We start from the raw sequence: 57,671 nt of genomic DNA on the forward strand, positions 1-57,671 counted from the left end.
GCGCAGGCGTGTCATACAATGGTCATTCGTGATGACGTTGTCTTTTCCTCCAATAGATTGAAGGATCTTTTTAGCCATATATTCATGGTTAGAGTGGGACAATTCTAGGTCCTGCTCCTTACTGGAAGCTACTTCATCAAATTCAAGGTCGTGTTCTCTTCCGATTAACGGAATATCCTTTTTCACGATAATTGTATAGAAAGTAAAGTAATAAAGTACTGAGAATACCAGTCCTATGGGTATAATCCACAATCCCCCATCTGATAAATTGAGGTTCAAGAAGTAGTCAATGGCTCCGGCTCCCCATGAAAACCCATGCCTGATATGAAGCAGATAAAGAACAGCTCCTGCCAAACCAGTGTAAATGGAATGCAAGAAGTATAGCAATGGTGAAGTGAATAAGAAGGTAAACTCAATAGGTTCTGTAATCCCAGTCACCACGGAAGTTGCAGCACCTGAGGACATAAGTGATTTCGTTTCCTGCTTTCTTTTCCTGGCTGCTTTCGTAATCGCTAGCGCTATGGCCGGGATCCCGAACATCATGGTAATGAAAAACCCGCCAATAAAGTACCCTGCAGTCGGGTCACCACTGAGAAAACGAGTGATCTCACCCGTTACAACCTCTCCGGAAGCGGTTTCATATTCGCCTAAACCAAAGTACACGTAGGTATTGATGACATGGTGCAAGCCAAATGGCAGTAAAAATCGATTTAAGAATCCAAATATAAATACTCCCAGTGCCCCAAGACCCATTAATGTTTGACTGAAGGCATCAATTCCAGCTTGAGCATAAGGCCAAATGAAGGACATAACTCCAGCGACAGGAATCATCGTAAAAATAATCATCGTAATCGGGAACTTTTCGCCGCTGAAAAAGGCAAACATGCTCGGCAGTTTGGTATCTTTAAATTTATTATAAATATAAGCTGCAAGTAAACCTGCCAATACTCCCCCGAAAACACTCATATTCAGCTCTGGGTCCATAATTTTAAGTCCTTCTTCTAAAACGATAATAGCCAGGAAGCCTGTAAGGGCTGGTATCCCCTTATCCTTTGCTTTCGCCAGCCCCATCGCAATACCTATAGCAATTAAAGCATCCATTTGCGCCAGAATAACCCCTGAAGCCTGGAACAGAGGAATATCGAGCATATCCTCAGCTGTGATTCGCAACAGCAATCCAGCAACAGGCAAGGCGACAATAGGGATTAATAACGACTTTCCAAACTTTTGCAGAAAGCTTTTCATGGTTCGCTCCTCCTCATATGAATAGGCTTTAAAGTTCCTTAAACGTAGTCAACTGAATATCTGATCGTCCCTGAATCAAGCCAACAATCTCTGGATTTGTTAAAAACTCAAGTTCATCTACCCGCGGATATGTGAAGGATGATGTCGAGAGCAAAGTCTTATCCAAATAAGCCGGATGTGACATCACTTCAACTGTGTCATGCTCACTAAATAACTCATTGAGGGATTGCTCATCTTTTAAAGCGGTTTCAATTAAATAGGCAAAAAAGTTGGTCGTCTTCACTTCTCCCTGCTCCATATTATTGCGAACAGGCAAGCCATACTCCCTGGCAAGCTGCAAGAACACTTGCGGCATGTCACCAAATGAATTGATATGGTGATGACTATCTAAATGTGTAGGCTGTAAACCATAGGATAAAAACTTTTCAATTTGTGCCTTCCATTCGGCATACACCTCATCATAATCAATCGTGAAAGCTCCCTCGTAAAAGGTTAGTTTTCTAAAATCCCCCTTTGCATCAACAATCGTTCTATGATTATTCAATAGAGGCCTTCCACATGTTAAAACAAGATGCACTCCTACCCCAAGACCAGGATTTTGCTTGGCCAGGGCGGCCGCTTGGTCTGCACCTGGCATGTTTGCCATAAAGGTTGTGGACGTTAACACACCATACTGATAGGAATCAATGATCCCGTGATTTACACCTCTTGAATAGCCAAAATCATCCGCATTAATAATAAGCTTTTTCATGATATCCCCCCATTCTAATTGTTTCTGCCAGCTGTCACTTGAAAGATGAGTCCGTGTTTTTCTTAAGTTCCGGCCAGTATTTTTCATTGGCAATGATTAAATCATCCACAATCTCTTTAACCTTTGATGCATTAACTACTGTACGATTTACGGTAAGTGCCTGAATGAGCTTCTGATAACTTTCTTCAAAATATGCATCAACCACCAGCTGTTCATAAGCTAACTGGCCTTCAATTAATCCTTTATAAAAAGTTGGAATTTTACCAATAGAAAATGGCTTAGGTCCCTGGCTTGTAAGAAGAGCTGGTACTTCAACCATAGCCTCTGCTGGTAAATTAGGGATAACCCCATTGTTTTCAACCATAACTATGAACCGCTCATTTAAATTGTAGGCAAGAGATTCAGCCGCCTTAATCATAAAAACACCATGGATATCAACGTGCAAGTCTTCTCCTTCCGCTGTCTCCTTCTCGATGATACGGTCACACAGGTCATGAACGTGCTTCTGGCGTCCCTCTATTACTTGTCGAGCTCGTGTACGGTTAGGGTCCTCTTTTTCTACCATTGCTTCAGGATACAAGTAATATTGCAAGTACGTATTCGGTAGAAACTCCGGGAAATCAATCAACATCTGCCTGGCCTGTTCAAACGTTTTCTGCCAAGAGAGATCATTAGCAATGGCTTCGTCCTCTGGAGTGAAACCAGTCTCCATAATAAGTCTCTTTAAGCGTTCTGTGTGGTCATTGCCTTCTTTATCGAAGATTTTTGTAAACCAGCCGAAGTGGTTTAACCCAAAGTATTCCGGTACAATATCCCATACATCGAGCCCAAGAATCTTGGCATAACTGATCATGATGGCAATGGGCATATCGCAAATGTTGAGGATGCGGTTATCGTTAGGAAATTCCCTGTTAAGAGCCTCTGCTACAATCGCAGCTGGGTTTGTATAATTTAAAATCCATGCTTCAGGAGAGCAGCGGCGGACATCATTGACAAGTTCAACCATATCCCCAATTGACCGCAGCCCGTAAGCCATGCCCCCAGGGCCGCATGTCTCCTGCCCAACAACCCGATGTTTTAAGGAAATCTGTTCGTCTTGCTCCCGCATGGCTAGACCGCCCGTACGGATTTGCACAAATACAAAGTCTGCCTGTTTAAAAGCTGCTTCTTTTTCCGTTGTATAGGAGAAAGATTCTAACTCAGGATAGCGTTCCTTAAATAAAATTTCTGTTGCTCTCGCATTTCGCTCCTGGCGTTGTTCATCAATATCATAAAATATGACATCTTTTAGAGGAAAGCGCTCCTTTTCTGCTATTAAACTCATCATCATCCCCATTGTGTAAGTGCTTCCACTTCCGACTACAACTAAGCGCTGTTTTCTCATAAAATGCCCCTTCCCATTCATCTCTTACACCATTTATACCACTATTATAATACATATTCAATACCAATCATGCATTAAATAGGTATTAATTTTTCGTATAAAATAGTCATAAATATTATTTTCAAGCATAGAAGGATGAAAAAAGCACAAGATTCATTTATAGTTGTATTAGTGTTTAATACAACTTAAATACATAACTACTGGTGGTGACTAAATTGAATTCAAGTACGCCTTTATATAAACAAGTTGCAAGCAAAATAAAAAAGGATATCATTACGGCAAAGATTAATAAGGATGAAGCCATTCCCTCAGAGAAGAAGCTGGCTGAAAAATATCAAGTCAGCAGAGTAACCATTCGTCAATCTATCCAACTGTTAGTAGATGAGGACATCCTTTATAAGGTTCGCGGCAGTGGGACGTATGTGAAGAATCAGAAGATCGAACATGACATATACAGGCTGCAGAGTTTTACGGAAGAAATGACACACTTAAATCAAAAGCCGACTAACCAAGTCCTGGATTTTCACATGCAAGAGCCTGGGGAACAGTTAAGAGAAACTTTGCAACTTGAAAATGGTGAAAAAGTATTTTTTATTCGGAGACTGCGATGTGTGGATGACGAACCGATGATTTTAGAGGAAACATACATGCCTGTTTCGTTATTTCCGGATTTGTCAGTCGATGTTATGACTCGTTCAAAGTACGAATACGTGGAAAGCAAAGGCTATGTCATTAAAGAGCGCCAAGGGGAAATTCTGCCACTCTCTCCTGACGAAGAATTGCGAAAAATCCTTTTGTTGGAAGGGAATTCATCGATCCTAACCATGAATTTATGGGCCTATTTTGATGATGATACAATTTTTGAATATACTCGGCTATATTTCAGAAGTGAGAAATACACCTTCAAATTTACATCTAAACGATTTTAATGATATAGAGGATGAGTCAGTTTTGTGCTAACAGAATGGTAACTAAGAGTTTCTTGGTTAAGGCGTAATGTTTGTGCGTTAAGTCGTTATGACTTCGAGTTAGGGAGGTATATTTTTTGAGACAAGACGTTATTCATCACGTTAGGCAGATAAGTTTAATCATATTTACATAAGGAGGGAGTTGAGCACGGACAATTACATGCCAACAAAGAGGGTATCCCTCAAGTCACTGCACTTTCGGGATAACACCTTCTTTATCGGTTCAAACTATCGTAGCTAAAAAAAAGAAGAAGCCCATAATTTGGACTTCTTCTTTTTTCCTATTCAGTTACAACTTCTACTTCCCAGTTGTTATTAACATAAAGCCCAAGAACCTTGACTTCCAGCTCCCAACCTTTAATCTTCTCTACAGACTTTTCAATTTGGCTCAACAGTTCATCTTTTGGAACTGGGTTCCCTGCACAACCATAATGCCCTACTATGGCTACTACTTCTGAGCCATGAGCTTCATAGGAGACTTGAACTCTGGATTTTATCGACTCAATCTCCCGCTCTGTTCCTTCTAACAACACTTTGTTTGGCCCAGCCTCGGTAATCATATCTATGTAATCTACCGAAAATTTTCCCTTCATCCAGTGAAATACCGGCTGCTGTACCCTTCCATCCATACAATTAATCGCTGTAGCAAACTTTGAATCTGTCATAACTTTTCGCCTCCTGTAATAGTCGGGGGAATTGACTTCCCTCACTAGTAACATTTTATAATTTTATATATTTCTATCATACCAATTCTTTGATTTTATGTCGCCTCTCTACACTTGTCATTTACAACTCGGTTAAAGTATTAATCTGAAATTCGGGCCACTATTATATCCCGTACATTCTTTAGCCATTTTAAATGAAAGTTTAACATTCCGTAGTAATGAGCATGGATAGCAGCGGCCAAGTCAGAACCTGAAGCTGGGTTGTCGTCTAATTCAAGCTCAAGATTCGTGATCCATGAAGTAATAAGTTCCGCTACTTTGTCTAATTTTACATAATCAACAAACAACAATGCCGGGTAGAGTGACCGACCATCCATTTTCTGATTCTCAAAAACATCGTAAATTAAGTTAATCAAGTGTTCATACCCTTCAGAAGTTATGGAATAAATCGTACGATTAGGCCGCTTCTCAACCTTTTCTGTTTTAATGGACTGAATATAATTCTTTTTTCTAAGACTTTCTATTGAATAATATAGGTTTCCATCTGTCATGTCGAAAAATTGGTCCCACTTGTTCTCTTTTATAATTTTTTTTATTTCATAAGGGTGCTGATCGTTCGATTTTAACAACCCTAGAATTACGATTTGTATAGACATAGCCAGTCTTCCTTTCTAGATAAACTAAATCCAATTACTTTGCACAGAGTATATATAGGTATATACTTTAATTAAACTGACGGGAGGGATTTTATGCAATTAGAAAATAAAGTTGCAATTATAACAGGCGGAGCAGGAGGTATAGGAAAAGGGATTGCCAAAGCTATGCTGAAAGAAGGCGCTAAAGTAGTCATTGTAGATATTAATAAGGATGCTGGTCAATCTACAATGAAAGACCTGACGAAGTTTGGCAAAACCCACTTCATTTTAAAAGATATTTCTATCGCTGAACATTCAACAGAAATTATTCAGGAAACCATCGATACGTTCGGCAAGCTGGATATTCTCATCAATAACGCCCATGCTTCCAGACAAAAGCCCTTCCAGAATACTTTGCGTGATGATTTTGATTTATCCTTTAACACTGGATTTTACCCTACTGTGAATTTAATGCAAGCAGAAGAATGGAAACAGAAGCACCCTGAACAATACCAATCCATGATATCTGGAATTCCACTTGGAAGAATGGGGGATCCAGAACAGGACATCGGAAAAGCCGCCGTCTTTCTAAGCAGTGCAAACAGTTCATATATTACAGGTCAAACGATCATGGTAGATGGAGGGACTGTTAAATTAACGTAAGTAAAAAGATGCACCCTTGCAAAAGAAGGGTGCATCTTCTATAAAGAATCAAATATATGTTTACTGAGCTGAAAAGCCACCATCAATGACAAGTTCAGCACCTGTAACATAGGCCGCATTGTCTGATGACAAATATAAAACAGCCTGTGCTACGTCATCGGCAGTACCAAGTCTTTGTAACGGAGTAGCACGAACAAGACGTTGAACTGTTTCACTCGATTCTTTTAAGCCTTCTGTCATTGGCGTTTGAATAACTCCAGGGAATACGGCATTCACACGTACCCCGTACGGACCGTATTGGGTAGCTGCTGCTTTTGATATAGCACGTACTGCCCCTTTTGATGCTGAATAATTATTCAAACCCATTCCAATTTGAGCTGTATAACTTGAAATATTAACGATTGCACCCGATTTTTGTTCCATCATATAAGGAATAACATGTTTCATTCCGGCAAATGGACCGAAACTGTTAATTCGCATCATAGTATCCCAATCTTCAATGGTAATATCCTGAACCGTTTTTTCGCTTGAAATTCCTGCATTGTTAATGAGGATATCAATTTTCCCATAGGTATCGAACACTTGATTAGTAAGGTTGATCCAACTATCCTCAGAGGCAACATCAAGATACAGACCTTCCACACCATCTATATTGCCAACTTCTTGTAGATTCTCTCTGTTGATATCTGCAGCGAACCACTGAAGCTCCTTCACCACTGAATAGTTCAACCATACGACGCCCCATGCCGGAAGCACCGCCAGTTACAATGGCCACTTTATTATCAAATTTCCCCATCACGAATTCCTCCTTTGAAGGATATACATCTATTCTATCACCTCATATACTTTGCACAAAGTAATCCGCGTAAGATATTAAATAATGGGGTTTAGAGTTACTGCCAATGGCTAAATATAAAAACGCGGGCATGAGGTGTATATACCTCTCATGCCCGCGTTCAAATTTAATAATAATAAAAATACTACTTTTTCTTCTTAATCCCGATCACTCGACCAGCTTCTATTGGCTTTGTTTCAACAGAATACATGTCTGCCAATGATTGCAGCTTTGAAGAAATTTCTTCTGGAAACGGTCCAGGTCGGCCGGATTGCTGGTCCATTCCCATTAGCATTTGTTCACTCGTTGCCGCCCGTTTGCCTTCATCCCCATATAATTCGAGAAAAAGATGGACACGTTTTGCATCGTAATCCAGTATGGAGGCATGGATTTCCAGTGGCTCTTCAAAATTCATTTCCGCTAAGTAACACACGTGGTTTTCAAGCGTGAACATGGTGTATTGTTCCCTTTCACGAAAGATGTCATTTATGCCCATTTCACCCATAAAACCATCAACTGCCCAGCTAAATGCCCGAACGTAGTCGGCGTCATTCATATGGCCGTTGTAATCAATCCACTCTTTCCGTACATGTTCTTTTAAAGCTACTAACGTATTCATTCTTTTGCTCCTTTATAATCTGCCGTTCAAATTAGCGGCTGGCCAATATTTTTCCAACAGCTCTTGTAGCTCGATTAAAAATTGATCACGACGTTTTTCGAGCTCTGCCATATCGCTTCCCTCTGTTTGGGCTTCACAACCAGTGATCACCTTTTCAGCCAACTCGTCCGTAAGCTCTGGTGCTTCCAGTTTCGTCCATGGCAGCTTCAAAGCTGGGCCGAATTGGTGAAGCAAATGTCTCATTCCTTGTTTGCCTCCGCCCATATGCAAAGTTAGGAATGGTCCCATTAAGGCCCACCGTAAACCTGGACCGTACACGATAGATGCATCAACTTCTTCTGTAGTAGCAACACCATCATTTACGATGTGCAGCGCTTCTCTCCAGATCGCTTCCATCAATCTATCGGCAACATGCCCTTCGACTTCTTTTTGCACGACCAGCGGCTTCATATTAAGAGTTTCATAAAATTCCCGCGCTTTTTCTATGAATGCCTGATCTGTTTTCTCGCCACCTACAACTTCCACGAGCGGAACCAGATATACAGGATTAAATGGATGAGCCACCATGACGCGCTCCGGATGTGCTGTGCAATCCTTCTGCAGGACACTTGGAACAATGCCAGATGTGCTTGAGGCAATCACCGCTTCTGCGTTAGCATACCCATCAATTTCAGCAATGACCTGACGTTTTAGTTCTTCTCGTTCTGGCACGTTCTCCTGGATAAAATCTGCTTCGGCAACTGCCTTTTTCAGATCCTTTTCAAACGAGAGATTGTCCAGTGATGCACCCTGGCTAAGGCCGTATTTTTCCATGGCTGGCCATGCATTCTTAACTGCCTCATGCATGTTGGATTCTGCTTCTGGTGCAGGATCTGTTGCCGTTACTGTGTACCCATTCGCCAGAAAGCGGGTAATCCATCCATTGCCAATCACACCGGTTCCGACTACAGTTATGTGCTTAATCGTTGATGTTTGCTGTCCCATATTAATTATCCCTTCCATGCGGGTTCCGCAGATTCAATGTCTTTCTTGCTTCAGCTGGGGTCATAATGTCAGAGCCCAGGCTTTGTGTTATGCCGACAGCTTTGTCGACCAATTGCTCATTCGATGCCAGCACACCTTTTTTCAAGTAAATGTTATCTTCCAGACCTACACGGATATTACCGCCTTGTAAAACGGACTGCGCCACAACGGGCATTTGCATTCTACCGATACCAAAAGCGGCCCACCGTCCATTTTCTGGAATGCGGCTCTTCATATATGCAATGGTTTCAGCATCAGCAGCAGCTCCCCATGGAATTCCCAGGCAAAATTGGAATAGCGGGTCACCATCAATCAGCCCTTCATCCACTAACTGGTTGGCAAAACGAATATGACCCGTATCAAAACATTCAAGTTCCGCCCGTACTCCACTTTGTTGGATAAGGCTGGCTTGTTTTCTCAGCCAGTCTGTTGGACTAATATATACTTGGTTCCCAAAATTGACACTTCCGCAATCCAAAGTACAAATTTCAGGAAGCAATTCGCCAACTGGTTCATGGCGTTCCTCAGGCGTTTGCATATCTGTACCTGCTCCGCCTCTTGTTGGATCTTCATCACTTGGCACCCAGTCACCGCCTCCACCGGCAGTTATATTTAAAATGACATCCGTTTCCGCTTCACGCACTCGCTCAACGACCTCACGGAATAAATTCACATCGTGGCTCAGCTGCCCTGTCTCGGGATCACGGACATGTATATGTGCAATGGTGGCCCCCGCCTTCGCAGCTTTAATGGAAGCGTCTGCGATTTCCTTTGGCGTTACAGGGACATGTGGGTTTTTAGAAACTGTATCGCCCGCGCCAGTCACGGCGCAAGATAAAATGACTTTCTTCTGCATAGTATTCCCTCCTGGTATTATCCTCATTGGTATAGTTTGTTCTGAGAAGCCTTCAATTATTTATTTTCATCCTGTCGAACAGGTACGTGCTTAAAGATTTCCCCACTTTCGAAAAACTCCGTTACTCGACTAATCCAGTCATAGTAGTCCAGCCAAATTCTCGTTTCCTTAAGTAGTTCATTGATCTTCTGTTCAGTCTCTTCATCCAACGCTTCTTCTTTCTCAATTTCAGCAAGTTCCCGTTGCAGCTTTTGCTCGAACATTTTGCTTTTGCTTATCGCTTTACGCCAATTGGATGTAAACAGTGATACGAAAGTTTGGTAATAGTCACGCTCAACATTGTACAAATCTTTGCGGACACCTTTTTTAAAAACCTTCTCCGCAATATTGAGGTCCACCATTTCCCGAACAACCTGGCTCATTCGGGTTTTGCTCATCCCGATACTATCCGATAACTCATCGAGGGTCATCGGCTCTCTATTCATATAAATAGTCCCAAGAACTCGTCCGACCGTTGTCGATATTCCGAATGTATTCATATTGTCAGCAATTTTTTCTATAAACTGTTCTTCAATTTCTTTGGTTTTGTCGAACGGTTTTTCTTCCACTAGCTTCATCCTTTCGACTTTCAATTTTATATAAGCCAATTTAACACACCGAACAAGAAATGGAAAACGAGCAATTCAAAGCATTTCAAACTGAGAAAGGGGAATTTTAAGCAATACCCTTAATAAACTTTATACAATAAAAAGTTTACAAACTGTATGTATTATATGTGCAATAAATAAATTTTGTAGTTTATAAAAATTGTTCTATACTTAATTAGCGAATCGTAAATAGTTTTGTCGAAAAGGAATTATATAAAAAATTTTTTGGAGGTGGCTTTCACTTGCTTAAATTCGATCACGTAACAAAAGTGTACGAAGGTACTAATAAAGCGGTTGATGACATGAACCTTGAGGTAGAAAAAGGTGAATTCGTTGTATTTATCGGACCTAGCGGCTGCGGTAAAACGACAACAATGAAAATGATTAACCGACTAATCGAACCTTCGAATGGAAGCATTTATATTGAAGAGGAAAATATTTTAGAAAAAGATCTGGTGCAACTCAGGCGCGAGATCGGTTATGTTATTCAGCAAATCGGACTATTTCCGCATATGACGATCCAGGAAAACATTTCAATTGTACCGAAGCTGTTGAAGTGGCCAGAGGAGAAACGGAAAAGTCGGGCAGCAGAGTTGCTGCAGCTTGTTGATATGGAACCAGAATACTTAAACCGCTATCCACATGAATTAAGCGGGGGGCAGCAGCAGCGTATCGGTGTCTTACGGGCACTTGCCGCAGACCCTCCCCTTATTTTAATGGATGAGCCTTTCGGTGCTCTTGATCCGATTACGAGGGATTCCCTGCAGGAGGAATTTAAAAAGCTTCAGCAGTCACTCGGAAAAACGATCGTTTTTGTCACACACGATATGGATGAAGCTCTTAAACTGGCTGACAGAATTGTGATTATGCGTGATGGGCAGCTGGTACAAGTTGGAACCCCTGATGAAATTCTTAGAAGCCCCGCAGATCAATTTGTTGAAGAGTTTATCGGCAAAGAGCGTTTAGTACAGGCTCGACCAAATATTCAGACGGTTGAACAAATTATGGGTTCTGACCCTGCAACAATAACAGAAGACAAAACATTGACGGATGCCATTCAGATCATGAAAGATCGCAGGGTCGATTCATTGCTCGTTGTAGATGATCAATATGTGTTAAAAGGATTTATTGATATTGAAATGATTGATCAAAATCGTAAAAAGGCAACACAGGTCGGTGAGGTGTTAGAGACAGAGCTTTATACCGTGAATGAGGGAACATTACTACGCGACACCATTCACAAAATATTGAGAAGAGGCATGAAATATGTCCCTGTTGTTGATCAGAACAAGCGTCTCCGTGGACTTGTGACGAGAGCCAGCCTTGCTGATGTAGTATACGACTCTATTTGGGGCGAAGAAGATCAACTCGCCACGACAGAAGTATAGGAGGGGATAAGATGGATCAATTGATAGAGTTTTTGGCGAATAACGGGAATCAATTGCTCATAAAAACATGGGAACACTTTTACATTTCATTACTTGCTGTTCTCCTTGGCGTTATCGTTGCGATCCCGCTTGGAGTGGCGCTCACACGTGTGCCTAAGCTAGCAGGTTTCGTCATCGGGACAGTTGGGGTTGTTCAAACGTTCCCAAGCCTTGCGATCCTAGCTTTCTTTATCCCTCTTCTTGGGGTTGGCAAAGTTCCCGCGATTGCAGCATTGTTCTTTTATTCCATGCTGCCAATGCTAAGAAACACCTATATAGGGGTTAAAGAAGTAAATAATAGCTTATTGGAAGCAGGACGGGGAATGGGCATGAGCGGCTGGCAGCGGATCCGGGATGTGGAATTGCCGCTTGCCGTACCAGTGATTATGGCAGGAGTCAGAGTATCCACCGTTTACTTGATTGGCTGGGCAACCCTTGCATCATTTATTGGTGCAGGCGGATTAGGTGATTATATCTTTAACGGTCTGAACCTCTACCGTCCAGATCTCATTATCGCCGGGGCAATTCCTGTAACACTATTGGCCTTAGTTACGGACTTGATACTAGGACGTCTTGAAAAACGTGCGACCCCTAAAGGGATAAGAACGGCTTAGAAAGGAGGATCATAAAAGGTGTTCAAAATAATTAAGAAACCCTTCATTGCATTATTATTAGTTACGACACTGCTTAGCGGCTGTTCATTGCCGGGGCTAAGCGGACCTGCTGAGAAGACTATTACGATAGGAACGTTAGGTACAGCGGAATCAGCTATTATGGGCAACATGGTTCGACTCATGATTCAACACTACACTGAACTCCAAACAGAGATGGTAACCAATCTTGGGTCGTCTACGGTGCAGCACGAAGCCATGATGTCCGGAGAAGTAGATATTACGGCTACAAGATATACAGGTACAGATTTGGTCGGTGCCCTGGGAATGGATCCTATTACAGATCCGGACAAGGCTATGAAAATTGTAAAAAGAGAATTCCAGAAACAATTTAACCAAACATGGTTTGACTCCTATGGTTTCGCCAATTCATATGCATTTACAGTAAAGAGTGAGCTGGCGGAAAAGAAAAACCTGGAGACTGTTTCAGACCTGGAATCCCTTGCTGCTAATTTGCGATTAGGAGTAGACAGTGCTTGGATAAGACGGCCGGCCGTAGGATACGACTCGTTTATAAAAAAATACGGGTTTGAGTTTGGTCGTGTCTTCCCAATGTCGATTGGTTTAGTTTATAAAGCCGTAGAAAGCGGCGAAATGGATGTTGTACTGGCCTATACCACAGATGGACGTCTCGAAGCATTCGACCTTGTAACGTTGAAGGATAATAAACATCTCTTCCCCCCGTATGATGCTTCACCGGTTGTCCGTAACGAAGTTCTGGAGAAGCATCCGGAGCTGCGTGACGTTTTACAAAAGTTAGCCGGTAAGATTGATACGGAACAGATGAGAAAGATGAATCATAAAGCCAACGTAAAAATGAAAGAACCAAAACTTGTAGCCAAAGAGTTTTTAGAAAAACATAATTACTTCGAATAAAGAATTACCAGGAGGTGAAGGTATCTTGGAAACACTTATGGATTTAGGACTGTACTATTCGCAAAATATGGGATATGTGTGGGAACAATTTTTCCGGCACTTTCTAATGTCTGCCTACGGTGTTTTATTTGCAGCCATGGTTGCTATTCCTGTAGGGATTATCATTGCCCGTCATGCTAGATTAAGTGCCTGGGTGATTTCATTTACGAACATTATCCAAACTGTTCCAGCCCTGGCTATGCTGGCTGTTCTCATGCTGGCTATGGGACTGGGAGCCAATACAGTTGTCTTTGCGTTATTCCTCTATTCCCTTTTACCGATTCTTAGAAACACATACACAGGTATTCGCAGTGTAGATCGGGCGCTGATCGAATCCGGGCACGGTATGGGAATGACGAAGTTTCAACTGTTAAGAATGGTAGAATTACCACTCGCGCTGTCCGTTATCATGGCAGGACTGAGAACTGCCTTGGTTATTGCCATCGGTATTGCCACGATCGGCACGTTTATCGGGGCAGGTGGATTAGGAGATATTATCATCCGTGGTACAAATGCGACAAACGGCGCAGCTATTATTCTAGCTGGGGCTATTCCAACAGCCGTAATGGCGGTTGTTGCCGACGTCGTCATGGGCTGGTTTGAGAAGCTGCTCTCACCAGTCAATGGAAAAAAGACGAATAATATGGAAAAAACAGCTTAACAGCAGGGGAGTGCTCCCTGCTGTTTTCATATATTAAATGGGTCTTACCCGATTAAGGAGGAGTTTTACATGCAAATTCTAGTAGAAAAAAATGTCCCCTGCACAATGCGGGATGGCACAGTGTTATATTCTGATATATACCGCCCTCATGAGGAAGGGGAATTTCCTGTATTACTGACTCGCCTCCCCTACAGTAAAGATTTACCTTTCTACTCCCACCGTTACCTTGATACAAACCGGCTTGTGGAGAATGGTTACATTGTCATTATTCAAGATGTGAGAGGGCGCTTTCAATCTGAAGGGGAATTTGAACCGTTTATTTACGAAGCACAGGATGGGTACGACACGGTTGAGTGGGCAGCATCATTACCTTACTCAATAGGAAAAGTGGGCATGTTCGGTCTTTCCTACTATGGTTTCACACAACTATTAGCTGCAACTGAACGCCCTCCTAGCTTACACGCCATTTTTCCGGCTCAAACGTTAAGTGACCAAAGGAAAGGAAACTTTTACTATGATGGTGCTTACGGATTGGGACTATCAGAAACCTGGGTACTCGAGTCCATCGCACCTGATCTTATAAAAAGAAAATATAATGATCCAGAAGCGTATAACGCGGCAATGAGCAAGTGGGCTAAGTGTGTAGATCATATCGAAAAGTGGTACCTTCATGCACCAATTAAAAATTGGCCGCCCCTAAAAGAGCTTGGGGTTGCGAAATATTTCTTCGAACAAGTAGAGCGCGATTTGAATGATGATGACTGGGACAAATCAAGCATCGCCAACCAATATAATCAAATAAATGTCCCTGCCTATCACCTTGGCGGATGGTATGATAGTCTGCTAGGATCCACAATAGATAATTATATTGAAATGAAAGCAAAAGCGGATGGTCTGAAAGTGGGGGAACAGCAAAGATTAATGATTGGGCCCTGGGCTCATGGGGATTTCGGCTCTTTGATTGGGGATAAGAAATTTGGAATCCACGCCTCAGAGGATTGGATCGACTATAAGGAAAACCTAACCGATCTTCATGTCCGCTGGTTTGATCATTGGCTAAAGGGTAAAGATACACAGATCACTGCAGAAGCACCGGTTAAAATTTTTGTCATGGGGATCAATCAGTGGCGTGATGAGCAGGAATGGCCGCTCTCACGCACAAACTACGTTCCCTACTATTTCCACAGCAAAGGAGCAGCTAACTCACGTTCTGGGGACGGATACCTCTCCACCATAAAACCAGATGAGGAACCGTCGGACCACTTTGTCTATGATCCAGAAAATCCTGTCCCATCAAATGGTGGAGGTACATTGCATGATGGAGTGAACACGACGGGGCCGCGGGACCAGAGAAACATTGAAGATCGAAGTGATGTCTTAGTCTATACATCAGCGGCCCTTAAAGAATCAGTTGAAGTTACAGGCCCTGTCAAAGTCAAACTTTGGGCATCAACAGACGCAAAAGATACCGATTTTACCGCCAAGTTAGTAGATGTGTTGCCTGATGGTACAGCTTACAATTTAACCGATGGTATTATTCGTGCAAGATATCGAAATGGCTATGAACCAGAGGCAGAGTTAAACGGTGAGATCGTACAATATGAAATAGATTTATGGGCAACGAGTAACGTATTTCTTACTGACCATCGAATAAGGATTGAGATTTCCTCCAGTAATTTTCCGCGCTTTGATGTCAATCTAAATACTGGGCAGACCATGTTGAACAGCAGTGAATGTAACCCTGCGGATCAAGTGGTTTATCACAGGAAACAATACCCTTCTCACGTCCTCCTGCCAATCATTCCAGCGGGAAAATAGTATGTTGTCACTGTGGGAATGTATCAAGTAGCTTTTTCTATGAGCAGCAAAAAGGCCCATTAATTCAAAAAAATGGGCCTTTAAGTTTTTTACCCAGAACTTGTACGTTTAAAATATAGGCCCTTTGTGGATTAATATGCTCTGTCGCTCGAAAAAATAGTACAGCATTTACGTGCTCTACTATGACAGCTGAGTCAATATCAGAGCCTTTTTATGTTTCAGCATGGCTGACTAACCTTTTTAATATTGAGACCTCCACAAGTGAAATGCTGCATATGCTCGCCAGTCTCCCCACCGCTCTGACAACTCCTCAACATAGTTAGTTGTGGGTTTACGATCCAATCCAAGCTGCTTTCTCAGGGCATGATGAATTCCAATGTCTGCTGCAGGAAAAGCTTGAGGTTGAAGCAGGCATCGCAGCATTACATATTCGGCGGTCCATACTCCTACACCTCTTAGCTTCATTAATCTGCTTTTCATCTTGTGATAATCCAGTTGTAAGAGTTCCTCTTTCGTTATTTCCCGGGAAACTATCGCCTTGGCTATCCCTATGACATACTCCGCCTTTCGTGTTGTGAATTGCAGTTTTCTCAAGTCACTTACTTGTAGCGAGGCAATTTTCTCACTATGAGGGTATAACCAATAGTCCTCACCTTGATACTCCAATCTTTCACCAAAATTCTCTACAAATCTCCTCTTTAATGTATAGGCAAAAGTGAGGTTGATTTGCTGCCCGATGACTGCCCAGGTTAACGCTTCAAACAGATCCTGAATTCCCACAATTCTTAACCCAGGGTGATTTGATACAAGGTTCTTTAAAATGGAATCACCTTGTGCCATTTTATAAAAGTCAGCCATATCTCTCTTAAGATCAAACCATTCACTAATATACACGGGGATCAGGTCACATTCTCTCTCTCCCGGCTTCCCAAAAGGAAACTCAACAATTAAAGACTTTTCTGTACTTCTCATCTTAAGTAGGACTAGAGACTTGTTCACCATGAGAAGCTTTATAATCGATTCTCCTTCAGCTTTATGTAAAACTTCCTGAGGAGAGCGGTTGAGGTAAACTAAACATTCTTTAAAGCTAAAGTCAGATGCGGTGGGTATTATAAGGTAATGGCCATTGTGCATTATAAGCCTCCTAACCAGTTATAATTTGCTTTAGGTTAGGAATATCTTAACATAAGAACGCATCTCGAAGGTGCAGGCTACATCGGGAACAAAAATGGACCTCCCTTTTTACCTTAAGCACTGGTCAGGAAGGTCAGGATCTATCTTTTACACCTCAACTCCTTAATCAACAACGATGTAGGCTATCATTGGTCCATTAGACTGAATATCTGAGTGAGTGGTGCAAATAAGCTTGTATACGCCTTCTTCATCAAACTTTAAATCAACGATCGTTTCTTTCCCTTTCTGGACTACCCCTTTAACATCTGTACCCTCAATTCGAAAAGGATGTTCCTTCCCACTCACACCATAAATATTCAATCTGAATGGTTCCCCTTCTGACACATAGATCGTTCCCGGGTCCCAACGGTATGCTTCGATTTCTTCCCCATCAGCAGTTTTTGACTTGAACTCCCCTGTCACGAGATGAATAATTCGTGTGTCTGCACTTGCCGGTTTGGAAAGGGTAGGGACAGCCTCACTCCCCCATAACGAAGTTCCAATGAAAAATGCAAGCGCCATCGCCACCAGTATACCGACAAACACTCCAATTTTCCTTTTAGTAATAAATAAAATTTTCACAAGTAATCCCTCCCATGGCTTGTTTACTTATGCATATGCAATCAATCCATAGGAACTTGTCTAATTTTTTCAATGTGAAAAGAAAAATCAGCCCCCATCATAAAGGAAGCTGATTTCATATGTGTTGAAGATTGGCAAATGCTCATGCCGGTGAAACTTTAACTAAATCATACCTTTTGAATGGTATGAAGCTGTTCACCCAAATACTTAGCAAGTGCGAGCATTCCGTAAACATCCGCTTTGGCCTCAGCATCAGAGTTATAGTTTGTATTCGTGTTGACATCATAGGTGTAAAGCTGTCCACTTTGGTCCTGAATGGCTTCGATTCCGGCAACTTGGATATCATTTATTTGAAGAAATTCCTCATATTGCTCCAAGATCGGATGATGATAACTTTCAAGAATCTCGAACTTAGCTCCACCTGTTTCTTGTTTTCCAGTAGGGCAGTACATATCGTCAATCGTGCAAGCATCAGCAGGACACAATTCAAATCCCTCAGATGTATCGACTTTAACAGCATATAGAAACTTTCCGCCAACGAATTCATGTCGTACGATATAAGGCTCTGGTGCTTCTACATACTGCTGAATGAGGGTAACGCCGTCAACTGGATCCTCAAAGGAGTCTCCATAAACATACTCTTTTAATGCTTCGATAGAGTGAAAAAGTTGAACTCCCTGACCTTTCCCAGCACGATTGTGTTTGGTGATAAAGGGAACTAAGTCCAGCTTTTGGGCTGCTTCAATAATCTGATCCTTGCCAACAGCTGCGATCGTTTTCGGTGATGTGATACCAGTACCATTCAAAGCCATATACTGGTTCACTTTGCTTACCTCAAGGCGTAGAGCTCTACTACCATTGATAACGGTCCGATCATGTCGCTCAAGCCATGCCAGAACTGCTTCCGTGAATTCAGGAGCAAAGCGATGGTCCCTCGTATGAGAAGATGCACTTATACGGTTGTAAAAAATACCTTCTGGAGGCTCGTTAGATAAGTCAATATTTCCTTGGTCCAGATACCATAGCTCAAAAGGTAACTGCAATTCTTTTAATCGCTTCGTTAAATGTTCCGTCCATTCATCGTTTTCGTGCAATACATAAATTTTATTTTCCACGGATCAAACTCCTTTCCTAGATGCTAAAGGTATTAATGATACTTTGAATATAACATATTAAACCGACCTTTTTACCTTGTTATGCTCATAGCTTTTCACGAAAGGAATTAGCAGATAGTAATAGTTACAATTTTGTAAGAACTTAAGAGACAAAATACGACATAGAATTAGATGCGGTAATGTTTCCTAATTTAGGAGAAAGGGGACATTGGTGAATAAGCATAAACCTCATGTCCAGTAACTGGTGAATTTCTAGAGTTCACAGAATTATTGAACCAATCTTTCGAATTTAGACGATGAGTAAATCATCAATCATATTGTGACAGTATGGAATGTGATCAAAGGCTCAACAAAATAAGAATTAAAATCCAGAATGAGGTGAATCAGATGAAGAAAGCAGGATCAGAAATTGATATTACCCTGGAGGTAGTATGCGGAAAGTGGAAAGGGCTCATTTTATGGAAGCTTCTCCACGAGAAAGAAGTGCGTTTCAATGAACTGCGCCGCTCCATTGAAGGCAATATATCACCGAGAATTTTATCACGAGAACTCCGAAAACTGATGGATGATGGATTAATCGAACGCATTGATTATGGGATTTCCCCTCCAAGAGTAGAATACCGAATTACTACATATGGAAAAACCACATCACCCTTCCTTAAAATTATGAATGATTGGGGTATGGAGCATAAGCGTTTGAATGCCACCAAAAAGGAAATGGCACAAATCATTAATAAAGATGAACCAGAAGTCAATCACACTTAAGGGGGAAGCCCTGATTTTATCCAGGGCTTTCTCTTCTTAATTTTCATCGGCGGGGTATTTAATCCCCATTTGTCTTCTTGCTTCTTGAAGAATCTGTGTAGCAATCAGCGTGTTTTTATGAGAGTTGACCGTGGATTGTATTTCACCCTTTTGAACCAGGTTAACAAACTCCGCAAGCTCATAATACATCGGCGGATGAGTATTCTGCTCCTCAAGACGATCAACTGACCCATCATTATAGCAAATTTTAATGTTTCCTGGTTCTGAAATATTTGGGATCATTATCACCCCTTCTTCTCCTTGAATTTCAGAAGGTGCATAAGAATGATTGATTTTCGAATGAGTGATGACAGCCTCCAACCCTTCATATTCAGCCAGAATACTACCTTTTCCATCTACACCTGAAGCAAGCCTTACTCCATTTGCTTTGATCGACTTCGGTTCTCCGAACAGCACTACTAGAGGGTACACCCCATACACACCTAAATCCATCAAAGATCCATTGGAGAAATCAGGGTTAAATGCATTGAGGACCGTTCCATCTCGATAAGCATCGTAGCGTGAGGAATACTTACAAAAGTTCCCTGTGAAACGACGTACTGTTCCAATTTTATGTAACTGCTCTCGGATGCTGACAAAGCCTGGCATCAACGTTGATTTTACGGCTTCCATTAAAAGCACGTGATTGGTTCTCGCCACATCAATCATACGAGCTGCTTCGCGTTGGTTGGAGGCTATAGGTTTTTCACATAAAACATGTTTCCCGTGCTCCATTGCTGTAATCGCCTGCCCGGCGTGGAATGAGTTTGGACTGGCTACATATATAGCATCGACCTCTTCAGAACCACACATTTCCTCGACTGAGGTAAACGTAAGTTCAGCTCCATATTTCCCGGCAAACTCTTTTGCTCGTTCTTCTGTTCTCGAATAGACAGCTTTTAATTCAAAATGTTCCACATGCTGCCCTGCTTCGATCATTGACTCTGTTATAAAGTTCGTTCCGATAACGCCAAAACGTATCATACAGCTCACTACCCCTTTCTCTTATAGTGTAACAGACGATCCTGTTTGCTTAGGTCACTTCCTTATCCCAACCATGATTATAGAGGAAGGTTGCAACAGCACGTTTGAATTTTGTTTCTTCCTCTACAAAAGGATAATGATTACTATGTTCAAACACCACTAGCTCGGAGTTTGGAATAAACTCCTTCATTTCAAGAGAATACTCTAATGGACACTGGACGTCATGTTCGCCGCAAGTAATCAGCACAGGTGTCTTAATAAAAGATAGTTTCCTGCTGACATCAAAGATGGGAAGCTCCCTAACAAAATAATTCATTCGGACGGCTGACATCTTCTTGTGAATATTTCTGCAAAACAACTCTTCATAGCTATCAGGTTTATGCAGGGACAGCCTGGTCCGCTCAACAGTTAACTTTTGCCGCTTGCCCTTCGATAATTCACTACTCTTTAATGCTTCAATGAGGTTTTGCATGCGCTGAAATTGCGGATGGTTATCATTATAAATACATCCCTCGGAGAACGTCATATATTCCCTTGCTGCTGCCCCTGCAATAACTAGAAAATTCAAGTGCTCGGAAAATCGAATGCCATATACAACCCCAAGCATCCCGCCGGTAGAATGACCTGCAAACCCCCATTGTTTCAAACTTAACGCTTCCCGAATAGCCTCCAGGTCAAAAACGGATTCAAGCATACTTAACTGGTAAGGCTCCTCGGCTTTTGCAGAGCCTCCTGACTCACGTAAATTTACTATGTAAACTGTGTTCGTATCCGTGAACGTTTCTGCAAAATAATCACCTGACTCGTTATATTGCGAGTACAGATGGGTTACACATAAAGGTGGTCCGCTCCCTTGTGTAAACACCTCAAATACTCCCCGATTCGTCTTAATCAAATCCCTCTTCCAACCGCTCACAAGCCATCCCTCTTTCCTCTGGTTTATCCTATATTTCGATACCCCCCTTATAAAAACCTCCCCTAACCAAAAAGCCCGCACATCGTGTGCAGGCTTTAATCTTCAATAAGCTTCAGTCCTATTTCTGCTAACACAACCTGACCTTTTCGAGTAGGATGAACATCACCCTTTATAATATATTCAGGATGCCCTTTAAAAGCTTTATATGCATTCGCCATTTCAACATTAGTAAAACGACTTAACAGTTCAATGAGAGAGCTATATTGTGCATTAATATAGCTTAGCGGGGCTTCCAGCTTGTCACCCGCTTCAGGGTAAGGATTATAAATGTTATAAACAATGATATCACCCTGTGTTAATCGTTCCAGCTCGATAACAGTTGAATAAACATTAAAGATTAGATCGCGGACCACAAGAGCTACTTCCTCCATTTTTATTCCCTTAAGACCTTTATTTTCTTTCAAAAGGTTCAAAAGGTCATTTCCCCCTATACTTACCACAACATAATCAGCATGTTTGATCGTATTGCGAAACCTATCGTTTGTCCGAACGGCTTTAAGCAGCTCAGATGACGTCATTCCTGGGATACCAAGGTTAGTTACCTCTAGACCGGCTTCCTCACCCATGATGTAAGGAAATGCCTCACCTGAAGGCAAGGTGTTATCATTCGTTAAATTATACCCATAGGGAATGGAGTCCCCGATTGCGACAAGCTGTTCTGACTCCCTTGCATAGATGTGGTGAGGAGCAAGCACAGCTCCAAAAAACAGAAAGACTATGCAAAAAAGGGTCGATAATTTTTTCAAAATCAGTCACCCCTTCACCACGGATTATTATATAATCCTGCTTACTGCTCAGTATTCCAGAAATGAAGAAAATCACTCATGTAAAAACCATCCTTTATTTTCCGTAAAAAAGACGCCAAAATAATTCGGCGCCTCCATGTTTATTTACTTATAAAGAGTTGGGTCCAGTGCTGGCCATCTTTCGTATAACCGACACCAATTTGGGTTACTTGCTCATTCATAATATTTTTACGATGGCCTGGACTATCTAACCAATCCTGAACCACCTCATTGGGAGTCTGCTGGCCAACTGCAATGTTTTCTGCAGCATAACTAAACTCTATGCCGAATTGTTTCAACATTTGAACAGGATTGCCATAAGTCGGGGAGGTGTGGGCAAAGTAATCGTTTTTTGCCATGTCAGTTGATTTTTTCCGGGCAACCTTGGATAATTCACTGTTTATCTTGAGAGGCTTCAAGCCGTTCTTTTTGCGGGCCTGGTTGGTTAATTGAACCACTTGTTCCTGAAAAGAACCTGTTACCTCGTCAACACGTTGGTCATTTGTTCCGGTATCATCACCATCTGCCTCGAAACGATCAGAATTTGGTGCATCGTTATTATGGTTTTCCATAGGCAGACCAGGATCTGTGCCTTCGAAAGGAATATTAGCACTAAAGCGATTTTGCTCTCGTTCCAACTCCACTTTTTCGCGCTGTTCTGGGCCATATTCTACCTGATTATAATCATAAGACTCGCGTTCCAAAGCTCCCTCGTCCCCTGCACCACATGCTGCAAGGACCGCCATGATCACAGCGGTGTAAACAAGCAAAAATAAAGACTTTCTCATCTTTCATCCTCCTTAAGGAATTGATCATCATTACTATTTGCAACGATTAAAAAAATATCCTTAAAAGTCAGAAGAGGAAAGTCATGAAAAGAGAACACAGAAATATCCTGGCGCTAGCATAGCACCAGGATCCATTATTACAACATATTTTCTTGTAGACGGAAACAGACCACTTTGGATTCAGTCATTGATTCCATGGCGTAACGAACACCTTCACGACCAACCCCGGATCCTTTGGTTCCACCAAAAGGCATTGCATCAATACGATAATCACTGCTGTCATTAATCATGATGCCACCTACGTTCATGTGCTTAATTGTGTAAAAAGCATGATGAATGTTGCTTGTAAAAATACCTGCCTGCAACCCATAATCTACATCATTGGCCAGTTCCACCGCCTGGTTCAAATCAGTGACGGGCTGAATAAGCACGACGGGACCAAAAATCTCCTCTTTAGCTATTTTGGCCGATTCAGGAACATTCGTTAACACGGTTGGATAATAATACGCCCCTTCACGCTTTCCACCAACTGCAACGGTTGCTCCGGCAGATACCGCTTCATTCACCCATAACTCTACACGCTCTGCTTCTTTCTCCTCAATCATTGGCCCTATATCTGTCAGTTCATCCATCTTGTCGCCAACCATTAATTCTGCAGTGCGAGTAACAAACGTGTCCAGAAATTGGGAGTAAACTCCTTTTTCCACGTATATACGCTGTACCCCAATGCAATTTTGCCCAACTGCTGAGAACGCTCCCGATACAGAAGATTGAACGGCATCGTGGAGATCAGCATCATTTAGAACAATAACGGGGGAGTTGGATCCAAGCTCCATACTGACTTTTTTAGTCCCGGCTTTTTGCGTTATCCGTTCTCCTACGTTTGGGCCGCCCGTGAACGATATCATTTGAACAGCTGGATGTGTAACAAGTATATCCCCAAGTTCCCGGCCTGAGCCAGTAACAACTGACAAGAAACCTTCTGGAAGACCGGCTTCAACAAAAGCTTCTGCCAACTTCAGCGCACTTAGCGGGGTTACAGAAGCAGGTTTCACAACGATTGCATTGCCAGATGCAATCGCAGGACCAATTTTGTGAGCCACCAAATTCAAGGGGTCATTGAATGGAGTGATCGCTCCAACTACTCCCACAGGGAATCGATAGTGATAACCTACGCGATTTTCACTTCCCTCATTTTGATCAAAATTAATCGTTTCTCCATTCATCCTTCTTGCTTCTTCCGCACTAATTTTAATCGTTTGTGTGGCTCGCTTTACCTCCCCCCGAGCTTCATTAATCGTTTTACTTCCTTCAGAAGCAATAATGCGAGCAAATTCTTCGGCATGATCTATCATATAGGAGACGACCCGCTCAAGAATGGTAATTCGTTCATGCGTCGGCCAGACTTGCGTATTTTGATAAGTCCGCTCAGCTTTATCAATAGCGAGAGACATATCCTGTTTAGAAGCCAAAGGAACACGGGCGATCACTTGGCTGCTCTGAGGGTTGCGCACTTCAAATGTCTCTTCTCCACTTACCCACTTCCCGCCGAGTAACATTTTCATCTCCTTTACCTTTGTGTGCATTTACTATCCCCTCCTTTATAATTTCGCAGGCTGTCTCTCCCTTTGATAATGAATTAAATCAATCAACAGCGAAAAGCCAGTTTCTTTTAACCCTGCGCCCGCTCCTGTCAACAAAATAGGTCCGGCTAAATCGCATTCATAGACAATCGCGTTTGTAGCACCGGTTACTCCTGACAGCGGATCGTCTGCATCGATACGTTCAGGCTTCACACTGGCCCTAACCGTTCCCTCTTCATTTTTCACCCGAGCGAGTAAGCGTAATTTCTTCCCTTCCCGTAGTGCATCCTGTACTTGGTCAACGGTGACCCCACTAATTCCTTCACACTCAACTTCAGTATGAGATAGTGATTCCCCCATTAAATAGTTGGCTAAAATAGCTGCCTTATAGCGAGCGTCATAACCTTCCACATCACTAGTAGGATCCGCTTCAGCATAGCCAAGCTGTTGTGCTTTTTCTAAAGAATCTTCGTAAGAAAAACCCTTTTCCATTTCCGTTAGAATAAAGTTGGTCGTGCCGTTGAGAATTCCTTTAATTTCTGTTATCTCATTGCCAGCAAGTGTTTCAACAGGCATTCTCAGCGCCGGAGTACCACTCATTACCGTACCTTCGAACCCAAAGAATACACCCTGATCTTCAGCAAGCTCAGCTAATTCTTTATAGGCTAAGGCTACGGGACCTTTATTGGTCGTCACCACACTTTTCCCGTGTTCAAAAGCAGTGCGGCAGTGAGTAATCGCCGGTTCCCCCGTATTAACATCTGTAAAGGTAACTTCCACTATGACGTCAGCATTTGAATGGATAATGGTATCTGTACTGCTCCAGCCTTTTTTTGCCTGAGGCCCCCCGGGAATACCCTCTACCGTCCCATCAGTTCGAACAGCTTGCAGAAGATTCTTCACATCGAGGCCATCCGGATCATATATCGAACCTTTCATCATATCGGCAACCGCTACGACCCTTGTATTAAGACCATATGAACGACTCAAACTCTTTTCACGCTCCATTAAAATCTCTGCAAGAGCCTGCCCGACGCCGCCAAAACCAATGAATGCTATGTTTACCATTACGCTCACTCCCCCTCACGTTGGTGTAGAAGCTGATACACGCATTTCAGAAAAACCCCTATACCATCTGATAGTGCTTCTTCGTTAATATCAAAACCTGGATGATGCAAGCCGCGCTCTACTTCTATCCCGCACCCAAGGAAAAACATCGCACCAGGCTTACGTGCTGTCATGTGACTGAAGTCTTCACTCCCCATTCCAAATGGTTCGTTTACGATTTTCATACCAGCGGCTGCATCACATATGACTTTGTTGATAGCTGGATCATTAACAAGAGCAGGTTCACCACGATGAATCGTCAAATCAAAATCTCCGCCTAATGCAGTAACTACGCGCGCAGCTCCCTCAATCTCTTTTATAAGCAGCTCGCGTACTTCTTTCTTATAGGATCGGATCGTTCCTTGTATTTCAACTAACCCAGGAATTACATTGTTGGCTTCTCCAGCATGAATCTGCCCAACACTAATGGTCCCGACTTCGAGAGGATTTACTTTCCGACCGTTTATACTGTACAGAGCCTGCAGCAAGTATGTCGACATCCACACAGGATCCTTTGTATGATGAGGGTATCCCCCGTGCCCACCATTCCCTTTAACGATCAAATAAAAGTCATCATTATTAGCCATACTAGGACCATCGTGGATCTGAATTTCACCCTTTTTCCGCCACGGACACATATGAAGGGCAAGGACTGCCTCCACGTCATCCAGTACGCCGCATTGCAGCATTTTCAAGGCTCCTGTCTCACCTAAAACATCGCAATCCTCTTCAGCCGGCTGAAAAATTAACTTAACAGTTCCTTTAAAAAGCTCTGTATTCGCATCTTCTGCTAATAACTTCGCTGTACCCAATAGGATGGAAATATGGGCGTCATGACCACAAGCGTGCATGACACCCGGATGCTTAGAACTATAGGAGAGCCCTGTTTGCTCATAAATCGGCAGGGCATCCATATCTGCCCGAAGTGCTATGACAGGCCCCTCCCCTGTGGTGAGGGTCGCTACTACACCATATCCCCCAACGTTTTTCTCAATAGTATAAGCTTCAAACGAACCCAAAATCTGCGCGATTGTTTCGCTGGTGGCTTTCTCTTGGAAACTAAGTTCCGGAAACTGGTGAAAATGGCGCCTCCACTTAATGACTTCAGGGAGAATGTCTGCTGACCTTTCAACTAAGTCCGACAATTTAGTTGTCACAGGGGTACCCCCTTAATTTTTGATCATGATATTTGATGGCAAAGCTTTAAATGCCTGTTCCAGATCCTGTTTCAAATCATCTATATCCTCAATCCCTGCGGAATAACGAATCAATCCTTCAGGAATGCCCATGGCTGCCCGCTCTTCAGGTGTGCATTCAACATGGCTGGTGGTTCTGGAGGGTCCAACAACCGTTTCCACAGATCCGAGATTTGCTGCTCGATTTGCGAACTTTAATTTTGGCAGCAAATGACGAACTGTTTCCACACCGCCTTTAACGGAAAAACTGAGCATACCTCCAAAACCGTTCATTTGTTCTTTGGCAATATCATGGTTAGGGTGATTTTCCAGTCCAGGATAAAATACATCCTCTACCAGCTCTATACCTTTGAGAAATTCAGCAATTTCATGAGCGTTTTTATTTTGCTGATCAATGCGGAGCTTTAACGTTTTCATTCCGCGCAAAAGCAGGTAGGCGGCCATCGGATCGAGTGTTGCACCGTTGATTTCACGATAGTGATATACAGTTTCAACGAGCTCCTTACTTCCACAGACAACTCCACCAAGAGCATCAGCATGACCGCCCAGGAATTTTGTCGCACTGTGAATGACCAAATCTGCCCCTAATTCCAGTGGGTTTTGGTTGACTGGCGTAGCGAAGGTGTTATCAACTATTACAATTGCTCCTGCCGCTTTCCCCGCCTTCGCCATTCGTTTAATATCCGTGATTTTGACGGTTGGATTTGTCGGGGTTTCTAAATATAGCACTTTACAGCCTCTTTCAATCTCTTGCTCTATAGCCTCATGATCGCCTGTTTCACAAAGCATTACCTCTACTTGCTGCTTAGGGAGAAATTCCGTGAAGATTTTGTTTGTACCACCATACGTGTCTTTAATTGAAACGATTCTGTCCCCTGGAAACAGCAATGTTCCCAGCGTATTACTAATCGCAGCCATGCCTGTAGAGAAACTTGTAGCCGCTTCTGCCCCTTCGAGAATTTTGATTTTGTCTTCAAAAGCCTGAACGGTTGGGTTTGTGTTACGACCATAAATGTGGCCTTCTTTGTTGCCCACTGCTACTTCATACCATTCATCCATGTCGTCATATCCAAATGAGACACTATGAACTACAGGTACTTGCGTGGCTCCAAAAGCAAGTTGCTCTCTCTCACCGGCCCAAATTGATTTCGTACTTAATTTAGCTTTATTCATTAGAATCATCCTCCTTAGAATTTAATAACTCCCAGGCATATCGGGCTATTTGTGTATCTTGCACACCTGTGCCTGTTAAATCACAAATAGTAAGTTGTTGATCATTTGATCGACCTGGCTTCTGCCCGCTGGTTATTTCTCCTAATTCATGGACTTGGTCCAGTATTTCCTTATTTGAAACGGTTCTAAGTTCCCCCAGCATCATCGACTGCTCCTTAACATCACACACAACTAAGTCCGCCTTTTTGATGACGTCATTCTCTAGTTCCTGCTTATGCTGAGCATCTGACCCCATGGCCGTGACGTGCTGACCTGCGTGGAGCCACTCCGCTTTAAGAACGGGTTCTGTGGCCGGGGTGGTTGTAATGATCACATCGCTATTGCTGACAGCTTCGGATGGTGTCTCCTTAACGTCTACACGCAAATCAAACGTTTTTTCAATGAGAGCTTTGTATTGTAGAGCTCTTTCAGGATTACGCCCATAGACAAAGACTTGATCGATGGGCCTGACATTTGTTAGAGCTTCTAACTGGTATTTAGCTTGTGATCCGGTGCCTATGATGCCAACGGTGCGGCTGTCTTCACGGCTTAAATGCTTCGCTGCCACAGCGCCTGCAGCAGCTGTACGAATATCTGTAAGCAAACCGTTATCCGCTAAGACTGCCTTGGGTTCACCTGTCGTCGTGTCAATAAGGATCATCATCCCATTTGCGCTGGGTAAGCCAAGTTTCGGATTGTTAAAGAAGCCAGATGAAAGTTTGACGGCAAAGCTATCATACCCTTCTACATAAGCAGATTTAATATCGACTTCTCCGTTACTAGCTGGAATATCAATACGCATAATCGGCGGCATAGTTACTTTCTTCGTCTGTAATGCTGTGAATGCGCTTTCAACCTCTGTGATAACCTTAGAGTTAAGCTGAATCACTTGTTGTATCTTTTCTTTTGAATAAAGGCGCATAATGTACACCTCCTAACTGATTTGACCATTTGAACTAATGTTGTAAGGATCATGTCTAACAACTAATTCTTGCGGATAGGTCGTAAACCTTTCTGTTCCTGTCTCTGTAACGCGGAACGTCTCACTGATCTCAATTCCATCGTGATCGAACCAAAGACCTGGGATCAGGTGGAATGTCATGTTTGGCTGTAAGACGGTAGTATCCCCCCTGCGAATACTTGCTGTATGCTCTCCCCAATCTGGTGGGTAATTCAACCCTACGGAATAACCAAGTCTGGATTCCTTCTCAAACCCATGCTTTTGAATACTCTTACGCCAGACCTCTTCTAAGTCACCGCAAGTCATACCTGGTTTAGCTGTCTGAAGCACATTTTGTATTCCTTCGGTCACGACAGCAGCCAAATGCTTTAACTTTTCACTAGGCTCTCCAATCGAAACCGTTCGAGCTAGCGGCACATGATACCGTTTATAACATCCTGCCAGTTCGACGATTACCGCGTTATTTTCAAGAAAAGGTCTGTCTGTCCAAGTCAGATGAGGAATCGACGTATGGTCACCAGTAGGAAGCAATGGAACAATGGCTGGATATTCACCACCAAATTCAGGTGTACCCCGTACCAGATGATAATAGATCTCTGCGGCCGTATCACACTCTCGCCCGCCTGCCCGGATGCTTTCTACTCCTTTGGTCATGGCCAGATCTGCAATCGTGGCAGCCCGCTTCATGTATTCAATTTCTTGATCCGATTTAACCATCCGAACTCTATTGACGAGTACCGATGCATCTTGGAATTTCGCGTTAGGCATTCCCTGCTTTAATCGCTCAAGAGACATTGCCGTAAAATAATATTGGTCCATCTCAACACCTATGTGACGATTTCCCTGCCCAATTTGAGTTAATATTTCTGAGATAAAATCCATTGGATGATAAACACTTGAATGAACATAGTAATCAGGGTATGAGATGATATTTTCATCATAGATCCATGTCTTGACCCGGGCCCCGTTTGCATCCTGGAAGCGTCCAATCCATATAGGTTGAGGTTCATCAATTATAATGACAAGCATTTGATGAACGTAAAACGACCAGGCATCGTAACCAGATAAATAATTCATATTAGCTGGATCAGTAATCAGCAGGACCTCAATCCCTTTCTCATCCATGCGATTCTTTGTTTCCTTAAGACGATTTTGATATTCCAAAATATCAAATGGAAGCAACATGTATTTCCCTCCCGCCATTATCTGAATATTTGAATGACTATTACATTCATTGTATTCAATAGGCCTTTATTATGTAATGTAAAAAATGTATGAAAATTCAATATTCCACATTGTACAATTTAGGAAGGTCGGAAAAAGCCGGTTTGTCCAGCTCGTTCAAAAGCTGTATGATTCAAGATAAGAGATAATATAAAAGGTCAGGAAAGGAAGGTCTTGGATGGAGAATGTTATTGTTTCCTGGAGTGGGGGAAAAGACAGTACATTGGCACTCTATTATTTAATGAATAATAGTAATTATCGCATTAGAGGACTGTTGTCGACCACTTCTCAAGCGAGCGGAAGACTGCCCGTACACGAGGTGCGAAGAGAGTTCATTCAGGCCCAAGCTAAGTCACTTGAACTTCCTTTATATGACGTGCCGCTGCCACCAATGGCAGATAACAGTACTTATGAACGGACACTTCAACAAAAGTTTAAGCAGTTTAAGTCAGAGGGGATTTATACCATTGTTTATGCGGATTTATTTTTGGAAGATATAAAAGATTATCGGGATCGTCTACTTTCCACAGCGGGAATGTCAGGGCTATATCCATTATGGGGAAAAGCTTCCACTACCATTGCAGAGGAGTTTATCTCAGCAGGGTTTAAAGCTATCGTTACAGCTGTTGACACAGAACAACTCACGGCTGACCAGGCAGGGTGTATGGTTGATAAAAACTTTATTAATTCATTGCCACCAGGTGTAGACCCTTGTGGTGAAAATGGAGAATTCCATACATTTGTGGTGGACGGACCGATCTTTCATTCTACTATCTCTGTACAGCCAGGCAATCAATTTGAAACAGGCGGCGGAAAGTTTGCACACATTGAATTAATGAAAGAATAGAAGAAGCTTGACAAACTAAACAAACCTGAATTATTCTCGTTCCTATGACTCTTGGGGGAACTCAATTCCGGTACCTTATTAAATGGGCGCTATCGCGTCCATTTTCCATTTCAGGTAATAGATTAAAGCTATTATGGCTACACCATTATGGAGGCAGACTGTGCAATTCCCTTAACTTTGAATAATTTGTGTCAAAATTGAATAGAAATCGTGATTTTTATATGACAATTTATTTAACAATGTCTCGGTGTAAGCTTTATTTGCTATACTATCCCCAGTAATTGATAAACTAGAACATCCATCCCTTTTAATATATTTGTGAGAAGGAGTGTATTGCCAAGTGGAACGCAACAAACGGCATATTAAAAAATGGCTGGCTATGCTGCCACTAAGCCTCGTGCTACTATTAAGCGGCTGTAGTCAATTGACGGTCCTAAATCCAAAAGGTCCTGTCGCAGAAAGTCAAAAAGACCTGATTATGTATTCAATCTGGTTTATGCTCGTGATCGTAGTGGTTGTTTTTGTCCTATTCGCTTACATTGTCATTAAATATCGTGACCGTCCAGGGCGAGGAAACAAAGACTATAATCCGCACCTTCACGGAAACACAATGATTGAGATTATCTGGACAGTTATTCCGATTATCATTGTGGCAGCCTTATCCGTACCAACCGTACAGACATTATTCGATCTTGAAAAACCACCTGAGTCGTCAACTGACAAAGAACCGCTCGTCATCCATGCGACATCTGCAGATTGGAAATGGTTTTTCAGCTATCCGGAACAAAACATAGAAACAGTCAATTATCTCCATATTCCTACTGATCGTCCAATCGAATTCAAACTGGCCTCTGCCGATTCGATGGCAGCACTTTGGATTCCGGCTTTAGGCGGACAAAAATACAATATGGCCGGGATGCAAAACACGCTTTTCCTGCAAGCCGATGAGCAAGGAGTCTATGATGGCCGAAACGCAAACTTTACAGGCGAAGGTTTTGCAGCTCAGACATTTGAGGTTTATGCAGAAAGCGGCGAGGAATTTTCCAACTGGGTAAAACAGGCACAAAATGCACCTGAGCTTACTCAGGACCAATATAATAAGCTTCTTAAACCTGGGTTAACAGACAAGAGGACCTTTTCCTCCACCCACTTACAATGGGTAAATCACGGTACACTTGCCGGAATGGACTATGCGATCAAACGTCATGAGGAAGCTTATGAAAAAGAATTACATCTGAAAAGCGAGGATATTGAAATTGATGCTACAGATGAAGAGTGATAGAAAGAAAGCAGGTGAGGAATTATGCAATTAGATGAATTTTTCGTCACGGGTGAACCGCTCATTTATGCAGGGATGGTTTCCATCGTACTGGTTACAGCTGCTATTATCTTTGTTCTAACTTACTTTAAAAGATGGGGCTGGTTGTGGCGTGAGTGGTTAACTACTGTTGACCATAAAAAGATAGGTATTATGTATATACTCAGTGCTCTTGCGATGTTGTTCAGAGGTGGGATGGACGCCCTAATGATGCGTGTCCAACTAGCATTTCCCGGTATGGACTTCTTAGGCTCGCAACACTATAATGAAATTTTTACAACTCACGGAACAGTCATGATCATTTTTATGGCCATGCCATTCTTGATCGGTCTAATGAACGTGATCGTACCCTTGCAAATTGGTGCCAGAGACGTAGCATTTCCGGCCTTGAACGCCTTAAGTTTCTGGTCGTTCCTATTTGGGGCCATGTTATTTAATATATCTTTCGTAATCGGCGGTTCTCCAGATGCCGGTTGGACCAGTTACACACCGCTCGCTGGTGCAGCAATGAGTCCTGGTCCAGGACAGAACTTTTATTTGATGGGTCTCCAGTTATCAGGGATTGGAACACTGGCCACGGGGATAAACTTTATGGTTACGATTATTAAAATGCGTGCTCCAGGAATGAAAATGTTTCAAATGCCAATTTTCACCTGGTCAACACTCGTAACAGCGTTTATTATTGTTTTTGCCTTTCCTATTCTAACTGTTGCATTAGCTTTAATGACAATTGATAGAGTATTTGGTTCCCAGTTCTTCACCTTAACCGGCGAAGGCTTACCGATGATGTGGGCTAACTTGTTCTGGATGTGGGGACACCCAGAAGTTTATATTGTTATTTTGCCTGCCTTTGGTATCTTCTCAGAGGTTATTGCGACATTTGCGCGCAAGCAGTTGTTCGGTTATAAGGCCATGGTTTGGTCGATGATCCTTATCGCAGGATTAAGTTTCCTTGTATGGGTTCACCACTTCTTTACGATGGGGGCCGGAGCATTTGTTAACTCTGTATTCTCTGTTTCAACAATGCTGATCGCGGTTCCAACTGGTGTTAAAATATTTAACTGGCTCGCTACACTATACAAGTCGAAAATTCAGTTTACAGTAGCCAACCTATGGGCACTTGCCTTTATCCCAAGTTTCGTAATCGGGGGGGTTACGGGTGTTATGCTGGGTATGGCTGCAGCCGATTACCAGTTCCACAATTCGTATTTCCTAGTGGCACACTTCCACTATGTGCTTATAGCTGGAACCGTATTTGCCTGCTTCGCAGGTCTTGTGTATTGGTATCCGAAAATGTTTGGCCACAAACTTAATGAAAAACTTGGTAAAATTAGCTTTTGGTTCTTCCTTATTGGCTTCCATGTTTGTTTCTTCCCACAATATTTCGTGGGGCTGGATGGTATGCCGCGTCGAGTCTTTACCATTATCCCAGAATGGATGCCCCTTAACGTCATTTCGACTGTAGGTGCTTTCGGTATGGGACTTGGTTTTGCCATCTTCGTTTACAACATTTACTATAGTTATCGTTACAGCGAGCGTGAAAAGAGCGGTGATTCATGGGATGGACGCACACTGGAATGGGCTACTCCAACTCCAGTACCGTTTTACAATTTCGCGACTGTTCCTCATGTAAACTCGCACGATGCCTTTATAGAAATGAAGGAAACAGGTGAAACGACTTTCGATGAAGAAAAAGTTGAGCCGATTCATATGCCAAGCAATACTGGTCAACCAATTATTATGATGGGAATTGCGTTTATAGCAAGCTTCGGAATTGTTTTTGAATGGATGTGGATGGCTATTGCCGGCTTAATTGGCGTCATAGTCATGATGGGCGTCCGTTCCTTTGACTATGACGACGGATTCCATGTTGAAGTAGACGAAATCAAGCGTACCGAACGCAAAGCAAGGAGGTTGTAACATGAGCTCACATGAATTAAAATCCGGCCCGTTGGAATACCGTATACAGCAAGGTCAAATGAATATTCTTGGTTTTTGGATATTCCTCGGAGCTGAAATAGTTCTGTTTTCAACACTCTTTGCTACCTATGCTGTATTGTTCGGTCGAACAGACGAAGCCCCGTTGCCATCGGAACTGTTCGAACCTGGCTCCGTGTTGATTATGACCTTTTTATTGCTTACAAGCAGTTTCACCTGTGGTATAGCGATTCATGAAATGCGACGGGGTTCTAAGAAAGGGCTCATAACGTGGATGATTGTAACATTAGCTTTGGGCCTTGGGTTCATCGGTTTGGAAATAGAAGAGTTCATTCACTATGCGCACGAAGGGGCCACATTACAGTCCAGTGCTTATTGGTCCAGCTTCTTTGTGTTAGCTGGTACCCATGGGTTGCACGTAACCTTGGGAATCGGCTGGGCAATCCTTTTATTGATCCAGATAGCAAAACGCGGGTTAACACCTGTTACCAGCCGTAAATTCTTTATTATCAGCTTGTATTGGCACTTCCTTGATGTTGTTTGGATCTTCCTCTTTACAAGCATTTATTTGATCGGGATGGTGGTTTAACATGGCAGAACATAACAAACGTATTCCTGTTCAGCACATTGTTGGCTTCGTCTTGTCTTTAGTCTTAACATTACTGGCTGCCTGGGCTGCTCTTAGATCAGACTTATCAACGTTTTGGATTATCACATCAATTATGATTTTGGCTGTCATTCAAGCTGGTATTCAGTTATTTATGTTCATGCACATGACGGAATCAGAAAGCCACAATGGCCACGTGCCATGGAATATGATGTTTCATGGATTTGTCCTGGCAGCTATTGTCGTTGCCGGCTCTCTCTTTACCATGTCATTTGGCCATGACCATAATAAGCATCAACCACATGAGCAGCACCAACAACAGGAACAGCATCAGGAACATTCTAGTCATTAAGTTTGCTCCTGGTTATAGAATCAAGCCTTATAGTATAGCAACTTTAATATCCCACGGTGGTGATTAGATTGGAAAAAAACAAACAACTCTACAATGAATATAATCAGGATTCAGGCAGTTTCCCTTGGAAGCATGTAGTAAGCTTTACCCTATGTATTATCCTAGCTGCTTTCACACTCTGGGGAACCCTGTATTCAGATTATAGTTTCAAACCATTATTAGCCATCATATCGGGCGTTGCTTTCTTACAGGCATTACTTCAACTGTTCTATGTGCAACCTCGGCAATAGGCCTTACAAAATAAACCTAAAAAAGCCCACTTTTCTTTGTTTGAAAAGTGGGCTTTTTATATAGTTTTAATATTTTACGGCTTCGCGGGGTTTTTCATGTGAATTCGCCACTTGGATAATAAACATCACCCAGGCTACTTCAGCAACAATTAGGCTCAAATAAAACATTGACCATGTAATCGAAAATGCTGAGGGAGCAGAAATGAACATTGTCTCAAAAAAGTACACCCACATTCCTACAAGCAAAATGGTTTGAGTTATAGCTAACTTTGTCTTTTTCAAATGAATAAATACAAATGGGGCAACCGTTGCAATTAATAAAAACATAAGCACAATACCCATTATATCCATCTCCTTATTTATATGATCCCATGTAAACGTATTCTTATTATAATTGTAACAAACTTTTCTCAAAAAAGACACAAATTATTCACATTTTATCATTGAATTTTCGAAAATAGTCTATTCAATCACATCTCGAGCCATGAAAAAGGTATCCAGGAGGAGCAAATAGAAGTAGTAAGGGATCTATCTTTTCACAACGAACTAGACATGTTTATTTAGTACCGTTGATAAACTATACAGGGAGGCGATCAAAATGCCATATATGAAACTGAAGGATGGAGCCGAATTATATTATGAAGTAGCCGGAGAAGGAAAACCTGTTTTATTATTACATGGAGTTTGGATGAGCAGCCGTTTTTTTCAAAAGCAAGTCCCCTATTTCCGTGAAGGGTATCAAACTATAACATTGGACTTTAGAGGACACGGTCAGTCTTCACCGATAGACTCCGGTCACACAGTCGCCAACTATGCCCGTGATCTAAAGCAATTTATCGAACATTTGGAACTTAAAGATCTCACTCTGTTAGGCTGGTCTATGGGGGCTTTCGTGATTTGGGAGTATATTAGCCAATTTGGTGAAGACAATATTAAGGCGACCGTAATTGTTGATGAATTAGCCTCTGATTTTAAATGGGAAGATTTCGAAATCGGGGCTTTTGACCTGCCGACGTTAACGAGTATGATGCGTGATCTCCAAACGGATCAAAAAGGACTGCTGACAGGATTCATTCCTCTTATGTTTAAAGAAGAAGTGTCGTCAGAAAATATGAAGTGGATGCTTGCAGAAACAACAAAACTCCCGGCAACAACGGCTAGTGCTATTTTATTTGATCAGTCATTGATTGACTGCAGACCATATCTTTCATCAATTACAGTTCCTACTTTACTTTGCTTCGGCAAGGAGGAGAAACTTATTCCTGTCGCTGCTGGGCAGCATTTGCACAGAGAACTCAGCAATTCACGCCTAGAGGTATTTGAGGATAGCTGCCATTGTCCATTTTTAGAAGAGACAGAAAAATTCAATCATAAAGTTCACTCCTTTTTAAAGTCGCTGTAGATACAGGAAGGCTACCGTGCTTACACGGTAGCCTTCCTGTATTTATGCTAATTGCTAACGCTGTTATTTGCGCTCAGAAGCGTTTTATTGGCGTTCACCAGCCAATCCGGCGGTGAGCACCTAGAGGCGACTCGCGACATCACGAACATCATCAGCATACGTCATAGCAGAAATTACGCATACTCCATCCGCCCCCGCTTCAAGCACCAAACCGGAATTTCGAACTGTAACCCCTCCAATTCCAACTAGCGGAACATCAGGATACATCCCTCTCAATTTCTCAATCCATTCCACTCCAACAGCCACTTTCGCATCTAGCTTCGTTGACGTTCCAAATACCGGACCAGCACCCAGATAATCAACGACATCGACTGAGCTTTCTTTCAACTCAGCTTCATTTGATACGGATAAACCGATAATTTTATTAGGAAAAGTCGAGCGCAGCTGCTTAACGCTCATGTCCTCCTGCCCCACATGAATTCCATCCGCTTCCAAAGGATCTACCAAAACGCTATCGTCATTTACAATAAACAACACATCATGCTGCCGGCAAAGCTTGCGCAGTTTCTGGCCAAGCGACAGCTTATCCTCACCCTTAAGCGAACCTAGGCCCTTTTCCCGAAATTGGAATGCCGTTATCCCACCGGCAATTGCCTCTTCTAGAATTTTTACTGGGTCACGGGGACAATTCTGGCTGCCCATAATAAGATATTTCCTCAATCTCTTTCTAAGATTCATGAAGAAAATCCTCAAGCTGTGAGACTTCCATAGCCAGAGCATCAATAAAACAAGCGGCAAAAGTCCCGGAACCTTCCACTCCAGGCCTCGAGGCAGCCCATTCCGCGGCCAGCCCATAAAATTTAACGGCAGCATAAGCCTGTTGAAGAGGCGTGCCATCCGTTGACAGACAGGCCGTTACAATGGATCCCAGCAAGCATCCCGCTCCAGTTACTTTAGATAATAAAGCATCTCCTGTTTCATTGAAGACTGTCTCTTCTCCATTTGAGATCACATCAACTTCACCAGTGACAATCGCTAAAGTATCAAATTCCTGCGCAACTTTAACGGCAATCTCCTCTGGATTTCCTGAATCAATAGAGTCTACCCCTTTCGTTTTTAAAGGAATGCCTATGAGGTGAGAGAGCTCGCCTGCATTTCCTTTAATAGCTGCAGGTTGTACTTCTGCTACAATTTGATCAAAAGCTTTCGTACGAAAGGGAGTTGCTGCTACGCCTACAGGATCAATCACTACTGGGATTCCCTTCTTATTTGCAGCTTTCCCAGCCAGTATCATGGATTGGACCTGTGGCACTGTCAGTGTTCCCATATTAATTAATACACCGTCCGATAAATTTGCCATATCAGCTGCGTCTTCCATCGCCATAGCCATGATAGGTGACCCGCCAAAAGCCAGCAAACCATTGGCACTAAAATTCATCACCACTTGGTTCGTTAAATGATGAATGAGCGGCTGTTTATTCCGCACGTTAGAAACCACATTTACAGCCATTTATTAAACACCTCTTCCCTTGTTGCGAAGTGGTTCGTTGGTCCGCTTCCTTGACCAAGTTCAAACGAATGTCGGATCGCTTCCGTAACAAAATACTTGGACTGTTCGATAGCTTCTATAAGAGATGTGCCGTGACTTAAATGGGCAGTGATAGCAGCAGAATACGTACAGCCTGTTCCATGCGTGTTTTCTGTATCAATTCGCTTACTTGAAAAAGTATGAATGTCAGAACCATCAAATAGAACATCTATGGCTTGGCCTTTTCTATGCCCCCCTTTTACTAAGGCAGCACTTGCTCCGAAACTCGTAACAATTTGCTCAGCTGCTTCTTTCATATCTTCGATGCTTTGTATGGACTCACCTATAATATCCTCCGCTTCAGGAATGTTTGGCGTGACGAGTGTTGTGTAAGGCAGCAAATTATCACGAAGCCACAAGCGTGACTCCTCTTCCATCAAAGGGTCGCCGCTTTGGGCCATCATTACAGGGTCCATGACATATGGAGCTGCGACTGCTGGCAGCCAACTCTTGATGGCCTTCATCATTTCAATGCTTGCTATCATTCCTGTTTTAAACGCATGAATGGGCATATCTGAAGAAACGGCTTCTAATTGTTTCTTTAGCATATCAATAGGCATGTCGTGGATATCCTTCACCCCTGTCGTATTCTGAGCGACAACCGAGGTAATAACGCTCATGCCATAGCTTTTTAATTCTTGAAATGTTTTTAAATCAGCTTGAATGCCCGCACCGCCACTTGGGTCCGTGCCGGCAATCGTTAATGCACAAGCCGCTTGATTCATGTTGAGGTCACCGCCTCTCCTGTCGGCCATTCTTCACAAGTGTACGCCATTTCCCAGAAGTTTAACTCGAGCTGACAGCTCTTGCGAAAGGCATCCTTCATCCGTTTCAGCTCACTTTCTGAAGCCTCTTCGGCCAGCTCATTGAGGCGTTCACGCATGGCCATGGACAGCGTATCAAACTCCTCATTTGCGTAGAAATCTATCCACGGGTAGAACGTATGATTAGGTGTTGGCTGATATTTTTTCATCAAATGGTTGCCGATTTCGAGATAAGTCCATGGACACGGAAGCAAGGCAGCGAGAATTTCTCCGAGCCCTCCCATTTGAGCATGATACATCATGTGTTTAACATAATGATCAGCTGTTGGCGGCAGCGGGTAACCTTGCAATTCGTCATAACCTACACCGATGACATCGCAAAAGTTGTGATGAGGGTGGGTTTCACTGTTTAGCACAAACCCGACTTGTTCACTGAAATAGCCCATATCACGGCGCTCAGTTGATTTTGATATTGCAACACCATAAACGTGCATAAAGGCATTTAAATACTCATAATCAGCCTTAATATAATGAGCCAATACTTTTTGCGGTACTTCACCTTTTCCAATACCATCAACAAATGGATGGCGAAAAATGGCTTCAAATAGTTCGTTATTTTCTTTTCGTAATGTTTCAGTAAATGTCATAGAATTTGCCTCCTTAGATTATAGGAAGCCACTGAAAGATGCTTTGAGATGAGGCTACTTCCCTCACGCTGGTATTAGCCAGATCAGGTTCAAAGGGATAAAGGGAAATTCCTTATCTCAGCATACTTGCACCCCTAGTAGTTTCCGAAGATTATAGATTTGTTTGAGGAATTGCATGGTTTTGACGAACCTTTGATACTACGAACCAACCGATCACTGCACCAGTTGTACTGCTGATGAGAAAGGACGGCAAGAAGGCTAATGCCCCCGCAGAACTTCCCATTAGAAAGTTGGCATAAGGCACGGAGAGCATAGCACCGATAAATCCAGTCCCTATCACCTCACCCGCTGCAGCTGTCCAGGTTTTTCCAGACCATTTGTAAAAGTAACCCGCTAGCAAAGCTCCAATCATTCCTCCTGGAAACGCAAGCAAAGTTCCGAGTCCAAGCAGATTGCGAAGCAGGCCGATCATAAAGGCAATCACAACGGCCGGAATTGGACCAAGCGTGACGGCAGCCATAACATTGACAGCATGTTGAACAGGATAAGCCTTAGCTATTCCAGCTGGAAACCAGAGCATTTGCGAACCAAGCGTTCCGATAGCTACAAATACAGCCATGGTCGTTAATAGTCGAGTTCGATTCATATTTTCCCTCCTCTCTTAGAAGGGGAGTGAACATGAAAAAAGCCAGATCCCGGGGGACCTGGCTTCGAACGGATAAAGTCATAAGAAATTTCTTCTGACTACTTCCCTCCGCTGGTCTTAACCAGATCAGGTTCATAAGAGTCGAAAAGCTTTTGCGCTTTTCTCTCAGCCCGTATTAGGGCCCCCCTAGTAGTTGATGTATCAAAACTATTCACTTGGTTGCTTTTATCATAACAGAGAATATTTCGAATGTCATCATGAATCATTCTTTAGTAAAACTCCCTGTTATTCTTCTTCCACCTTCTTCAGCTTCCATAACCTTACACTAAGTTCCAGTAAAAACATATCGTCTGCATTTAACAACGATAAGCCTGTCAAATGTTCAATATTGCGCAATCTGTGGAGTAATGACTGCCGATGTAACATCAGGGCCCTCGCTGTTTGACTGACATTACTATTGTATTTATTGTAAACGATAAACGTATGAATAAGATCTGCCTGACGTTTCTGATCATACAGAATCAGCGGTTGTAACGTGTCTTTGACAATGTTTTCAATTTCTTTTTCATGGGAAAGGGCCATGAGGAGCCTGTTCATACGGGTATCGCTAAAGAAGGTCCGATTCCCATCTTCATGTTGCTGCTTGCCGATATTTAAAGCGGTCACCGCCTGGTCGTACCCTTGATGAAACACAAAGACTCCATTCTTAGGGAAAGATATTCCCCAGGAAATATTAATGCCCGCCAGTAATTCATTTAATCTACGTTCGATAAGGTCGAGGAATTGGTTGCTCGTTTCCATATAAGGGTGGTCATCTGCTTCTAGGTACACAATAACTTCCCCATCTTCAAACGTAGTCATGGTCCGACGTTTTAATACATCGCCCGCATGAGTAACCTCTTTTTGAATGTAATAATTCCGGCTGTTCATCGAGGAAGATAAGACTGATTGCTCCCCGGCTTTCTCTATCTGATTATTTTTCTTCTTAAAGCGGATTGACCCCACAAGGCAAATGTAGGGCAAGGTTAATTCGTAGCCAAGTAGTTGAGCCTTGGACAGCATTTGTTTATCTACTTCCACTTCACTTTTCGCTAAATCTAATAAAAAATCATCTCTAAGCCGGATTTCCGTCATTTCAATGGCATTTTCTTTTACAAAATAGAGGGCACAAGCCGTTAGAGCATGTTCCAATATATTTAAGACAGGCCAGGTTAACTCTTCATTATCTCTTGGCTGAAATAGCAGATAGCCTTGCTTTTTATAATTGGATAGAATGGTAAGCTGATAACAAAACTGTTCCCCAATTTTATATTCTTCAATGTAATGATAGAGAGGATGGTCGCGAAACGGGGTCTCCTCAGTCGGGATAAGTTCATAGTCTCCTTCTTCCACCCCATTTAGAACGTCAATCATCCGCTGATCAAAGTCATAATTCGCCCTGACTATCTTGTTATGATCACTAATGGCCACAGGAATTTTCGAATACTGAAAGAGAATGGTCATTATCTCTTGCAGACCTTTGCCATTTAACACACAGTTAATGAGTTCCTGCCGAACACTTTCCGCCTGTTTCTGTTCAAATTCTTTCTCTTTGCTTATTTCGGCTAATACATCTTGCAAAATATCACCGAATCGTACATTCCACGGGATTTCAATAATGGTGAAATTTTGCTCAAGAGCGAGTTGTTGGATGCGATCAGGAATTTTAAAGATATACCGTCCAGTAGCAATCGCGAGCGCAGATGCGCCTGAATGGATGACATCCTTCACATAAACTTCTAAACAATCTGGATCGTCGCCACACCCGACTCCAGTACTAAGAACAAATTCATTTTTACGAACAAAGTTTTCTACAGGTGTTTCTATAACTGAAATCCACTCTACCTGACTCGTTTCAATCCGCTCATTTCCGACATGAATTTTTGCTGGTTTCATGACGGGTAACTGTAAGACATCCTTAACGGTTATTCCCATTTATCACACCCCGCAAGCTTATCTAGTTTTTAACAACTCACTCACCGTTTCATGATCGATATTATTACCGCTGACAACGCCTACAATGACACGACCGTCTCCTTTTTGCTTCTCTGACAACAATTTTCCGATCACCGCCCCCGCTGCTCCTTCTACTGCCATTTTATGATGCTCGAGCAGAAACAATACCCCTTCTGCAATCGCCTTCTCGGATATAAGCACGCTATTATCCATGTATTGCTTCGTTAATTGAAAAGTGTACTGATTATCCGGGCCAATTCCGCCTAATAAACTGTCTGCCAGTGTTGGCGTTTCAGCTATTTTGATGGGATACCCCTGCTTCAAACTTTCATGCATGACCGCTGACTTCTCCATCGATACACCCGTCACCTGAATGGACGAATCATTCGACTTTAACGTGTAGCCAATACCCGAAAGCAAGCCTCCTCCTGAGAGAGGAATTACGATTTCATCTATATCAGGGCACTGTTCCAACACTTCAATTCCAATCGTGCCCTGCCCAGCAATGACCTCAAGATCGTCAAATGGCTTGATGACCGAAACACCTTGTTCCTTCTCTAATCGATAGCAGTAGTCTTCCGCATCATCCTGATTTTCCCCCACGACAGCAACTTCCGCACCTAGATCCTTCAGGCGGTTCACTTTCCCTTTCGGTACCCGAGAAGAAATACATACTATGGAGCGAATCCCCAGCTGCTTTGCGACATAGGCGACCGCAATACCATGATTTCCCGTTGAAAATGTCGCCACACCCTTTTTTTGATCATCCTTAGACAGAGAAAGGATCTTGTTAGCAGCCCCTCTTAATTTAAAAGCTCCTGTAGGCTGGTGGTTTTCAAGTTTCAAATACACCTGATTTCCTGTATGTTTAGATAAAGCATCTGAGTATATAAGGGGGGTTTGTAAAACTAATCCTGCAACCCGCTGCTTCGCCTTCCAAATTCTTCTTAAAGATATTAGCTCACTCACGATTCATTCTCCTCTCCATATACATATGCCATCATAGTTCAGATTTTTCAGATATCATTGTACAAAAAAAGAGAGCATACTATGAAACGCTGTATGACCTCTTCTATTGTTCCATTAATGATTGTCGGATCACTTCTTCCAGAGCCGGATATAAAACCCTTTATGTGAAACCTGTTTTTTCACTAAGCTTTCCTGAGCCTGACTAAGAAAAGTCCCTCAATGGCTTATAGAGACTTTGGCAGATTTCATCATTATCTCTGCTTTTCCTCGATCGAACGCCCATTCATACATCCTTCAATAATGGGCTCTGTATTTAATTATACAACATTCAGGCGCTAAAATACAGGTAATCGTTCGACAAAAACCTTCTACACGAGGGGTTATGACGATTTTTTCTTTGAAGATGATTTCTTGGTCGTTTTCTTTTTAGGGGCTGCCTTTTTAGGCGCCACTTTCTTTTTGTTTTTCGATTCATCCAGTGATTTTTCTAAGGCTTCCATAAGGTCTGTCACATTATCAGGACGTTTTTTCTCTTTAGCTGTCGTAACTTCTTCATTATTTCGTTTAGCTTCAATAAGCTCAAGAAGAGCTGTGCGGTATTCATCCGTGTACTTTTCTGGTTCGAACTCAGCCGTAAGTTCATCAATCAGTGCGACAGCAGTCTTCATTTCCTTATTACTTAAATCTGTTTGCTCAGGCACGTTTGGCACCTCTCCAACATCACGGACTTCATCCGGATAATGAATGGTCTCCATAAGCAATGTATTTTTATACACTCTTAATATAGCCAGTTGTTCTTTCGAGCGAATGATAATCTTAGCAATTCCAATTTTCCCCGTATCTTCAAGAGCCTCTCTCAGTAAGCCATAAGCTTTATTACCACCGCTGTTTGGTGAAATAAAATAGCTGCGGTCAAAATAAATGGGGTCAATTTCTTCAAGTTTAACAAAATCAAGAATTTCCACTGCTTTGTCTTCTTGTTCCTTCTTTAAGTTCTTTAAATCCTCGTCATCAAGAACGACAAATTTATTTTTAGCATACTCGTAAGCTTTTACAATTTCCTCATTTTTCACTTCCTCTTCGCAGACTGGGCACCTTTTTTTATACTCAATCGGAGACTTGCATTTTTCATGTAATTGACGCAATTTAATATCTTTATTCTCAGTAGCTGCATGAAGCTTGATCGGAATATTAACAAGACCGAAACTAATCGACCCTTTCCACATTGTATGCATTACTGTCTCCCTCCTTTTTGATTAGCTTTTACCCTCTGGGAAAAAATATGACTAAAAGCTATCGAGTCGATCAAAATAAAGGATAGAAAAGAAGGTGATTGACTTGTCTAAACCAATGCTGCCAACATTGTCTGTAGATATTCCTATGGGAAATGAATGGGTGTACGAAGTGAAATATGACGGTTTTCGAGCGTTCCTTAAGTGGACAGAAAGCAGTATTACACTCATAAGTAGAAACGGCCAGGATTTATCGGACCGTTTTCCCGAAATCATTAAAGCGGCAAAAGAAGCGAATCCTCCTGATCAACTGCCTGTTTTGCTTGACGGAGAGATCGTGATTCTCAACACCCCTTATCAGGCAAATTTCCCTCTTCTTCAAAAACGAGGACGGATGAAGAACAAAACGACTATTAACCGTATTGCCGAAAAACGACCAGCCACATTTATGGCATTTGATATTCTCGAAGCTGGAAACAAATTGACTTCATCCATTTTTACAGAAAGAAAAAATCAGCTTAATCACCTCATCAATACTATCAATTATCCGTCTATTCAAATGGTGGAAGTTTTTGAACATAAATCAGATATCCATAAACTTCTCCACCTTCATTTAGGTGAAGGAATTGTGGCCAAACGCAAGCAGAGTATTTACCAAAAAGGGGTTCGAACGAGACAATGGCTTAAAATAAAACAGTGGCGCTCCGTATCCGGCTTTCTAACCTCATTCGACCCCAAGAACGATTATTATAAAGTGGAAATTTGGCAAGGGAACAAACGTGTACCGTTAGGCAGTTTTAAGCATGGATTAACCTCAGAGCAGTCGGAGACTCTTGAGACTTTCTTCAAAGAAAACGGGACTAATTGGGAGATCAGCCCAAGTGTATGTGCCGCGGTCAACTGCTTAATGGCAGAAGGCGAGGAAATGCGCGAACCTACCTTTAATCAGTTTAGATTTGATCTAGAGCCTGACGACTGTACCGTATCCAAACGAGATTGGGACCTGCTTTTGTTTCCTGAAGATGTAGAAATCACCCATCCTGACAAAATACTGTGGCCTGAAAAGCAATGGAGTAAGCAGGATTACCTTATGTACATCAGAGCGATTGCTCCTTATATGATGCCTTTTATAAGTGATAAAAAATTGACGTTAATTCGCTACCCTCATGGTGTGGGCGATGAATCCTTCTTTCAGAAGCATAGGGCAGAACATTCTCCTGATTATGTAGGTGAGTGGCAGGAAAATGACGAAACGTTCATCGTTAGCAATGAGCTATCAAGTTTAATCTGGCTAAGCAATCAAGGAGCACTCGAGTTTCATATCCCGTTTCAAAAAGCGGCAGCCAGGGATCCGGATGAAATTGTTTTTGACCTTGATCCACCTGACCGCGAAGAATTTCATTTATCGATCATTGCCGCTCAGCTGTTGAAACATTTACTTGACCAGCTAGGTGTTCACGGTTTTATAAAAACATCCGGAAATAAAGGAATGCAGCTTCATATTCCTATCCTAGAGGGGAGTATGAGCTATGAGGAAACGAGAAAATTCACTAAAAGTTTGGTGGATCTTCTCGTAAAGGAAAGTCCTGATTTATTTACAATTGAGCGATTAAAGAAAAAACGCGGACGAAGACTTTACCTTGATTATGTGCAGCATGCAGAAGGGAAAACCATAATCTCCCCTTATTCAGCCAGAGCAACATCTGAAGGAACTGTAGCTACACCGCTTTATTGGGATGAAGTTACTGACGAATTAAATCCAGAAGATTTTACTATCAAGAATGTTGTAAAACGAGTTCAGGAAATTGGCTGTCCGTTTCAAGATTACGATAAAGTGCGAGAGCTCCAGCCCATTGATGTTATGAGACAATTAGGATGATAATGGATTACACACCAATTAGAAAGCCTCGACATAATGAGTCGAGGCTTTTCCAATCTATTCTGTTACCCGTTCTGTCTGCTCTCGAAGTTTAAATTTTTGCAGCTTCCCACTGGCGTTTCGCGGAAGTTCCGAAACAAACTCGTAACGACGCGGGCGCTTGTAACGGGCCAGTCTCTCACCCGATGTACAAAATTCATCAAGTTCCTCAGGCTTTACATCACCTTTTTTCACTACATAAGCAACAACTCGTTCGCCCCACATTTCATCAGGCTCCCCAACTACTGCAGCATCTACTACAGAGGGGTGGTCGAACAGGGTATCCTCCACCTCACGAGAGTAAATGTTCTCCCCGCCTGAAACAATCATGTCTTTCACCCTGTCGCTTACCCAGAGATAACCGTCTTCATCGAAATAACCAATGTCTCCAGAGTGATACCAGCCTTTATATAATGCCTCTGCTGTCTCTTCGGACCGATTGTAATATTCAGGCATCATACTTGGTCCGCGGACAATAATTTCCCCTAACTCGCCAGAGCTGCAAATGTCAGCGGGGTCTGCTGGTCCTTCCTCCCGTGTGCGTACGACACGCACTTCATGATTTACCAGTGCCCGGCCAGCAGACCCTGCTTTAGATAGTTGCTCGTCCTCGAGAAGAACGGTTATAGCAGGTCCCATTTCAGTCATGCCATATGCCTGGATCAACTGGACCCCTAAAGCCTGATGAAGCCGTTTCGTTAGTGCCGGAGCCATGGGCGCCCCACCATAAAGCCCTGTCCTCAATGAATTGAAGTCCTTTTTGCTGAATTTTTCTTGTAAGATCATATTCCACATCGTTGGAGCCGCAAACAGCGTAGAGATTTCTTCTTCACGCGTGATTTGAATCATTTCCTGAGCATCGAAGTGATGGAGAATTACCGTTGTTGCACCAACCATTACTCTTGGGAAAAATGTACAATGGAGTTCAGCACAGTGGAACATAGGAGCTACTGTTAAGCCGCGATCGTGTTGGGTAAGGTTTAATGTGTGGGCAAGGAGGAGAGCTTGGTCAATCATATCTCGGTGGGAATGAAGAACTCCTTTGGGGACCCCCGTCGTACCTGATGTGTACATGATTGCATAGTAATCGTCTTCATCAATTTCACAATCTGGGCGTGTACGGTCTGCCCCTTCCAGTACATCATAATAATAGCGGGACAATACTACATCTTGCTGCTCATCTATTGACCAGAAATTAATATGGGTTCTTTCGTTTGCGATTTCTTTAAGTTGTGGTGCTGTTGCCCGTTCGAATAAAACCACTTTAGGTTTAGCATCTTTAATGATAAAGCTGATTTCCTGCGATGTCAGCCTAAAGTTCACGGGATTAAAAATAGCACCAATTTTCGTACAGGCAAATAAAGTGATAGCAAATTCAGCTGTGTTATAAAGCACAGTAGAAACCTTGTCCCCTTTAGTGACTCCAGCATCAGACAGGGCATTAGCCAGGCAATTTGCTTCCTCCTCCCATTGTCGATATGTCCACCTTGAACCTAACCGTGCATCCACTAACGCTTCTTTATTCGGAAACTTCGCAGCCGTTTGTTCAAACATACTTTTAAGTGTTGGACCCATCATTATCCGCTCCTCTAATTTTGTTTGAAAACCAGTAACCCCGCGACTCTATAATTACCATTTACCCCCACCTCATGTCATCCAAAATTTGGATGACATGAGGTGGGCTATGATTACATTCCCGCCTTTTCGAGTAATGCGTCTCACCGTGGCTTCCCCTAACCTGGAGGCTCCTCCTCTTACAACAGCTATTATCCTGTCCATGTTTATGATTTAATCCCTTAGACGCTCAATGATCGTAGCGTTTGCCATACCCAGCCCTTCACAGACTGCCTGGAGTCCATAGCGCCCTCTCGACCTTTCAAGTTCGTGCATAAGAGTGGTCATCAGCTTAGTACCCGTCGCTCCAAGCGGGTGCCCAAGCGCTATCGCACCACCATTGACGTTCAATTTTTCAATATCAGCACCTGTTTCTTTCAGCCAAAACAAAGGTACCGGTGCAAAGGCTTCGTTAACTTCAAATAAATCGACATCTTGAAGACGAAGACCAGCTTTTTGAAGAACTTTCTGAGTTGCTGGCACAGGCCCAGTCAGCATAAAAGTCGGGTCAGACCCCACAACGGAACGAGCTACTACCCGAAAACGCGGTCTAAGTCCAAGAGACTCCGCCTTCTCGCGTGACATTAGCAAGATGGCCGAAGCTCCGTCACTAATTTGACTTGCGTTTCCCGCGGTAATCAATCCATCTTCTTTAAAAGCCGGACTTAGATGTGCCAAACTGTCGATAGTTGTGCCGGGACGTGGTCCTTCATCCTCGTTCATCGCTATTGGCATCCCATTACGATCCTTTGTTTCTACAGGCATAATTTCTCTTTCAAAACACCCTTGGTCAATCGCAGATAACGCCTTTTCATGACTGCCCACTGCAAACCTATCTAATTCCTTCCTGCTAAGGTCCCAATGATCAGAAATTCGCTCGGCCGATAAACCTTGATTAATCATTTCAAATTGGCTGGTAAGTTTTTCACTGTATTCAGCTCCCTGTCTATTTGAAAACATCGGAACACGAGACATTGATTCAACCCCGCCAGCAATTACCACATCCATATCTCCACTTGCAATTGCTTGTGAAGCAAAGTGAACAGCTTGTTGACTTGACCCACACTGCCTGTCAATCGTGACACCAGGGACCTCCTCGGGGAAACCAGCCATAAGGGCCGCAATTCTGGCTACGTCACCAGACTGCTCTCCTACTTGAGAAACACAACCTGCAATGACATCATTCACCTCATTCGGGTCAAGGTCAACCCGACATGTCAGTTCTTTCAGCACTTTTGCCAGTAACTCGTCTGGTCTAATATCCTTCAATAAGCCATTTTTTCTTCCAACCGGAGTTCTTACAGCTTCTACAATAACAACTTCATTCATCCTGTATCCCCCATTCATTCGAGCTAATTGAGCCCCATTTTTGGCAATGATCCCAATAAGATTTCCTCTAAGTACTTCAGCATCCTCAAAAGTCAGTTCATCTGTATCCAGACTATTCAGTCCGACTTTATGTAATTGCCTCCCATAGGAAATAAGCGAAATCTGCTCCGACGCCACCGAACTCTTGACTAAGCCATAGACAAAGGTACCGTTGCTGTCCATGCTTTTACAAAATGATTTCGGAACGCAGTCCCGGCTCTCCCATTGGTCAAAGTAAGGATAAGCTTCTTTGGCAAGAAACTTTCTCAATGATTCCTTTACAATCCTGGGTTCCTCTTATATAGCCTGTCTCCACGGAACCTTCTAATAGTTTGAATACTCAGTCATATATCTCTAAAAAACTGGTATTTATAATATTCTTGCTTACCTATTTATTTTCCTGCAATTTTAACAAGCTTCCATAAATAAGAATGTGTAAGGATACATTGGAGTCTGCAATCGCTACATAAGTCTAGAAATAAAAAATAGGCACCGCTATTCATAGTGAGTAACGATGCTTTTTCCTATAACCTATACCATAGACATACGTTGTTCTTTTTCTAGTCGGCCTCTTGCACTCTTCTACGCACTTCTTTAACAGGGAGGAGACTTTGGGATAGGGTTAATATTATTTTATGATAGGAATACTTAAATATGTCTTTAATTGATACGTCATAAAATCCTTTCAATTGCTTGGGCTACACCATCATTTGTATTAGTCTCCGTTACCCAATCCGCTTCTTCCTTAACGATCTCCTGTGCATTGCCCATCGCCACACCAAATCCGGCTTCACGTATCATGGCCAAATCATTCATACTATCTCCAACTGCCATCACCTGGTTCATCTCTAAACTTAACTTCTCACAAACCTTCAACAATGCTGCCGCTTTATTTACTCCAACCGGATTTATTTCTATATTTGTCGGACTTGAGTTTGTAATTTCGAACGCTTCATTATTACGAAGCTCATCTAAAATAACTTGACGTACTTCATCATCTTCAACGTCGAAGCCAAATTTAAGCCAATCATAATCAACGATTTCTTTATCAAAGGGTTTCTGACTGCTAAACTGTCCTTGAACCGTTGAGGTCCAAAAATGAACACCATGACCATTTCTTAGTTCCCATAACCTCTCCACATGTTCAGGGTCTAGGAGGTTCTGTTCTACAAGCTTAAAGTCTTTATCATATATCTCCCCGCCATTGATCGTCACTAGGTAGGATGAACGCCCAAGAGACTCAGCGATATCTTGACAAGTTGATAAAGACCTGCCTGTGCTGAGTACAACATGAATCCCCTCGCTTTTGGCTTTCTGAATAGCTTCATGGTTTCTTTTGGATACTTGTAAGTCTTCGTTTAATAATGATCCGTCCATATCTAGTGCTATTAGTTTGATGTTCTTTTCCATCCGTTGCTCACGTCCTCTCATTTGCTCTTCTTATTTTAGTACACTTTAGAGGAATGATACAGCATATATAATCAAAAAAAAGCCCTCACCGCGATAGTGAGGGTTTGAGGTTATTCTTCCTGTTTCTGCTTTTGCTTTTGTTGTTCATCGATGGGTTCGACTACTTTTGTTTCATCAAGGTACCTTAGGAGGTCTCCATAAATAACTGAATCTGACATCGTCAGTTCCTCTTTTGCTTGTTTAAAGAGAGGCTCACATAACTCTGAATCGATCTTTTCACCAGTCTGCCTGTCATAACATTCCCCTTGAATGCCTACATATTTTTCGCTGGCAAAATCCCCATCACGCGTAATCATTAGCTGACGACGTTCTTCACTTAATAAATCATGTCCAAACTGAATAGGATTATTGCCTTCAATCCCTAACATGTTCATTAAGGTAGGGCGCAGGTCAACTTGGCCGCCTACTGTATGGTTCTCTTGCGGCTCGATACCTTTACCATAAAACAACAGCGGTACTTGCTGAAGCTGGAACTGTTCAAATTCATTAATATCTTTACCTAAATACTCACCCATAGCTTTCTGGTGGTTTTCTGAAATACCAAAGTGATCCCCATAGATCATTAGAATCGTATTATCATAGAGTTCTGATTGCTTAAACGCTTCTACGAATTGTTTTAATGCGTGGTCTTGATAACGAATCGTTTGGAAATAGCGGTTTAGTGTCGCACTAGATGTGTTTCCTTCTTCAATTAATTTCTTATCTTCAGGCAAGGTAAATGGATAATGGTTGGTCAGCGTGATCATCCTTGTATAAAAAGGTTCCTCTAATTTCTTCATTTTGTCTAATGATTGAGCGAAGAAATTCTCGTCTAATAAGCCCCATCCATAAGAATTCTCTTCTGTTACCTTATAATCTTGTTTTGAATAATATTCATCTATACCTAGTGAGTCATACATGACATTCCTGTTCCAGAATGTTTTATCATTAGCATGCATGATGCTCGTAGAATATCCGTTGTTCCCTAAAACTTCCGGCATGGCCTCATACTCATTACTAGAATGGGTGAAAAATACAGCTCCGCGGTTTAATGGATACATAGAATTCGCTAAAAGAAACTCAGAGTCTGACGTACGACCTTGTTTCACTTGATGGTAGAAGTTATCAAAATAAATCCCCTCTTCCTTCAAGTCATTAAAATACGGCGTTAGTTCCTGACCATGAAGTTCTTTGCCCACAACAAATTCTTGAGTACTCTCTAAGGAAATGGCAATCACATTTTTCCCTTCAATTATACTTTCGTATTTATCACTCGATGGAGTACTTGTTTCATTTAAATAGTTAATGACTGGGACGAGCTCGTTACTATCCGCCAGCGTCCGCTGCATCTCCGTTCTCCCTTGAAGTACAGCGTCATAAACATGATAGTTTATCAGACCAATAAATTTAACTAGCTTATTGCGGTCAAATGTCCGCTCAAGCAGGTCAGTACGCTCTGTTTCTGCCCATGCAAGGTTAACTATAAAAAACGGGATAGCTATAATGGCAAGAATTAAACCTTCTCTGCGTTTTGGTAAAAATAGCTGCAAACGTTCCGGCTTTAAATAGAATAGTAGAAAAGCAGCGATGACAACATCAATAAACAACAAAGCATCAGTCGGAGACATGATGTTTGTAATACTGCTTCCCATTCCAGCCAGGTTGGCAACTTGCTCAAGCATCGGAATCGTAATAAAGTCACTGTATTCCCGGTAAAACAGGATGTTTGCATACATGATCAAAGAACCAAGAATATAAGAAACTAGCATCCCTTTCCGGCCAGCTAATAAAATTCCGAGCCCAAAGATAAGCAGGATACTGCTCAACGGGTTGAAAGCCAGAATTAAAGCTTGGTTTGTATTTTCTACACCCAGATCAAAAATACCGCTCTGGATATAAGACATCTTGATCCAGAACATTCCGATCACGATTGCATAGACTAATAATTTCAATTTTGTATTTTTATTAAAGTGTTTTTTTCCTTTAAACATTTGTAAAACCTCCGTTAAAATTACACTTACCCATTTTACATTAATTTTACTCTCTTTTGAACTGTTAACCACCTTCTTTTAACAAAATGAAATAATTGTAACAGTGTATACAACACATTGATACGTAAAAATAGTCATAAAATACCATGTGGGTGGTTGTCCATATACTTTAGACGTTTTTGATTGACTGTTTGTTACAAGAAATATAACTTTTATTATGAAGAGTAAGTATATTATAGGAGGGGCACCATTATGAGTAAAAGCGCACAATTGATTGATTATCTAATGTCACATCGTGAAGTAACGAATGAACTGGCTGCAAAGATTGATCCTGACCATTACACGTTTAAGCCCACCCCTACATCAATGGAAGCCCAAAAACTTGTAAATCACATCCTTGAATCTACCTATACGTTTGCCAGGCTGGCAAACAAACAGGAGCCTGAGAAGCTTTTTGATGAAGATGATACGGCAGACTTAACAGAACGTGCTCAGGAATATACGGAGGCAACAGTGAAATTGCTTAGCAAATTAACCGATGAGGAGTTTGAACAAACATTGGACGTCAGCCATATCTTTGGAAAAGAAATGACGGCCGGTCAGCTGTTGAATATGGCCATCGACCATGAAATAAACCATAAAGGAAATTTATTTGTTTACGTCAGAGAGATGGGGCACACAGACCTTCCTATGTATGTGAAGGCATAAATAGCTGAGAGTTCCGCTAATTAGAGCGGGACTCTTTTTATTTGCCTAGTTGGCAAATATATAACTTTCGCTTCTACCGATTTATCTTTTCGTATGTTAACTTAAATTATATATAGTTAACATACGAGAAGGAGTGACTATTTGTGAATGAACAAAGCAGAAAACTAAGAGTCCTTATTAACTCTTCTATTTTTGCTGCCATCACTGCTATTTTGGCACAATTCGAAATCCCCCTCCCCCTTGTCCCTATCAGTGGACAAACCCTGGCCGTCGGTATTACAGCTACGGTTCTTGGGAGTCGGCAAGGGGCTACAGCGATGATTTGCTACGCAGCTATTGGAGCAGTTGGTATTCCCGTGTTTGCTGGGTTCAGCGGTGGTCTTCAGGTTCTGGCTGGCCCTACGGGAGGTTACATCGTTGGGTTTATTGCAGCTGCTTACATAACAGGTTTTCTTCTGGAGAAAACGACTTTCACCATTCCCATGGCTCTGGCTGCTAATACTCTCGGGATGATTATAATTTTGATTTTTGGTGCAGTTCAATTAAAGTTTGTTGCAGGATTAGGATGGGAAGGAGCCCTCAATGCAGGCGTTTATCCCTTTATTGCAGTAGGTATCATTAAAGCTTTCTTAGCCTCTTGGATCGGCATAACAATCAGAAAGCGACTTATCCAGGCCAGCCTCCTTTCCACATCGGATAAAAAGTCAGCTTAGCAGTACATAACCTGATCCCTAAGATCAGGTTTTTTCTGTTATAATTAAAGACAAAGTTCGCATTTAATCGAGTTATTTCTTCATTACATAAAAAAGGATTGTGATCATATGCGGGTATATCTCATATTCTTTCTTCTCATTATCTTTTTTTTATCAAGCGCTTGTGAGGGGAAGATACCGACAAAAGAATCCCGGCCCTCACCGTCTTCACAAATTTCTCTTAAGCAAAAATCCACTCCCCAGCGGTCATCCTCCATTAGTGTCTCGGCTGTCGGAGATGTGCTGATTCACGATCGCGTATACAATGATGCTAAAACGGAAAGTGGCTATAACTTTATGCCAATGCTTAAACAAGTTAAACCATTCTTAGAAGACACCACGATTACGATGGCTAATCAGGAAACGATGATCGGCGGGAAAGAGTTAGGATTATCCGGTTATCCAACGTTTAACAGCCCAAAGGAAATTGGAAACAATCTGAAGGAATTAGGAGTAGATGTAGTTACCCTTGCAAACAACCATAGTTTAGACCAAGGTGCAAACGGCATTCGCAAGGCTCTCAGTCATTGGAATAAACTCGGAATGATGTATACGGGTGTCTATAAAAATAAAGAGGATAGTGAACATATCCGAGTGTATGACACAAAAAAAGGGATAAACGTAGCCTTTCTGAGCTACACTTACGGAACAAATGGAATCCCCGTTCCAAAAGACAAGCCTTACCTCGTTAATTTAATTGACAAGGGAAAAATGAAACAGGATATCCTTAAGGCTAAGAAGATAAGTGATGCCGTCATTCTGAGCCTGCATTTCGGCAAACAATACGAACCCCTCCCTTCACAACGACAAAAGGACCTAGTTCAATTCGCTGCAGATCAAGGGGTTCATGCTGTTATCGGCCATCACCCTCATGTACTTCAGCCAATAGAATGGGTGGAGGGAAAACAGGGTAACAAAATGCTCGCTGTTTATTCCCTGGGAAATTTCTTTTCAGGTCAGGACTCTTTTCCCAAACGAGTTGGCGGGATTATAAAGTTCAATTTGATAAAAGAGAATGGAAATGTAGAAGTTGAGAACCCTCGATTTGTTTTGACGTATGTCACCTCTTCCGGACCGCACAATTATGAAGTGATCCCTATGCACAAATTGACTTCTCACCAGTTATCAAACCACAAGCAAGTCATAAGAGAGAAGAAGCAGCATCTTTCCCAATGGATGCCTGATCTCACCTTCATTGAATAATGGAAATAGAACGGGGTTATTACTATAGGTAAGCTCGTTAACTAAAGTTAGTTATTTCGTTTAACATAATTAATATTATTTAATAACTGCAATGTCCGTGGTATAATATATACAGGAGTGATGAGACATGAATAAATTAATATGTCCTCGTTTTGAAAAAGCAATTGGCCTCTTAAGCCAACGCTGGACAGGTTTAATAGTCTATCAGCTTTTGGAAGGAAAGCAACGTTTTTGTACAATAGAATCTTCTATTGGAATTAGTGGAAAAGTCCTGTCTGACCGATTGAAAGACATGGAGAAGAACGGATTAGTTAAGCGTGACGTGTTTCCTGAGACGCCAGTTCGTATTGAATATTCTTTAACCGATAAAGGTTTATCTTTGAAACCAATAATGGATGATATAGAGAAATGGGCTCATGATTGGATTGAGCTTGAGGAAAATGAAATCATAACCAAATAACTTTAGTATGAGGTTCTGCTGCGGCAGAACCTTTTTTTATCTATGTCTATCAAAACATAATTGTATTCTTAGGGGTAAAAACATATACTTTTATTAATTGGGGAAGGGGGATGTAATGAAAAAGTTAACGTTACTGTTTTTGTGCCTTGCAACACTTATTGCATGTTCTAACGACGCCGATTCAGAAGAATCCTATTCAGTAGATGATGCCAGGAAAGATGGACACGTCATTGAAGAACATCTGGTTGATAATTTTGAACAAATCACCCAAGGAGCCTTGAAAGTTCAAAATGTTGATAAAATCCCCTCCTTCCTGGAAAGTGTAGATCAAAAAGAAAGTGACAGTGTTAACATTTCAATCTTTACGAAAGATGGCACACATTTCAAAACACAATTTCCTATGATGGAGAAACCATTCTTTTCGAAAATAACTTCGGAGGATACTACCAAACACCGACTGGAGAGTTTTCCTGTCAATTTATTTCTAAACGTGGTCCGATCGTATATCTAGACAGCTGTAAGGCAGAAGATGGAACAAACCATTCTTCGATGATTGGATTTATAGGTACGAAAGAAGCTTTTACCAATGCTGAATAACAGCTATATCGTCAGCCGATACATGCTGACATTTTTATTTTTACAGTGCACTTTCTATAAGTAAATAACATCCAGTGAATAGCAGAATAATATAGGTTATTACTTTAAATACAGATTGACTTACCCATTTAAATAGCTTCTGACCTAAGAATAGTCCTATGACCACTAAGGGCAGTGCCAACCCACTCGATATCCAAACAGTCCTGTCCGTACCTGCAAATATTACTTGCACGAATAGACTAGTTAAATAAACAAACAGGTAAAATGCCAAAGTCGTTGCCCGAAGTTTTTCTTTTTTTGTTTCTGTCCCGGCAAAATAGAGCAATAAAGGAGGACCAGGCATCCCTATACTTGTTGTTAAAGCTCCAGAGATACCACCTGTAAAAATGTCTCTTCTGTTTGTCTGCTTCATACGAAAAGAAAGCATTAAAAGTAGTGTAAGCAACAAGATCACTATGCTTACTGCTAACTTTAGTTGATCCGTATTTACCATCAGGAAAACTCCGATTCCTGCTATTAATCCGAAAGAACTTCCCATGATTAGCCTCTTCAATATAGCCACATCAATGTCACGTCGAATTTTCCGAATTAAAGCCAGAGAAATGACCAGAGATAAAACCAAATTGATTTGAATTGCTTCTGATGGTTCGAACATCAATAACAAAAAAGGTGTAGCCATGATGGAAAAACCAAACCCTGTACTGGTTTGTAAAATAGACGCAGCTACAATAATTACCAAGAAC

Annotated in this window: 56 protein-coding genes, 1 pseudogene and 2 riboswitches (2 of these 59 running past the window's edge); of the genes and pseudogenes, 20 read left to right on the top strand and 37 right to left on the bottom strand. The window is 42.1% G+C overall.

Annotation, left to right across the window (positions count from 1 at the left end; translation table 11 throughout):
- The 3 genes in view from P9989_RS20315 to P9989_RS20325 are tightly spaced (at most 34 nt apart) and all read right to left on the bottom strand, a layout consistent with a single transcriptional unit that may run on beyond the window.
- Positions 1–1,245 carry the 5' portion of a PTS transporter subunit EIIC gene (locus P9989_RS20315; protein WP_283076658.1) on the bottom strand. The gene continues 153 nt to the left of window position 1, outside the view, so 1,245 of the gene's 1,398 nt are visible here — the first part of the coding sequence; its start codon is at positions 1,243–1,245; its stop codon lies off the left edge, out of view.
- A gap of 28 nt (positions 1,246–1,273) precedes the next feature.
- Positions 1,274–1,996 carry a chitin disaccharide deacetylase gene (chbG, locus tag P9989_RS20320; protein ID WP_283076659.1) on the bottom strand — a complete coding sequence of 241 codons (723 nt, stop codon included), beginning with the start codon at positions 1,994–1,996 and terminating at the stop codon, positions 1,274–1,276.
- Between the two features lie 34 nt (positions 1,997–2,030).
- Positions 2,031–3,380, bottom strand: a complete 1,350-nt coding sequence (locus tag P9989_RS20325; protein WP_283076660.1) for a 6-phospho-alpha-glucosidase — start codon at positions 3,378–3,380, stop codon at positions 2,031–2,033.
- A 215-nt stretch (positions 3,381–3,595) separates the two neighbouring features.
- On the opposite strand from P9989_RS20325, the gene P9989_RS20330 reads away from it, so the two are divergent.
- On the top strand, positions 3,596–4,309 hold the full coding sequence (locus P9989_RS20330) for a GntR family transcriptional regulator (RefSeq protein ID WP_283076661.1): 714 nt from the start codon (positions 3,596–3,598) through the stop codon (positions 4,307–4,309).
- Between the two features lie 320 nt (positions 4,310–4,629).
- Here P9989_RS20330 and P9989_RS20335 read toward each other — a convergent pair whose 3' ends face one another.
- Together P9989_RS20335 and P9989_RS20340 are read right to left on the bottom strand one after the other, a co-directional pair.
- Positions 4,630–5,013 (bottom strand): carbonic anhydrase, encoded by a 384-nt coding sequence (locus tag P9989_RS20335; protein WP_283076662.1) that lies wholly within the window; start codon positions 5,011–5,013, stop codon positions 4,630–4,632.
- A gap of 140 nt (positions 5,014–5,153) precedes the next feature.
- On the bottom strand, positions 5,154–5,669 hold the full coding sequence (locus P9989_RS20340; protein ID WP_283076663.1) for a PadR family transcriptional regulator: 516 nt from the start codon (positions 5,667–5,669) through the stop codon (positions 5,154–5,156).
- A 93-nt stretch (positions 5,670–5,762) separates the two neighbouring features.
- On the opposite strand from P9989_RS20340, the gene P9989_RS20345 reads away from it, so the two are divergent.
- Positions 5,763–6,311 carry an SDR family NAD(P)-dependent oxidoreductase gene (locus P9989_RS20345; protein WP_283076664.1) on the top strand — a complete coding sequence of 183 codons (549 nt, stop codon included), beginning with the start codon at positions 5,763–5,765 and terminating at the stop codon, positions 6,309–6,311.
- 60 nt (positions 6,312–6,371) lie between these two features.
- Here the strand turns inward: P9989_RS20345 and P9989_RS20350 are convergent.
- The 5 genes and pseudogenes from P9989_RS20350 to P9989_RS20370 form a co-directional block, all read right to left on the bottom strand.
- Positions 6,372–7,107: pseudogene (locus P9989_RS20350) on the bottom strand (SDR family NAD(P)-dependent oxidoreductase).
- Between the two features lie 184 nt (positions 7,108–7,291).
- Entirely contained in the window at positions 7,292–7,765 is a 474-nt protein-coding gene (locus P9989_RS20355) for a thioesterase family protein (RefSeq protein WP_283076665.1), read from the bottom strand.
- Positions 7,766–7,777: 12 nt separating this feature from the next.
- Positions 7,778–8,749, bottom strand: coding sequence for a 3-hydroxyacyl-CoA dehydrogenase NAD-binding domain-containing protein (locus P9989_RS20360; protein ID WP_283076666.1), 972 nt, complete (start codon positions 8,747–8,749; stop codon positions 7,778–7,780).
- Between the two features lies 1 nt (position 8,750).
- Positions 8,751–9,644, bottom strand: coding sequence for a beta-keto acid cleavage family enzyme (locus tag P9989_RS20365; protein ID WP_283076667.1), 894 nt, complete (start codon positions 9,642–9,644; stop codon positions 8,751–8,753).
- Positions 9,645–9,700: 56 nt separating this feature from the next.
- Positions 9,701–10,261, bottom strand: coding sequence for a GbsR/MarR family transcriptional regulator (locus P9989_RS20370; RefSeq protein ID WP_283078998.1), 561 nt, complete (start codon positions 10,259–10,261; stop codon positions 9,701–9,703).
- Between the two features lie 272 nt (positions 10,262–10,533).
- On the opposite strand from P9989_RS20370, the gene P9989_RS20375 reads away from it, so the two are divergent.
- The 5 genes from P9989_RS20375 (at position 10,534) to P9989_RS20395 (ending at position 15,783) form a co-directional block, all read left to right on the top strand.
- Positions 10,534–11,679 carry a betaine/proline/choline family ABC transporter ATP-binding protein gene (locus P9989_RS20375; protein WP_283076668.1) on the top strand — a complete coding sequence of 382 codons (1,146 nt, stop codon included), beginning with the start codon at positions 10,534–10,536 and terminating at the stop codon, positions 11,677–11,679.
- A gap of 11 nt (positions 11,680–11,690) precedes the next feature.
- On the top strand, positions 11,691–12,332 hold the full coding sequence (locus P9989_RS20380) for an ABC transporter permease (RefSeq protein WP_283076669.1): 642 nt from the start codon (positions 11,691–11,693) through the stop codon (positions 12,330–12,332).
- A gap of 18 nt (positions 12,333–12,350) precedes the next feature.
- Entirely contained in the window at positions 12,351–13,265 is a 915-nt protein-coding gene (locus tag P9989_RS20385; RefSeq protein WP_390305665.1) for an osmoprotectant ABC transporter substrate-binding protein, read from the top strand.
- 25 nt (positions 13,266–13,290) lie between these two features.
- Positions 13,291–13,965 carry an ABC transporter permease gene (locus P9989_RS20390; RefSeq protein ID WP_283076670.1) on the top strand — a complete coding sequence of 225 codons (675 nt, stop codon included), beginning with the start codon at positions 13,291–13,293 and terminating at the stop codon, positions 13,963–13,965.
- A 69-nt stretch (positions 13,966–14,034) separates the two neighbouring features.
- Positions 14,035–15,783 carry a CocE/NonD family hydrolase gene (locus P9989_RS20395; protein ID WP_283076671.1) on the top strand — a complete coding sequence of 583 codons (1,749 nt, stop codon included), beginning with the start codon at positions 14,035–14,037 and terminating at the stop codon, positions 15,781–15,783.
- A gap of 240 nt (positions 15,784–16,023) precedes the next feature.
- Here the strand turns inward: P9989_RS20395 and P9989_RS20400 are convergent, their stop codons facing one another.
- From P9989_RS20400 to P9989_RS20410, 3 genes are all read right to left on the bottom strand, one after another.
- A complete protein-coding gene (locus P9989_RS20400; protein WP_283076672.1) occupies positions 16,024–16,917 on the bottom strand; it encodes a DNA-3-methyladenine glycosylase family protein in 894 nt (297 codons plus the stop codon).
- A 162-nt stretch (positions 16,918–17,079) separates the two neighbouring features.
- Positions 17,080–17,538, bottom strand: coding sequence for a cupredoxin domain-containing protein (locus P9989_RS20405; RefSeq protein WP_283076673.1), 459 nt, complete (start codon positions 17,536–17,538; stop codon positions 17,080–17,082).
- A 167-nt stretch (positions 17,539–17,705) separates the two neighbouring features.
- On the bottom strand, positions 17,706–18,653 hold the full coding sequence (locus P9989_RS20410; protein WP_283076674.1) for an ATP-grasp domain-containing protein: 948 nt from the start codon (positions 18,651–18,653) through the stop codon (positions 17,706–17,708).
- Between the two features lie 387 nt (positions 18,654–19,040).
- On the opposite strand from P9989_RS20410, the gene P9989_RS20415 reads away from it, so the two are divergent.
- Positions 19,041–19,418, top strand: coding sequence for a winged helix-turn-helix transcriptional regulator (locus tag P9989_RS20415; protein ID WP_283076675.1), 378 nt, complete (start codon positions 19,041–19,043; stop codon positions 19,416–19,418).
- A 36-nt stretch (positions 19,419–19,454) separates the two neighbouring features.
- Here the strand turns inward: P9989_RS20415 and P9989_RS20420 are convergent, their stop codons facing one another.
- From P9989_RS20420 to P9989_RS20465, 10 genes are all read right to left on the bottom strand, one after another.
- On the bottom strand, positions 19,455–20,441 hold the full coding sequence (locus P9989_RS20420) for a Gfo/Idh/MocA family protein (protein ID WP_283076676.1): 987 nt from the start codon (positions 20,439–20,441) through the stop codon (positions 19,455–19,457).
- A gap of 49 nt (positions 20,442–20,490) precedes the next feature.
- Positions 20,491–21,357: an alpha/beta fold hydrolase gene (locus P9989_RS20425; RefSeq protein ID WP_283076677.1), complete on the bottom strand. Its 867-nt coding sequence runs from the start codon at positions 21,355–21,357 to the stop codon at positions 20,491–20,493.
- A gap of 95 nt (positions 21,358–21,452) precedes the next feature.
- On the bottom strand, positions 21,453–22,163 hold the full coding sequence (locus P9989_RS20430) for an SGNH/GDSL hydrolase family protein (protein ID WP_283076678.1): 711 nt from the start codon (positions 22,161–22,163) through the stop codon (positions 21,453–21,455).
- A 140-nt stretch (positions 22,164–22,303) separates the two neighbouring features.
- On the bottom strand, positions 22,304–22,990 hold the full coding sequence (locus P9989_RS20435) for a CAP domain-containing protein (RefSeq protein ID WP_283076679.1): 687 nt from the start codon (positions 22,988–22,990) through the stop codon (positions 22,304–22,306).
- 137 nt (positions 22,991–23,127) lie between these two features.
- Entirely contained in the window at positions 23,128–24,576 is a 1,449-nt protein-coding gene (locus tag P9989_RS20440) for an aldehyde dehydrogenase family protein (protein WP_283076680.1), read from the bottom strand.
- 15 nt (positions 24,577–24,591) lie between these two features.
- The gene (locus tag P9989_RS20445; protein ID WP_283076681.1) at positions 24,592–25,641 is read right to left on the bottom strand and encodes a homoserine dehydrogenase; all 1,050 of its coding nucleotides are present in this window, start codon (positions 25,639–25,641) and stop codon (positions 24,592–24,594) included.
- Positions 25,642–25,646: 5 nt separating this feature from the next.
- Positions 25,647–26,837, bottom strand: a complete 1,191-nt coding sequence (locus tag P9989_RS20450) for a M20 metallopeptidase family protein (RefSeq protein ID WP_283076682.1) — start codon at positions 26,835–26,837, stop codon at positions 25,647–25,649.
- Positions 26,838–26,849: 12 nt separating this feature from the next.
- Positions 26,850–28,049, bottom strand: coding sequence for a cystathionine gamma-synthase family protein (locus P9989_RS20455; protein ID WP_283076683.1), 1,200 nt, complete (start codon positions 28,047–28,049; stop codon positions 26,850–26,852).
- Positions 28,042–29,010 carry a cyclodeaminase gene (locus P9989_RS20460; RefSeq protein WP_283076684.1) on the bottom strand — a complete coding sequence of 323 codons (969 nt, stop codon included), beginning with the start codon at positions 29,008–29,010 and terminating at the stop codon, positions 28,042–28,044. Before P9989_RS20460 ends, P9989_RS20455 begins: the two co-directional genes overlap by 8 nt.
- 12 nt (positions 29,011–29,022) lie before the next feature.
- Entirely contained in the window at positions 29,023–30,234 is a 1,212-nt protein-coding gene (locus tag P9989_RS20465) for a M24 family metallopeptidase (RefSeq protein WP_283076685.1), read from the bottom strand.
- 217 nt (positions 30,235–30,451) lie between these two features.
- On the opposite strand from P9989_RS20465, the gene P9989_RS20470 reads away from it, so the two are divergent.
- From P9989_RS20470 to qoxD, 5 genes are all read left to right on the top strand, one after another.
- Entirely contained in the window at positions 30,452–31,120 is a 669-nt protein-coding gene (locus tag P9989_RS20470; RefSeq protein WP_283076686.1) for a Dph6-related ATP pyrophosphatase, read from the top strand.
- A gap of 379 nt (positions 31,121–31,499) precedes the next feature.
- Positions 31,500–32,399: a cytochrome aa3 quinol oxidase subunit II gene (gene qoxA, locus P9989_RS20475; RefSeq protein WP_283079000.1), complete on the top strand. Its 900-nt coding sequence runs from the start codon at positions 31,500–31,502 to the stop codon at positions 32,397–32,399.
- A 24-nt stretch (positions 32,400–32,423) separates the two neighbouring features.
- Complete coding sequence (gene qoxB / locus P9989_RS20480) at positions 32,424–34,358, top strand: cytochrome aa3 quinol oxidase subunit I (RefSeq protein ID WP_283076687.1); 1,935 nt, start codon at positions 32,424–32,426, stop codon at positions 34,356–34,358.
- A gap of 1 nt (position 34,359) precedes the next feature.
- Positions 34,360–34,965, top strand: coding sequence for a cytochrome aa3 quinol oxidase subunit III (gene qoxC / locus P9989_RS20485; protein ID WP_283076688.1), 606 nt, complete (start codon positions 34,360–34,362; stop codon positions 34,963–34,965).
- Position 34,966: 1 nt separating this feature from the next.
- On the top strand, positions 34,967–35,335 hold the full coding sequence (gene qoxD / locus P9989_RS20490; protein WP_283076689.1) for a cytochrome aa3 quinol oxidase subunit IV: 369 nt from the start codon (positions 34,967–34,969) through the stop codon (positions 35,333–35,335).
- Positions 35,336–35,691: 356 nt separating this feature from the next.
- Here qoxD and P9989_RS20495 read toward each other — a convergent pair whose 3' ends face one another.
- Positions 35,692–35,967 (bottom strand): spore morphogenesis/germination protein YwcE, encoded by a 276-nt coding sequence (locus tag P9989_RS20495; protein ID WP_283076690.1) that lies wholly within the window; start codon positions 35,965–35,967, stop codon positions 35,692–35,694.
- Between the two features lie 256 nt (positions 35,968–36,223).
- Here P9989_RS20495 and P9989_RS20500 point away from each other — a divergent pair, with 256 nt between their 5' ends.
- The gene (locus tag P9989_RS20500) at positions 36,224–37,027 is read left to right on the top strand and encodes an alpha/beta fold hydrolase (RefSeq protein WP_283076691.1); all 804 of its coding nucleotides are present in this window, start codon (positions 36,224–36,226) and stop codon (positions 37,025–37,027) included.
- A 120-nt stretch (positions 37,028–37,147) separates the two neighbouring features.
- Here the strand turns inward: P9989_RS20500 and thiE are convergent, their stop codons facing one another.
- From thiE to ku, 8 genes are all read right to left on the bottom strand, one after another.
- Positions 37,148–37,765 carry a thiamine phosphate synthase gene (gene thiE, locus P9989_RS20505; protein WP_283076692.1) on the bottom strand — a complete coding sequence of 206 codons (618 nt, stop codon included), beginning with the start codon at positions 37,763–37,765 and terminating at the stop codon, positions 37,148–37,150.
- The gene (gene thiM / locus P9989_RS20510; protein WP_283076693.1) at positions 37,755–38,537 is read right to left on the bottom strand and encodes a hydroxyethylthiazole kinase; all 783 of its coding nucleotides are present in this window, start codon (positions 38,535–38,537) and stop codon (positions 37,755–37,757) included. Before thiM ends, thiE begins: the two co-directional genes overlap by 11 nt.
- Positions 38,528–39,340 (bottom strand): bifunctional hydroxymethylpyrimidine kinase/phosphomethylpyrimidine kinase, encoded by an 813-nt coding sequence (thiD, locus tag P9989_RS20515; RefSeq protein ID WP_283079001.1) that lies wholly within the window; start codon positions 39,338–39,340, stop codon positions 38,528–38,530. Before thiD ends, thiM begins: the two co-directional genes overlap by 10 nt.
- Positions 39,337–40,026, bottom strand: a complete 690-nt coding sequence (gene tenA, locus P9989_RS20520) for a thiaminase II (protein WP_283076694.1) — start codon at positions 40,024–40,026, stop codon at positions 39,337–39,339. The genes thiD and tenA overlap by 4 nt, the downstream gene beginning before the upstream one ends.
- Before the next feature lie 42 nt (positions 40,027–40,068).
- A riboswitch (TPP riboswitch) is annotated at positions 40,069–40,172 on the bottom strand.
- Positions 40,173–40,177: 5 nt separating this feature from the next.
- Positions 40,178–40,672: an energy coupling factor transporter S component ThiW gene (gene thiW, locus P9989_RS20525; RefSeq protein ID WP_283076695.1), complete on the bottom strand. Its 495-nt coding sequence runs from the start codon at positions 40,670–40,672 to the stop codon at positions 40,178–40,180.
- An 86-nt stretch (positions 40,673–40,758) separates the two neighbouring features.
- Positions 40,759–40,870: riboswitch (TPP riboswitch) on the bottom strand.
- 87 nt (positions 40,871–40,957) lie between these two features.
- Entirely contained in the window at positions 40,958–42,646 is a 1,689-nt protein-coding gene (locus tag P9989_RS20530; RefSeq protein WP_283076696.1) for a PucR family transcriptional regulator, read from the bottom strand.
- Between the two features lie 18 nt (positions 42,647–42,664).
- Positions 42,665–43,636, bottom strand: a complete 972-nt coding sequence (locus P9989_RS20535; RefSeq protein ID WP_346274877.1) for a pyridoxal-phosphate dependent enzyme — start codon at positions 43,634–43,636, stop codon at positions 42,665–42,667.
- 380 nt (positions 43,637–44,016) lie between these two features.
- Entirely contained in the window at positions 44,017–44,871 is an 855-nt protein-coding gene (gene ku / locus P9989_RS20540; protein ID WP_283076697.1) for a non-homologous end joining protein Ku, read from the bottom strand.
- Between the two features lie 103 nt (positions 44,872–44,974).
- Here ku and ligD point away from each other — a divergent pair, with 103 nt between their 5' ends.
- The gene (ligD, locus tag P9989_RS20545; protein ID WP_283076698.1) at positions 44,975–46,747 is read left to right on the top strand and encodes a DNA ligase D; all 1,773 of its coding nucleotides are present in this window, start codon (positions 44,975–44,977) and stop codon (positions 46,745–46,747) included.
- 57 nt (positions 46,748–46,804) lie between these two features.
- Here the strand turns inward: ligD and P9989_RS20550 are convergent, their stop codons facing one another.
- From P9989_RS20550 to P9989_RS20565, 4 genes are all read right to left on the bottom strand, one after another.
- Positions 46,805–48,361: a fatty acid--CoA ligase gene (locus P9989_RS20550; RefSeq protein WP_283079003.1), complete on the bottom strand. Its 1,557-nt coding sequence runs from the start codon at positions 48,359–48,361 to the stop codon at positions 46,805–46,807.
- A gap of 213 nt (positions 48,362–48,574) precedes the next feature.
- Positions 48,575–49,729, bottom strand: a complete 1,155-nt coding sequence (locus tag P9989_RS20555; RefSeq protein WP_283079004.1) for a thiolase family protein — start codon at positions 49,727–49,729, stop codon at positions 48,575–48,577.
- Positions 49,730–50,440: 711 nt separating this feature from the next.
- Entirely contained in the window at positions 50,441–51,178 is a 738-nt protein-coding gene (locus P9989_RS20560; protein WP_283076699.1) for a Cof-type HAD-IIB family hydrolase, read from the bottom strand.
- Between the two features lie 110 nt (positions 51,179–51,288).
- Positions 51,289–53,208: an LTA synthase family protein gene (locus P9989_RS20565; RefSeq protein ID WP_283076700.1), complete on the bottom strand. Its 1,920-nt coding sequence runs from the start codon at positions 53,206–53,208 to the stop codon at positions 51,289–51,291.
- A gap of 252 nt (positions 53,209–53,460) precedes the next feature.
- Here P9989_RS20565 and P9989_RS20570 point away from each other — a divergent pair, with 252 nt between their 5' ends.
- The 5 genes from P9989_RS20570 to P9989_RS20590 all read left to right on the top strand — a co-directional run bounded on the left by P9989_RS20570 (position 53,461) and on the right by P9989_RS20590 (position 56,842).
- The gene (locus P9989_RS20570) at positions 53,461–53,916 is read left to right on the top strand and encodes a DinB family protein (RefSeq protein WP_283076701.1); all 456 of its coding nucleotides are present in this window, start codon (positions 53,461–53,463) and stop codon (positions 53,914–53,916) included.
- 143 nt (positions 53,917–54,059) lie between these two features.
- Positions 54,060–54,629 carry a biotin transporter BioY gene (locus P9989_RS20575; RefSeq protein ID WP_283076702.1) on the top strand — a complete coding sequence of 190 codons (570 nt, stop codon included), beginning with the start codon at positions 54,060–54,062 and terminating at the stop codon, positions 54,627–54,629.
- A 108-nt stretch (positions 54,630–54,737) separates the two neighbouring features.
- Positions 54,738–55,871: a CapA family protein gene (locus P9989_RS20580; RefSeq protein ID WP_283076703.1), complete on the top strand. Its 1,134-nt coding sequence runs from the start codon at positions 54,738–54,740 to the stop codon at positions 55,869–55,871.
- 127 nt (positions 55,872–55,998) lie between these two features.
- Positions 55,999–56,331: a winged helix-turn-helix transcriptional regulator gene (locus P9989_RS20585; RefSeq protein WP_283076704.1), complete on the top strand. Its 333-nt coding sequence runs from the start codon at positions 55,999–56,001 to the stop codon at positions 56,329–56,331.
- A gap of 115 nt (positions 56,332–56,446) precedes the next feature.
- The gene (locus P9989_RS20590) at positions 56,447–56,842 is read left to right on the top strand and encodes a hypothetical protein (RefSeq protein ID WP_283076705.1); all 396 of its coding nucleotides are present in this window, start codon (positions 56,447–56,449) and stop codon (positions 56,840–56,842) included.
- A gap of 126 nt (positions 56,843–56,968) precedes the next feature.
- Here the strand turns inward: P9989_RS20590 and P9989_RS20595 are convergent, their stop codons facing one another.
- On the bottom strand, positions 56,969–57,671 hold the 3' portion of the coding sequence (locus tag P9989_RS20595; RefSeq protein ID WP_283076706.1) for a sulfite exporter TauE/SafE family protein. Its footprint extends 17 nt past the window's final position; the window shows 703 of its 720 coding nt (coding positions 18–720); the start codon falls outside the window, past its right edge — the gene reads right to left on this strand; it ends in the stop codon at positions 56,969–56,971.

Source organism: Halobacillus naozhouensis (assembly GCF_029714185.1).
Lineage (GTDB): Bacteria > Bacillota > Bacilli > Bacillales > Halobacillaceae > Halobacillus_A > Halobacillus_A naozhouensis.

Coding starts and splice junctions, on each gene's coding strand:
- P9989_RS20445 (WP_283076681.1), bottom strand. CDS start 25,641: ATGGTAAACATAGCATTCATTGGTTTTGGCGGCGTCGGGCAGGCTCTT.
- P9989_RS20500 (WP_283076691.1), top strand. CDS start 36,224: ATGCCATATATGAAACTGAAGGATGGAGCCGAATTATATTATGAAGTA.
- thiE (WP_283076692.1), bottom strand. CDS start 37,765: ATGAATCTTAGAAAGAGATTGAGGAAATATCTTATTATGGGCAGCCAG.
- P9989_RS20420 (WP_283076676.1), bottom strand. CDS start 20,441: ATGATACGTTTTGGCGTTATCGGAACGAACTTTATAACAGAGTCAATG.
- P9989_RS20335 (WP_283076662.1), bottom strand. CDS start 5,013: ATGACAGATTCAAAGTTTGCTACAGCGATTAATTGTATGGATGGAAGG.
- qoxD (WP_283076689.1), top strand. CDS start 34,967: ATGGCAGAACATAACAAACGTATTCCTGTTCAGCACATTGTTGGCTTC.
- P9989_RS20325 (WP_283076660.1), bottom strand. CDS start 3,380: ATGAGAAAACAGCGCTTAGTTGTAGTCGGAAGTGGAAGCACTTACACA.
- P9989_RS20570 (WP_283076701.1), top strand. CDS start 53,461: ATGAGTAAAAGCGCACAATTGATTGATTATCTAATGTCACATCGTGAA.
- P9989_RS20495 (WP_283076690.1), bottom strand. CDS start 35,967: ATGGGTATTGTGCTTATGTTTTTATTAATTGCAACGGTTGCCCCATTT.
- P9989_RS20465 (WP_283076685.1), bottom strand. CDS start 30,234: ATGTTGCTTCCATTTGATATTTTGGAATATCAAAATCGTCTTAAGGAA.
- tenA (WP_283076694.1), bottom strand. CDS start 40,026: ATGACATTTACTGAAACATTACGAAAAGAAAATAACGAACTATTTGAA.
- P9989_RS20455 (WP_283076683.1), bottom strand. CDS start 28,049: ATGAATAAAGCTAAATTAAGTACGAAATCAATTTGGGCCGGTGAGAGA.
- qoxA (WP_283079000.1), top strand. CDS start 31,500: ATGCTGCCACTAAGCCTCGTGCTACTATTAAGCGGCTGTAGTCAATTG.
- P9989_RS20400 (WP_283076672.1), bottom strand. CDS start 16,917: ATGCACAATGGCCATTACCTTATAATACCCACCGCATCTGACTTTAGC.
- P9989_RS20580 (WP_283076703.1), top strand. CDS start 54,738: ATGCGGGTATATCTCATATTCTTTCTTCTCATTATCTTTTTTTTATCA.
- P9989_RS20565 (WP_283076700.1), bottom strand. CDS start 53,208: ATGTTTAAAGGAAAAAAACACTTTAATAAAAATACAAAATTGAAATTA.
- P9989_RS20415 (WP_283076675.1), top strand. CDS start 19,041: ATGAAGAAAGCAGGATCAGAAATTGATATTACCCTGGAGGTAGTATGC.
- P9989_RS20345 (WP_283076664.1), top strand. CDS start 5,763: ATGCAATTAGAAAATAAAGTTGCAATTATAACAGGCGGAGCAGGAGGT.
- P9989_RS20440 (WP_283076680.1), bottom strand. CDS start 24,576: ATGCACACAAAGGTAAAGGAGATGAAAATGTTACTCGGCGGGAAGTGG.
- P9989_RS20380 (WP_283076669.1), top strand. CDS start 11,691: ATGGATCAATTGATAGAGTTTTTGGCGAATAACGGGAATCAATTGCTC.
- chbG (WP_283076659.1), bottom strand. CDS start 1,996: ATGAAAAAGCTTATTATTAATGCGGATGATTTTGGCTATTCAAGAGGT.
- thiD (WP_283079001.1), bottom strand. CDS start 39,340: ATGAATCAAGCGGCTTGTGCATTAACGATTGCCGGCACGGACCCAAGT.
- P9989_RS20395 (WP_283076671.1), top strand. CDS start 14,035: ATGCAAATTCTAGTAGAAAAAAATGTCCCCTGCACAATGCGGGATGGC.
- P9989_RS20530 (WP_283076696.1), bottom strand. CDS start 42,646: ATGGGAATAACCGTTAAGGATGTCTTACAGTTACCCGTCATGAAACCA.
- P9989_RS20550 (WP_283079003.1), bottom strand. CDS start 48,361: ATGGGTCCAACACTTAAAAGTATGTTTGAACAAACGGCTGCGAAGTTT.
- P9989_RS20355 (WP_283076665.1), bottom strand. CDS start 7,765: ATGAATACGTTAGTAGCTTTAAAAGAACATGTACGGAAAGAGTGGATT.
- P9989_RS20360 (WP_283076666.1), bottom strand. CDS start 8,749: ATGGGACAGCAAACATCAACGATTAAGCACATAACTGTAGTCGGAACC.
- P9989_RS20470 (WP_283076686.1), top strand. CDS start 30,452: ATGGAGAATGTTATTGTTTCCTGGAGTGGGGGAAAAGACAGTACATTG.
- thiW (WP_283076695.1), bottom strand. CDS start 40,672: ATGAATCGAACTCGACTATTAACGACCATGGCTGTATTTGTAGCTATC.
- P9989_RS20435 (WP_283076679.1), bottom strand. CDS start 22,990: ATGAGAAAGTCTTTATTTTTGCTTGTTTACACCGCTGTGATCATGGCG.
- P9989_RS20560 (WP_283076699.1), bottom strand. CDS start 51,178: ATGGAAAAGAACATCAAACTAATAGCACTAGATATGGACGGATCATTA.
- P9989_RS20370 (WP_283078998.1), bottom strand. CDS start 10,261: ATGAAGCTAGTGGAAGAAAAACCGTTCGACAAAACCAAAGAAATTGAA.
- P9989_RS20340 (WP_283076663.1), bottom strand. CDS start 5,669: ATGTCTATACAAATCGTAATTCTAGGGTTGTTAAAATCGAACGATCAG.
- P9989_RS20555 (WP_283079004.1), bottom strand. CDS start 49,729: ATGAATGAAGTTGTTATTGTAGAAGCTGTAAGAACTCCGGTTGGAAGA.
- P9989_RS20590 (WP_283076705.1), top strand. CDS start 56,447: ATGAAAAAGTTAACGTTACTGTTTTTGTGCCTTGCAACACTTATTGCA.
- qoxC (WP_283076688.1), top strand. CDS start 34,360: ATGAGCTCACATGAATTAAAATCCGGCCCGTTGGAATACCGTATACAG.
- P9989_RS20365 (WP_283076667.1), bottom strand. CDS start 9,644: ATGCAGAAGAAAGTCATTTTATCTTGCGCCGTGACTGGCGCGGGCGAT.
- thiM (WP_283076693.1), bottom strand. CDS start 38,537: ATGGCTGTAAATGTGGTTTCTAACGTGCGGAATAAACAGCCGCTCATT.
- qoxB (WP_283076687.1), top strand. CDS start 32,424: ATGCAATTAGATGAATTTTTCGTCACGGGTGAACCGCTCATTTATGCA.
- ku (WP_283076697.1), bottom strand. CDS start 44,871: ATGCATACAATGTGGAAAGGGTCGATTAGTTTCGGTCTTGTTAATATT.
- P9989_RS20585 (WP_283076704.1), top strand. CDS start 55,999: ATGAATAAATTAATATGTCCTCGTTTTGAAAAAGCAATTGGCCTCTTA.
- P9989_RS20460 (WP_283076684.1), bottom strand. CDS start 29,010: ATGCGCCTTTATTCAAAAGAAAAGATACAACAAGTGATTCAGCTTAAC.